Annotated in this window: 67 protein-coding genes and 2 tRNA genes (2 of these 69 running past the window's edge); 45 read left to right on the top strand and 24 right to left on the bottom strand. The window is 64.5% G+C overall.

Going from position 1 to position 53,091, the window contains the following annotated elements:
- The 4 genes in view from truB to IT549_RS05195 are tightly spaced (at most 3 nt apart) and all read right to left on the bottom strand, a layout consistent with a single transcriptional unit that may run on beyond the window.
- Window positions 1-892 carry the 5' portion of a tRNA pseudouridine(55) synthase TruB gene (gene truB, locus IT549_RS05210; RefSeq protein WP_292970509.1) on the bottom strand. It extends 122 nt beyond the left edge of the window, so only the first 892 of its 1,014 coding nucleotides appear in the window; the start codon lies at window positions 890-892; its stop codon lies off the left edge, out of view.
- Window positions 893-895: 3 nt separating this feature from the next.
- Window positions 896-1,588 carry a site-2 protease family protein gene (locus tag IT549_RS05205; RefSeq protein WP_292970507.1) on the bottom strand — a complete coding sequence of 231 codons (693 nt, stop codon included), beginning with the start codon at window positions 1,586-1,588 and terminating at the stop codon, window positions 896-898.
- Window positions 1,585-2,142, bottom strand: a complete 558-nt coding sequence (locus IT549_RS05200; RefSeq protein ID WP_292970505.1) for a GNAT family protein — start codon at window positions 2,140-2,142, stop codon at window positions 1,585-1,587. The genes IT549_RS05205 and IT549_RS05200 overlap by 4 nt, the downstream gene beginning before the upstream one ends.
- Window positions 2,136-2,714 (bottom strand): thymidine kinase, encoded by a 579-nt coding sequence (locus IT549_RS05195; RefSeq protein WP_292970503.1) that lies wholly within the window; start codon window positions 2,712-2,714, stop codon window positions 2,136-2,138. The genes IT549_RS05200 and IT549_RS05195 overlap by 7 nt, the downstream gene beginning before the upstream one ends.
- A gap of 125 nt (window positions 2,715-2,839) precedes the next feature.
- Between IT549_RS05195 and IT549_RS05190 the strand changes: the two genes are divergently transcribed.
- On the top strand, window positions 2,840-3,382 hold the full coding sequence (locus IT549_RS05190; RefSeq protein WP_292970501.1) for a YceI family protein: 543 nt from the start codon (window positions 2,840-2,842) through the stop codon (window positions 3,380-3,382).
- Here IT549_RS05190 and rbfA read toward each other — a convergent pair.
- From rbfA to rimP, 6 genes are all read right to left on the bottom strand, one after another.
- A complete protein-coding gene (gene rbfA, locus IT549_RS05185) occupies window positions 3,379-3,771 on the bottom strand; it encodes a 30S ribosome-binding factor RbfA (protein ID WP_292970500.1) in 393 nt (130 codons plus the stop codon). The genes IT549_RS05190 and rbfA overlap by 4 nt on opposite strands.
- A gap of 139 nt (window positions 3,772-3,910) precedes the next feature.
- Window positions 3,911-4,012: a putative holin-like toxin gene (locus IT549_RS05180; RefSeq protein ID WP_292970498.1), complete on the bottom strand. Its 102-nt coding sequence runs from the start codon at window positions 4,010-4,012 to the stop codon at window positions 3,911-3,913.
- Between the two features lie 90 nt (window positions 4,013-4,102).
- The gene (gene infB / locus IT549_RS05175) at window positions 4,103-6,613 is read right to left on the bottom strand and encodes a translation initiation factor IF-2 (RefSeq protein WP_292970496.1); all 2,511 of its coding nucleotides are present in this window, start codon (window positions 6,611-6,613) and stop codon (window positions 4,103-4,105) included.
- Between the two features lie 22 nt (window positions 6,614-6,635).
- The gene (locus IT549_RS05170) at window positions 6,636-7,367 is read right to left on the bottom strand and encodes a DUF448 domain-containing protein (protein WP_292970494.1); all 732 of its coding nucleotides are present in this window, start codon (window positions 7,365-7,367) and stop codon (window positions 6,636-6,638) included.
- Window positions 7,348-8,970 carry a transcription termination factor NusA gene (nusA, locus tag IT549_RS05165; RefSeq protein ID WP_292970492.1) on the bottom strand — a complete coding sequence of 541 codons (1,623 nt, stop codon included), beginning with the start codon at window positions 8,968-8,970 and terminating at the stop codon, window positions 7,348-7,350. The genes IT549_RS05170 and nusA overlap by 20 nt, the downstream gene beginning before the upstream one ends.
- A 2-nt stretch (window positions 8,971-8,972) precedes the next feature.
- Window positions 8,973-9,533: a ribosome maturation protein RimP gene (rimP, locus tag IT549_RS05160; RefSeq protein WP_292970490.1), complete on the bottom strand. Its 561-nt coding sequence runs from the start codon at window positions 9,531-9,533 to the stop codon at window positions 8,973-8,975.
- A 299-nt stretch (window positions 9,534-9,832) separates the two neighbouring features.
- Here rimP and IT549_RS05155 point away from each other — a divergent pair, with 299 nt between their 5' ends.
- The 4 genes from IT549_RS05155 (at window position 9,833) to IT549_RS05140 (ending at window position 10,976) form a co-directional block, all read left to right on the top strand.
- Complete coding sequence (locus IT549_RS05155) at window positions 9,833-10,039, top strand: cold-shock protein (RefSeq protein ID WP_292970488.1); 207 nt, start codon at window positions 9,833-9,835, stop codon at window positions 10,037-10,039.
- A gap of 4 nt (window positions 10,040-10,043) precedes the next feature.
- On the top strand, window positions 10,044-10,310 hold the full coding sequence (gene infA / locus IT549_RS05150) for a translation initiation factor IF-1 (RefSeq protein WP_292970486.1): 267 nt from the start codon (window positions 10,044-10,046) through the stop codon (window positions 10,308-10,310).
- Window positions 10,311-10,549: 239 nt separating this feature from the next.
- Entirely contained in the window at window positions 10,550-10,774 is a 225-nt protein-coding gene (locus IT549_RS05145) for a hypothetical protein (RefSeq protein WP_292970484.1), read from the top strand.
- Complete coding sequence (locus tag IT549_RS05140) at window positions 10,767-10,976, top strand: hypothetical protein (RefSeq protein WP_292970482.1); 210 nt, start codon at window positions 10,767-10,769, stop codon at window positions 10,974-10,976. The genes IT549_RS05145 and IT549_RS05140 overlap by 8 nt, the downstream gene beginning before the upstream one ends.
- Before the next feature lie 51 nt (window positions 10,977-11,027).
- On the opposite strand, the gene IT549_RS05135 is transcribed toward IT549_RS05140, so the two are convergent.
- The 3 genes from IT549_RS05135 to IT549_RS05125 all read right to left on the bottom strand — a co-directional run bounded on the left by IT549_RS05135 (window position 11,028) and on the right by IT549_RS05125 (window position 12,473).
- A complete protein-coding gene (locus IT549_RS05135; RefSeq protein WP_292970481.1) occupies window positions 11,028-11,405 on the bottom strand; it encodes a hypothetical protein in 378 nt (125 codons plus the stop codon).
- 146 nt (window positions 11,406-11,551) lie between these two features.
- Window positions 11,552-12,097, bottom strand: coding sequence for a hypothetical protein (locus IT549_RS05130; RefSeq protein ID WP_292970479.1), 546 nt, complete (start codon window positions 12,095-12,097; stop codon window positions 11,552-11,554).
- A gap of 52 nt (window positions 12,098-12,149) precedes the next feature.
- The gene (locus IT549_RS05125) at window positions 12,150-12,473 is read right to left on the bottom strand and encodes a hypothetical protein (protein WP_292970477.1); all 324 of its coding nucleotides are present in this window, start codon (window positions 12,471-12,473) and stop codon (window positions 12,150-12,152) included.
- A gap of 145 nt (window positions 12,474-12,618) precedes the next feature.
- Here IT549_RS05125 and IT549_RS05120 point away from each other — a divergent pair, with 145 nt between their 5' ends.
- Window positions 12,619-13,086: a hypothetical protein gene (locus IT549_RS05120; protein WP_292970475.1), complete on the top strand. Its 468-nt coding sequence runs from the start codon at window positions 12,619-12,621 to the stop codon at window positions 13,084-13,086.
- On the opposite strand, the gene pspF is transcribed toward IT549_RS05120, so the two are convergent.
- Window positions 13,083-14,111: a phage shock protein operon transcriptional activator gene (pspF, locus tag IT549_RS05115; protein ID WP_292970473.1), complete on the bottom strand. Its 1,029-nt coding sequence runs from the start codon at window positions 14,109-14,111 to the stop codon at window positions 13,083-13,085. The genes IT549_RS05120 and pspF overlap by 4 nt on opposite strands.
- A 151-nt stretch (window positions 14,112-14,262) precedes the next feature.
- Between pspF and IT549_RS05110 the strand changes: the two genes are divergently transcribed.
- The 22 genes from IT549_RS05110 (at window position 14,263) to grxD (ending at window position 24,412) form a co-directional block, all read left to right on the top strand.
- Complete coding sequence (locus IT549_RS05110; RefSeq protein ID WP_292970471.1) at window positions 14,263-14,424, top strand: hypothetical protein; 162 nt, start codon at window positions 14,263-14,265, stop codon at window positions 14,422-14,424.
- Between the two features lie 242 nt (window positions 14,425-14,666).
- On the top strand, window positions 14,667-15,353 hold the full coding sequence (gene pspA, locus IT549_RS05105; RefSeq protein WP_292970469.1) for a phage shock protein PspA: 687 nt from the start codon (window positions 14,667-14,669) through the stop codon (window positions 15,351-15,353).
- A gap of 3 nt (window positions 15,354-15,356) precedes the next feature.
- The gene (gene pspB, locus IT549_RS05100) at window positions 15,357-15,680 is read left to right on the top strand and encodes an envelope stress response membrane protein PspB (protein ID WP_292970467.1); all 324 of its coding nucleotides are present in this window, start codon (window positions 15,357-15,359) and stop codon (window positions 15,678-15,680) included.
- On the top strand, window positions 15,677-16,054 hold the full coding sequence (gene pspC / locus IT549_RS05095) for an envelope stress response membrane protein PspC (RefSeq protein WP_292970465.1): 378 nt from the start codon (window positions 15,677-15,679) through the stop codon (window positions 16,052-16,054). The genes pspB and pspC overlap by 4 nt, the downstream gene beginning before the upstream one ends.
- Window positions 16,055-16,075: 21 nt before the next feature.
- On the top strand, window positions 16,076-16,363 hold the full coding sequence (locus IT549_RS05090; protein ID WP_292970463.1) for a hypothetical protein: 288 nt from the start codon (window positions 16,076-16,078) through the stop codon (window positions 16,361-16,363).
- Entirely contained in the window at window positions 16,363-16,662 is a 300-nt protein-coding gene (locus tag IT549_RS05085) for a hypothetical protein (protein ID WP_292970461.1), read from the top strand. The genes IT549_RS05090 and IT549_RS05085 overlap by 1 nt, the downstream gene beginning before the upstream one ends.
- 50 nt (window positions 16,663-16,712) lie before the next feature.
- Window positions 16,713-17,000 carry a hypothetical protein gene (locus IT549_RS05080; RefSeq protein WP_292971105.1) on the top strand — a complete coding sequence of 96 codons (288 nt, stop codon included), beginning with the start codon at window positions 16,713-16,715 and terminating at the stop codon, window positions 16,998-17,000.
- The gene (locus IT549_RS05075; RefSeq protein WP_292970460.1) at window positions 17,000-17,281 is read left to right on the top strand and encodes a hypothetical protein; all 282 of its coding nucleotides are present in this window, start codon (window positions 17,000-17,002) and stop codon (window positions 17,279-17,281) included. Before IT549_RS05080 ends, IT549_RS05075 begins: the two co-directional genes overlap by 1 nt.
- A 21-nt stretch (window positions 17,282-17,302) precedes the next feature.
- Entirely contained in the window at window positions 17,303-17,578 is a 276-nt protein-coding gene (locus IT549_RS05070; RefSeq protein ID WP_292970459.1) for a hypothetical protein, read from the top strand.
- Window positions 17,579-17,604: 26 nt separating this feature from the next.
- A complete protein-coding gene (locus tag IT549_RS05065; RefSeq protein ID WP_292970457.1) occupies window positions 17,605-17,838 on the top strand; it encodes a hypothetical protein in 234 nt (77 codons plus the stop codon).
- Window positions 17,835-18,011, top strand: a complete 177-nt coding sequence (locus IT549_RS05060; RefSeq protein ID WP_292970456.1) for a hypothetical protein — start codon at window positions 17,835-17,837, stop codon at window positions 18,009-18,011. Before IT549_RS05065 ends, IT549_RS05060 begins: the two co-directional genes overlap by 4 nt.
- A gap of 65 nt (window positions 18,012-18,076) precedes the next feature.
- Entirely contained in the window at window positions 18,077-18,487 is a 411-nt protein-coding gene (locus IT549_RS05055; protein WP_292970454.1) for a SufE family protein, read from the top strand.
- A 5-nt stretch (window positions 18,488-18,492) separates the two neighbouring features.
- Complete coding sequence (locus IT549_RS05050) at window positions 18,493-18,843, top strand: YbaN family protein (protein ID WP_292971103.1); 351 nt, start codon at window positions 18,493-18,495, stop codon at window positions 18,841-18,843.
- 48 nt (window positions 18,844-18,891) lie between these two features.
- Window positions 18,892-20,325, top strand: a complete 1,434-nt coding sequence (gene leuC / locus IT549_RS05045) for a 3-isopropylmalate dehydratase large subunit (RefSeq protein WP_292970451.1) — start codon at window positions 18,892-18,894, stop codon at window positions 20,323-20,325.
- A complete protein-coding gene (locus tag IT549_RS05040; RefSeq protein WP_292970448.1) occupies window positions 20,325-21,119 on the top strand; it encodes a hypothetical protein in 795 nt (264 codons plus the stop codon). Before leuC ends, IT549_RS05040 begins: the two co-directional genes overlap by 1 nt.
- 53 nt (window positions 21,120-21,172) lie before the next feature.
- On the top strand, window positions 21,173-21,370 hold the full coding sequence (locus IT549_RS05035; protein WP_292970445.1) for a hypothetical protein: 198 nt from the start codon (window positions 21,173-21,175) through the stop codon (window positions 21,368-21,370).
- Window positions 21,370-21,969, top strand: coding sequence for a 3-isopropylmalate dehydratase small subunit (leuD, locus tag IT549_RS05030; RefSeq protein ID WP_292970443.1), 600 nt, complete (start codon window positions 21,370-21,372; stop codon window positions 21,967-21,969). Before IT549_RS05035 ends, leuD begins: the two co-directional genes overlap by 1 nt.
- Window positions 21,966-22,964, top strand: a complete 999-nt coding sequence (locus tag IT549_RS05025; RefSeq protein WP_292970441.1) for an NADPH:quinone oxidoreductase family protein — start codon at window positions 21,966-21,968, stop codon at window positions 22,962-22,964. The genes leuD and IT549_RS05025 overlap by 4 nt, the downstream gene beginning before the upstream one ends.
- Before the next feature lie 32 nt (window positions 22,965-22,996).
- Entirely contained in the window at window positions 22,997-23,479 is a 483-nt protein-coding gene (locus tag IT549_RS05020) for a cytochrome c (protein ID WP_292970439.1), read from the top strand.
- Between the two features lie 33 nt (window positions 23,480-23,512).
- Complete coding sequence (locus tag IT549_RS05015; RefSeq protein ID WP_292970437.1) at window positions 23,513-23,836, top strand: DUF1476 domain-containing protein; 324 nt, start codon at window positions 23,513-23,515, stop codon at window positions 23,834-23,836.
- A 4-nt stretch (window positions 23,837-23,840) separates the two neighbouring features.
- Entirely contained in the window at window positions 23,841-24,074 is a 234-nt protein-coding gene (locus tag IT549_RS05010) for a BolA/IbaG family iron-sulfur metabolism protein (protein WP_292970435.1), read from the top strand.
- Window positions 24,075-24,082: 8 nt separating this feature from the next.
- Window positions 24,083-24,412 carry a Grx4 family monothiol glutaredoxin gene (gene grxD / locus IT549_RS05005; RefSeq protein WP_292970433.1) on the top strand — a complete coding sequence of 110 codons (330 nt, stop codon included), beginning with the start codon at window positions 24,083-24,085 and terminating at the stop codon, window positions 24,410-24,412.
- On the opposite strand, the gene IT549_RS05000 is transcribed toward grxD, so the two are convergent.
- On the bottom strand, window positions 24,396-26,627 hold the full coding sequence (locus IT549_RS05000; RefSeq protein ID WP_292970431.1) for an EAL domain-containing protein: 2,232 nt from the start codon (window positions 26,625-26,627) through the stop codon (window positions 24,396-24,398). The genes grxD and IT549_RS05000 overlap by 17 nt on opposite strands.
- Before the next feature lie 389 nt (window positions 26,628-27,016).
- On the opposite strand from IT549_RS05000, the gene IT549_RS04995 reads away from it, so the two are divergent.
- On the top strand, window positions 27,017-27,817 hold the full coding sequence (locus IT549_RS04995; protein ID WP_292970429.1) for an NUDIX domain-containing protein: 801 nt from the start codon (window positions 27,017-27,019) through the stop codon (window positions 27,815-27,817).
- A 150-nt stretch (window positions 27,818-27,967) separates the two neighbouring features.
- Here IT549_RS04995 and IT549_RS04990 read toward each other — a convergent pair.
- Window positions 27,968-28,044: transfer RNA gene (locus tag IT549_RS04990), tRNA-Arg, on the bottom strand.
- A 61-nt stretch (window positions 28,045-28,105) separates the two neighbouring features.
- Between IT549_RS04990 and IT549_RS04985 the strand changes: the two genes are divergently transcribed.
- Window positions 28,106-28,828 (top strand): queuosine precursor transporter, encoded by a 723-nt coding sequence (locus tag IT549_RS04985; RefSeq protein WP_292970427.1) that lies wholly within the window; start codon window positions 28,106-28,108, stop codon window positions 28,826-28,828.
- A gap of 38 nt (window positions 28,829-28,866) precedes the next feature.
- On the opposite strand, the gene IT549_RS04980 is transcribed toward IT549_RS04985, so the two are convergent.
- Both IT549_RS04980 and IT549_RS04975 read right to left on the bottom strand, forming a co-directional pair.
- Entirely contained in the window at window positions 28,867-29,052 is a 186-nt protein-coding gene (locus tag IT549_RS04980; RefSeq protein ID WP_292970425.1) for a PspC domain-containing protein, read from the bottom strand.
- Between the two features lie 26 nt (window positions 29,053-29,078).
- Window positions 29,079-29,219, bottom strand: a complete 141-nt coding sequence (locus tag IT549_RS04975) for a hypothetical protein (RefSeq protein WP_292970423.1) — start codon at window positions 29,217-29,219, stop codon at window positions 29,079-29,081.
- Window positions 29,220-29,441: 222 nt separating this feature from the next.
- Between IT549_RS04975 and recF the strand changes: the two genes are divergently transcribed.
- Window positions 29,442-30,515 carry a DNA replication/repair protein RecF gene (gene recF, locus IT549_RS04970; protein WP_292970421.1) on the top strand — a complete coding sequence of 358 codons (1,074 nt, stop codon included), beginning with the start codon at window positions 29,442-29,444 and terminating at the stop codon, window positions 30,513-30,515.
- Here recF and IT549_RS04965 read toward each other — a convergent pair.
- A complete protein-coding gene (locus tag IT549_RS04965; protein ID WP_292970419.1) occupies window positions 30,512-31,201 on the bottom strand; it encodes an arylesterase in 690 nt (229 codons plus the stop codon). The two genes, recF and IT549_RS04965, sit on opposite strands and share 4 nt — an antisense overlap.
- Before the next feature lie 47 nt (window positions 31,202-31,248).
- Between IT549_RS04965 and IT549_RS04960 the strand changes: the two genes are divergently transcribed.
- The 6 genes from IT549_RS04960 (at window position 31,249) to IT549_RS04935 (ending at window position 41,017) form a co-directional block, all read left to right on the top strand.
- Window positions 31,249-31,938, top strand: a complete 690-nt coding sequence (locus IT549_RS04960; RefSeq protein ID WP_292970417.1) for an ABC transporter ATP-binding protein — start codon at window positions 31,249-31,251, stop codon at window positions 31,936-31,938.
- Window positions 31,935-34,448 (top strand): FtsX-like permease family protein, encoded by a 2,514-nt coding sequence (locus tag IT549_RS04955; RefSeq protein WP_292970415.1) that lies wholly within the window; start codon window positions 31,935-31,937, stop codon window positions 34,446-34,448. The genes IT549_RS04960 and IT549_RS04955 overlap by 4 nt, the downstream gene beginning before the upstream one ends.
- Window positions 34,449-34,543: 95 nt before the next feature.
- Window positions 34,544-36,376 (top strand): translational GTPase TypA, encoded by a 1,833-nt coding sequence (typA, locus tag IT549_RS04950; RefSeq protein WP_292970413.1) that lies wholly within the window; start codon window positions 34,544-34,546, stop codon window positions 36,374-36,376.
- Window positions 36,377-36,603: 227 nt separating this feature from the next.
- A complete protein-coding gene (locus IT549_RS04945) occupies window positions 36,604-38,091 on the top strand; it encodes a DUF4139 domain-containing protein (RefSeq protein WP_292970411.1) in 1,488 nt (495 codons plus the stop codon).
- A gap of 8 nt (window positions 38,092-38,099) precedes the next feature.
- Window positions 38,100-39,785 (top strand): hypothetical protein, encoded by a 1,686-nt coding sequence (locus IT549_RS04940; RefSeq protein ID WP_292970409.1) that lies wholly within the window; start codon window positions 38,100-38,102, stop codon window positions 39,783-39,785.
- 71 nt (window positions 39,786-39,856) lie between these two features.
- Entirely contained in the window at window positions 39,857-41,017 is a 1,161-nt protein-coding gene (locus IT549_RS04935; protein WP_292970407.1) for a glycosyltransferase family 1 protein, read from the top strand.
- Between the two features lies 1 nt (window position 41,018).
- Here IT549_RS04935 and IT549_RS04930 read toward each other — a convergent pair whose 3' ends face one another.
- A complete protein-coding gene (locus tag IT549_RS04930; RefSeq protein WP_292970405.1) occupies window positions 41,019-41,477 on the bottom strand; it encodes a hypothetical protein in 459 nt (152 codons plus the stop codon).
- Between the two features lie 100 nt (window positions 41,478-41,577).
- Window positions 41,578-42,186, bottom strand: coding sequence for a PadR family transcriptional regulator (locus IT549_RS04925; RefSeq protein WP_292970403.1), 609 nt, complete (start codon window positions 42,184-42,186; stop codon window positions 41,578-41,580).
- Between the two features lie 99 nt (window positions 42,187-42,285).
- Here IT549_RS04925 and IT549_RS04920 point away from each other — a divergent pair, with 99 nt between their 5' ends.
- From IT549_RS04920 to IT549_RS04895, 6 genes are all read left to right on the top strand, one after another.
- Window positions 42,286-43,608, top strand: coding sequence for a replication-associated recombination protein A (locus tag IT549_RS04920; RefSeq protein ID WP_292970401.1), 1,323 nt, complete (start codon window positions 42,286-42,288; stop codon window positions 43,606-43,608).
- A gap of 1 nt (window position 43,609) precedes the next feature.
- On the top strand, window positions 43,610-44,071 hold the full coding sequence (locus IT549_RS04915) for a GxxExxY protein (protein WP_292970399.1): 462 nt from the start codon (window positions 43,610-43,612) through the stop codon (window positions 44,069-44,071).
- 9 nt (window positions 44,072-44,080) lie between these two features.
- Window positions 44,081-44,956 carry a hypothetical protein gene (locus tag IT549_RS04910; protein ID WP_292970397.1) on the top strand — a complete coding sequence of 292 codons (876 nt, stop codon included), beginning with the start codon at window positions 44,081-44,083 and terminating at the stop codon, window positions 44,954-44,956.
- 26 nt (window positions 44,957-44,982) lie between these two features.
- A tRNA-Thr gene (locus IT549_RS04905) sits at window positions 44,983-45,057 on the top strand.
- Between the two features lie 22 nt (window positions 45,058-45,079).
- A complete protein-coding gene (locus IT549_RS04900; RefSeq protein WP_292970395.1) occupies window positions 45,080-46,069 on the top strand; it encodes an acyl-CoA dehydrogenase family protein in 990 nt (329 codons plus the stop codon).
- Window positions 46,066-47,220 (top strand): acyl-CoA dehydrogenase family protein, encoded by a 1,155-nt coding sequence (locus IT549_RS04895; protein ID WP_292970393.1) that lies wholly within the window; start codon window positions 46,066-46,068, stop codon window positions 47,218-47,220. Before IT549_RS04900 ends, IT549_RS04895 begins: the two co-directional genes overlap by 4 nt.
- A gap of 3 nt (window positions 47,221-47,223) precedes the next feature.
- Here the strand turns inward: IT549_RS04895 and IT549_RS04890 are convergent, their stop codons facing one another.
- Together IT549_RS04890 and IT549_RS04885 are read right to left on the bottom strand one after the other, a co-directional pair.
- Window positions 47,224-48,051 (bottom strand): hypothetical protein, encoded by an 828-nt coding sequence (locus IT549_RS04890; RefSeq protein ID WP_292970391.1) that lies wholly within the window; start codon window positions 48,049-48,051, stop codon window positions 47,224-47,226.
- Window positions 48,052-48,069: 18 nt separating this feature from the next.
- On the bottom strand, window positions 48,070-48,780 hold the full coding sequence (locus IT549_RS04885; protein ID WP_292970389.1) for a hypothetical protein: 711 nt from the start codon (window positions 48,778-48,780) through the stop codon (window positions 48,070-48,072).
- 115 nt (window positions 48,781-48,895) lie between these two features.
- Here IT549_RS04885 and IT549_RS04880 point away from each other — a divergent pair, with 115 nt between their 5' ends.
- On the top strand, window positions 48,896-49,693 hold the full coding sequence (locus tag IT549_RS04880) for a tryptophan 2,3-dioxygenase (RefSeq protein ID WP_292970388.1): 798 nt from the start codon (window positions 48,896-48,898) through the stop codon (window positions 49,691-49,693).
- Complete coding sequence (locus tag IT549_RS04875; RefSeq protein ID WP_292970386.1) at window positions 49,690-50,787, top strand: class V aminotransferase; 1,098 nt, start codon at window positions 49,690-49,692, stop codon at window positions 50,785-50,787. Before IT549_RS04880 ends, IT549_RS04875 begins: the two co-directional genes overlap by 4 nt.
- Window positions 50,788-50,847: 60 nt before the next feature.
- On the opposite strand, the gene IT549_RS04870 is transcribed toward IT549_RS04875, so the two are convergent.
- A protein-coding gene (locus tag IT549_RS04870) for a TonB-dependent receptor (protein ID WP_292970384.1) crosses the window boundary here: on the bottom strand, window positions 50,848-53,091 show its 3' portion. It continues 18 nt past the right edge of the window; 2,244 of the gene's 2,262 nt are visible here — the last part of the coding sequence; its start codon lies off the right edge, out of view — the gene reads right to left on this strand; its stop codon occupies window positions 50,848-50,850.

The raw sequence follows: 53,091 nt of genomic DNA, 5'->3' as shown, positions 1-53,091 counted from the left end.
CCCGACCCTGACGGATCGCCCTTGCCTGTTCCGGGCCGAGGTTCAGAGCCGGGATGTCGTCCAGCCCTGCCTCCAGCGGCAAGAGTATGTTCTCAAGTGGCGCGCCCTTAGCGACTTCCTCCAATTTGTCCAGCGAAATCGCCGCTTCCAGCCCGAACGGCCCGGCCCTGGTGCGGCGCAGCATGGTGACATGCCCGACCGTGCCCAGCGCCAGCGCGATATCGCGGGCCAGGCTGCGGATATAGGTGCCCTTGGAGACATGGGCGTGGAGGGTAACCTGATCCTCCCCGGCACGGGGAGGGGGACCATGCGAAGCATGGTGGAGGGGTACAGGCGAGTGGTCCTGACCATCGAGGGTATGACCACTCGCCTGTACCCCTCCACCCCCCACTTCGTAGGCGGTCCCCCTCCCCGTTTCGGGGAGGATCTTGAGATCACGCACCGTCACCGCCCGCGCCTTCAGCGCTACGTCCTCACCCGCCCGGGCCAGGTCGTAGGCGCGCTGGCCGTCAACCAGGATCGCCGAATAGGCCGGCGGGACCTGTTCGATCGGGCCGGTGAAGCGCGGCAATATTGCCTCGATTGCCGCCAGCGTGGGCCGCACCGCGCTCTGCGCAACCACCTGCCCTTCCAGGTCAAGCGTGTCGGTCTGGGTCCCGAAGGCGACGGTAAAGCTGTACTCCTTGCTGGCATCGAGCATCCGCCCGGTCAGCTTGGTCGCCTCACCCAGGGCAATCGGCAACACGCCGGTGGCCAGCGGATCGAGCGTGCCGCCGTGGCCGACCTTGACCTTGCCCAGCCCGGCTTGCCGACAGACCCGCTTGACCGCAGCGACCGCCTGGGTGCTGCCCAGGCCATGCGGCTTGTCGAGGATGATCCAGCCGTGCGGCAAGGCTCAGCGCCCGGAAACCGCTTGCGCCAGATCGAGGTATTGCCCGGTCAGCCAGCTTACCGGCTGGCCGATCAGCATGCCCACCGGATTGAACCCCGGGATCAGGTAAGGCAGCACCACGATCAGCAGGATCACCAGCAGCATGCCATACTTGCGCAGGTTGCCATACGTCCTTGCCATGCTGTCAGGCAGCAAGCCCTCCAGGATGTGCGAACCATCGAACGGCGGGATCGGCAGCAGGTTGAACAGCGCCAGAAACACGTTGATCATGATGAAATTGGCGAGGTTGAGCAGCACGAAATTGCCAAGCAGGCTCAAGCTTTGAACATCCCCTCCGGTGGGCAGGAACAGCCCCAGCAGCACTGCGCCCACTGCCGCCATCACCAGGTTCATCCCCGGCCCGGCCGCCGCCACCAGCATCATGTCGCGGCGCGGATTGCGCAGCCGGCGAAAGTTGACCGGCACCGGCTTGGCCCAGCCGAACACCGGCATCTTGGCCAATGCCAGCAGCCCGGGCAGGATCACCGTGCCCATCGGATCGACGTGGCGCAGCGGATTGAGCGACAGCCGCTTCATTTCGGCCGCCGTGGGATCGCCCAGCGCCCGCGCGGCCAGGCCATGCGCCACTTCGTGAAACACGATCGCCAGGATCATCGGCACGATCAGCGCGGCGGCCTGGATGATAGTCTCGTTCATAATCCCAACCTTTCGCGGTCGCGTTCCACTATTGAAAAGATCGCGCTGTCGCGCTCGTACCCGGTCCAGGTGATCATGTGGTTGCGCAGCACCCCGTCCAGCTCGGCCCCGATCTTGCGGCACGCCGCCTGCGAGCGCTGGTTGCGAGTATCGACCGAGAAGAACATCCGCTTCAGCCCGCAAGCGAACCCGTGGCGCAACATCAGCCGCTTGAGCGGCCCGTTGACCTGCCCGCCACGGTGGCGCGGGCGCAGATAGGTGTTGCCGATCTCGCTGGTCCGCCACTGGACATGGGTGCCGATCCAGGCGGTCATTCCGGCCAGTTCGCCATCGACCAGAATGGCAAAGGGCAGCCGTTCGGGATTGGCGAGCAGGCCGGAAAAGCTCTCATCGAAATGCTCGGGATCATACGAAATGCCGTACATCTCCCAGATCTCCAGGTCCTCAGCGCAGGCTTCGCGCAGCGGCTCGCGGTGGCGTTCCTCCAGTGGCTCAAGCCGCAGCGCGCCCTCTTCCAGCAGCTGATGGAGCCCCAGCGGGTCCGATCTTACCATCCCAGCGCCTCGACGAAGTGCTTGCGGCACAGCGCAACATAGCGGTCATTCCCGCCGATTTCGGTCTGCGCGCCCTGCTTCACCGCCGCGCCGCTTTCATCGACGCGCAGGTTCATGCTGCTCTTGCGCCCACAATGGCACACCGCCTTCAGCTCGATCAGCGAATCCGCAATCCCCAGCAGCACCTTGGCGCCGGGGAACAGTTCGCCCTGGAAATCGGTCCGCAGGCCATAACACAGCACCGGGATACCGGCCTGGTCGGCAATCTTCGCCAGCTGCCAGACCTGGGCTTCGGTCAGGAACTGCGCCTCATCGACCAGCACGCAGGCCAGCGGCTCGACCCGGTGTGCCGCGGTGATCCGGCTCCACAGGTCGGTGACGCCATCGAAGCGGTGGGCATCCGCATGCAGGCCGATCCGGCTTTCGATCGCCTTGTCGCCGCCGCGATCGTCCAGCGCGGCGGTCCACAGCATGGTAGTCATGCCGCGTTCGTGATAGTTGAAATTCGCCTGCAGCAAGGTGGTCGATTTACCCGCATTCATGCTGGCGTAGTAGAAATAGAGTTTGGCCATGCCTGCTATCTAGGGTGTGCTTGGCAAAGCGCCAGTGCGATTGACAGCGCGGCTGTGGATCGGCACTGATCTGGCCAGGCGCGCAATTGAAAAGAACCGGGTCACATTTGCGAAGAGCCTTAGCCTTGATTCCCCTGCTGGCGGTTGCCGCCGCCGCGCCGTCCTATCGCTATCAGCTCGATGCGGCAGGCAGCCGGGTCAGCGCGCGGGTTTCCTATTTCGGCCTTGGCAACAAGACCGCACGGTTTCCGGTGATGAAGGGCTTCATCCGGCTTCAACCCGACCGGCTCGATGCGATCGACCTGGCGGTGGAGCTCGATGCCCGGGCAATGACCGCGGGCGGCAAGACCGACACCGACTATCTGCGCGGCAAGGCCTTTTTCGATGTCGCCAACCATCCCGTCGTCAGCTTTGCAGGGCGCCGGATGGTGATGACCGGCGCCACCACCGCGCGGGTCGATGGCACGATCTCCGCACGCGGGGTGACCCGTCCGGCCAGCCTTGACGTGACCTTCCGTGATCCCCCGGCGCGGGCCAGCGGGCGCGATGCGGTGCTGCTGAAGGCGCGCACCACGATCAACCGCCGCGATTTCGGGATGACGGCCTACAGCCTGGTGGTGGGCCGGAAAGTGACGATCACGATCGATGCGCGGCTGGTGCCGGGTTAATCATCTAAATCGCGCTTCACCCTCGGATCGTCGAGCAGGGCATCGATCCGGCTCGCCTCGTCAAAGCTTTCGTCGGGCAGGAACTTAAGCCGCGCGGCGTATTTGAGCTTGAGCTTGCCGGCCACTTCCTTCTGGAAGAAGGCGGTGTTGGTGCGCAGCGCCTTGAGCACCAGCTCTTCATCCGAACCCAGCAGGCTTTTCACGAACACCGTCGCATGGCGCAGGTCTGGCGACATCCGCACTTCGGTGATGCTGACGGTGTGCCCGGTCAGCACATCATCATGGACCATCTGACGGCTCAGCAGCTCGCTGATCACATGGCGCACTTGCTCACCCACCTTGAGCAGGCGGACCGAGCGGGTTTCGGGGGTGGCGTTTTGGCGTGACATTGATTTTTTACCGGAACGTGCTAATAACAGACTATCACTGTGTCAGTTGTACTCAACTGCACCTCCCGGGCCCGGGCGCTGCTACGCTCGGGCCCAAATGGTATCGGGGACTGGCGCTGCTACACCACCCCCTCACCGGCTACCTGCGGCCAAGCTCAATAAGCTTGACCACCAGGCCGACGAACGCAACCAGGAAGGTCGCGACGCCGATAACCAGCATCACTGCATCTTTAATACTCAATCACATCACCTCCTTTCCCACCGCAAGCAGCGGTGAGCTCAGGAGATATAAAGACGATCGCTTTGCCGTTACCTGTCAATCGGCATGCAATCACAGCGTCCGTTCGCGTTCTTCCACTTCAAACACTTCGAGGTGGTCGCCCGGCTTGATGTCGTTGGTATCGGCCAGCACCACACCGCATTCGAGGCCCGCGCGGACTTCGGGGACGTCGTCCTTGAAGCGGCGCAGCGAAGCGATGGTGGTCTTCGAGACAATGACATCGTCGCGGGTAAGGCGCGCGTTGATGCCCTTCTTGATGTAGCCTTCGAGCACCAGCAGACCCGCCGCCTTGTCGCGCTTGCCGGCCGGGAACACTTCCTTGACCTCGGCGCGGCCGACCACGTGTTCGATCCGTTCCGGACCCCAGATCCCGGCCATTTCCTTGGCGACATCGTCGGTCAGGTGATAGATCACGTCGAAGTACTTCATCCGCACCTTGTTGCGCTCGATCATCTCGCGCGCCTTGGCGTTGGGACGGACGTGGAAACCGATGATCGGCGCGCCGGTGGCTGCGGCCAGGCTCACATCGCTTTCGGTGATCGCGCCGACGCCCGATTGCAGCACCTTGACCTTGATCTCGTCGTTCGAAAGCTTGTTGAGCGCGTTGACGATCGCTTCGGTCGAACCCTGCACGTCGCTCTTCACCACCACCGGATAGTCGATCACATCGGCCTTGGCCTTCAGCGCCGAGAACATGTTCTCAAGGCTGGCGGGCGCGGTTGTGGTGCGCTTGGCAGTGGCCTTTTCAGCACGGTAGCCGGCCACTTCGCGGGCGCGGGCCTCGTTCTCGACCACGGTCAGCGTATCGCCGGCCATCGGCACGCCCGAGATGCCCAGCACCTCGACCGGCAGTGCCGGCGGGGCGGCCTTGATCTGGCGGCCCTTGTCGTCAAGCATGGCGCGCACGCGGCCCGAATGGGTCCCGACCACCAGCACATCGCCAACCTTCAGCGTGCCGCGGGTGATCAGCACGGTGGCCAGCGGCCCCTTGCCCTTGTCGAGCTTGGCCTCGACCACCGCAGCTTCGGCGGCGCGATCGGGGTTGGCTTTCAGTTCCATCACTTCGGCCTGAAGCAGGATCTTCTCGATCAGCTCGTCCAGCCCGGCCTTGCTCTTCGCGGAAACCTCGACGTCCTGGACATCGCCCGACATCGCCTCGACCACGATTTCGTGTTCCAGCAGACGCTCGCGGATCTTCTGGGCGTTGAATTCGGGCTTGTCGCACTTGGTGATCGCCACGATCATCGGCACGCCAGCGGCCTTGGTGTGATTGATCGCCTCGATCGTCTGCGGCATGATTCCATCATCGCCAGCCACCACCAGCACCACGATATCGGTCACGTTGGCGCCGCGCTGGCGCATTTCGGTGAAGGCTTCGTGGCCGGGGGTATCCAGGAAGGTGATCAGATCGCCCTTCTTGGTCTTGATCTGGTAGGCGCCGATATGCTGGGTGATCCCGCCAGCTTCGCCGCGCACCACATCGGTGCCGCGCAGCGCATCCAGCAGGCTGGTCTTGCCGTGATCGACGTGGCCCATGATGGTCACCACCGGCGGACGCGACCTCAGCGTTTCGGGTGCATCGACGTCTTCGGCGGTGTCGATATCGACATCGCTTTCCGACACGCGCTGGATGTTGTGGCCGAATTCCTCGACCAGCAGTTCGGCAGTATCCTGGTCGATCGTCTGGTTGACGGTGACCATCATGCCCATCTTGAACAGCGCCTTGACCAGGTCGGCGCCCTTTTCGGCCATGCGGTTGGCCAGTTCCTGGACGGTGATCGCTTCGGGCACGATCACATCGCGGACCTGCTTTTCACGCGGCTGGCTGCTGCCGCCAAAGTGCGCACGGCGTTCCTTTTCGCGGGCCCGCTTGAGCGCGGCGAGCGAACGCGCACGGGCGCCTTCGTCTTCGTTGAGCGCGCGGGTGACGGTCAGCTTGCCGGCATGGCGGCGCTGATCGCCGCCAGTCTTGTCGCGCGAATGCGCCGGCTTCTTCGCCGCGGGTTCAGGACGCTTGGGCGCGGCGACCGGGGTAAACCGGCGCGGCGCGGGCGCGCTGGTGCGCGGTGCTTCCTCAGCCGGTTCCTCGGCTTCGGCCGGGGCTTCGGGTTCCTGCGCGGGCGCAGGCGCGGGTGCCGGTGCAGCGGCAGCCTCGGCTTCGGCCTTGCGGTTTTCCTCGGCGCGGCGCTTTTCTTCTTCCTGGGCGCGCAGGCGCGCTTCGGATTCGCGCTTGGTCTGCTCTTCCAGCATTGCCAGACGCGCTTCCTCGGCCTCGCGCTGGAGCCGGGCGACGCGCTCCTGCGGGGTTTCGTTCGAAGCGGCGGGCTTGGGCGCAGCCGGCTTGGGCGCTTCGGCCACCGGGGCCGGCGGCGGCGGCGGAGGCGGCGGAGCAGCCGCTTCGGGCGAGCCGGGCTTGCCGATCAGCTTGCGGCGCTTGACCTCGACCACCACCTTGTTGGTGCGGCCGTGGCTGAAGGTCTGCTTGACCTCACCCGCCTGGACCGAGGTCTTGAGCCCCAGTGGCTTGCGGCCCAGAGTCGGTTTGTTTTCGCTGTCGCTCATGCTCAAATTCGCCCTTCAAATCTCAATTCGTCGCAGTGTCCGACGCCGCCGATACGGCTGCGCCCCCACCATTCGCCTGTTCGCTCGCTTCACCCTGCCCCAGGAAGCGCAGCAAGCGCCGGAGCGGTAATTCGACCCGCGCTGCCGCATCGCGGTCAGTCAGCGCCAGATGCACGACGTTGTCTCGGCCCAATGCCACAGACAGCGCCGCCCGGTCCAGTGGCAAGGTTAACCCCTGCCGTCCGGAACCTTCTTCTTCCAGCCCGACTCGCCAGGCCTGATCGAGCTTGCGCGAGCCGTCTTCGCCGGCATCGCTGGCATGGGCCAGCCATTCGACCAGCCCGCCCCGGGCATGTTCGGCAATCCGGTCCGATCCGACCAGCAGCTTGCCGGTTTTCATTTCCAGCCCGATCCGGTCGGTAAAGGCCCGGCGCAGTGCGGCTTCGATCCGTTCGGGCAGGTCGGCCGGGATGTCCAGCGTCGCACCCTTGAACGCGCGCGCCAGTGCGCCCTTAAGCTTGCCCTTGGCCAGCGCCGTTTCAAGCTCTGCCCGCGAAGTGCCCAGCCAGGCCCCCCGCCCCGGCGCGCGGGCCAGGGCATCGGGCAGTACAAGCCCATCGGGCGAGATCGCCAGGCGCACCAGATCATCGCGGGAACCGTGGTCCCCGGTCAGGATGCAGCGCCGCTCAGGTTGATCCTTGGCGGACTGCGCAGAGGCTGCGGAACCTAGCGGCTCATTGTGAGGAATCCGCATCGGCGGCCTCCTCTTGAGCTGGCTCGTCTTCGAACCAGTGGGCGCGGGCGGCCATGATGATCTCGTTGCCCTGTTCTTCGGACAGACCATATTCGCCCAGCACGCCGCCGCGATCCTGTTCGCGTTCCTTGCGGGCCGGGGCGCTGCCATCGCGGCGGCGCTGTTCGGCGCGCTTCTTGGCGATCAGTTCGTCGGTGGCCAGGTCAGCCAGATCGTCGAGCGTCTTGATCCCTGCCTTGCCCAGCGTGACCAGCATCTGCTCGGTCAGGTGCGGCATGTCGGCCAGCGCATCTTCGACGCCCAGCGCCTGACGCTCTTCGCGATAGGCGGCTTCGCGGCGTTCCAGCGCTTCGGAAGCACGGCTCTGCAGTTCTTCGGCCAGTTCCTCGTCGAAGCCTTCGATCGTCGCCAGTTCGGCCAGTTCGATATAGGCCACTTCTTCCAGCTCGCTGAAGCCTTCGGCCACCAGCAGCTGCGAAAGGGTTTCATCGACGTCGAGTTCTTCCTCGAACATCTTCGAACGCTCGGCGAATTCCTTCTGGCGCTTCTCGCTCGATTCCGCCTCGGTCATGATGTCGATCTGGCTGCCGGTCAGCTGGCTGGCCAGCCGCACGTTCTGGCCGCGGCGGCCGATCGCCAGGCTCAGCTGATCGTCGGGAACCACCACTTCGATGCGGCTTTCTTCCTCGTCGATCACCACGCGGCTGACGGTGGCCGGCTGCAGCGCGTTGACCACGAAGGTGGCGGTGTCTTCGCTCCAGGGAATGATGTCGATCTTTTCGCCCTGCATTTCCTGGACCACCGCCTGAACGCGGCTGCCCTTCATGCCGACGCAGGCACCGACCGGGTCGATCGAGCTGTCACGGCTGATCACGCCGATCTTGGCGCGGCTGCCCGGATCGCGGGCGGCGGCCTGGATGGTGATGATCCCGTCGTAGATTTCGGGCACTTCCTGCGCGAACAGCTTCTTCATGAATTCGGGGTGCGCCCGGCTGAGGAAGATCTGCGGCCCGCGGTTGTTGCGTTCGACCTTGAGGATCAGCGCACGGACGCGTTCGCCCACCCGGGCAACTTCGCGCGGAATCTGCTGGTCGCGGCGGATCACGCCTTCGGCGCGGCCCAGGTTGACGATCACGTGGCCGAATTCGACCGACTTGATCACGCCCGTCACCAGTTCGCCGGCGCGGTCCTTGAATTCCTCGAACTGACGCTCACGCTCGGCATCGCGGACCTTCTGGAAGATCACCTGTTTGGCCGACTGCGCGTCGATCCGGCCCAGATCGACCGGCGGCAGCGGATCGACGATGAAATCGCCCAGCTTGGCATCGGCCTGCAGCTTCTGCGCGGCCTTCAGGTCAACCTGCTTGAAATAGTCCTCGACCACTTCAACCACTTCAACCACGCGCCACAGGCGCAGGTCGCCGGTGCGCGGATCCAGCTTGGCGCGGATATCGTTTTCCGCACCATAGCGGGCGCGCGCCGCCTTCTGGATCGCTTCTTCCATCGCCTCGATGACGATCGCCTTGTCGATCAGCTTCTCGTTCGCAACCGAGGTGGCGATCGCCAGCAGTTCGGCGCGGTTGGCGGAAATCGGACTGGCCATGTTCAGTCTTCCTGTTCTTCAACAATCTCATCGGCCCCGCAGGTATCGAGGGGACGGGTGGCGGCAATCAGCCGGTCGGTCAGGACCAGCTTGGCGGAATGGATATCGGACAGCGGGAAGGAAACCCGGCCCGACTTCTTGTCTTCAAGGCTGACCAGATCGCCTTCGATCCCGATCAGTTCGCCCTGGAGCGACTTGCGGTTGCCTTCAACCGGGTTCTTCAGCGCAACCCGGGCCTCATGCCCGGCCCAGCCGGCAAAGTCCTTCACGCGGGTCAGCGGGCGATCGATCCCCGGCGAGGACACCTCAAGCCGGTAGGCTTCCTCGATCAGCACTTCGCCCCGTTCCTCAAGCGCGTCGAGCGCGTCGGAAATGCGGTGCGACAGCGCGGCGCAGTCTTCGATCACCAGCTGGCCGGTTTCGGGCCGTTCGGCCATGACCTGCAGGGTCACCTCTTCATCGCCAACTTCGCTTTTGCCGAACACGATCACGCGCACGAGATCAAAGCCCAGGGCCTTCGCCTCGGGTTCGACAATCTCGGTAATTCGCGCGATATCCGCCATTTCAACTCCGAAAATCCGGCATTGATGAAACGGCCCTTGGTGCCGGCCCCTTGCGGCGCCAGCCCCTCCGTTGCTTCACAATGTCGGGAACAGCGGCCAGATAGGGCCGAGCGCCACGAAAAGCAAGGCGAAATCGCGCGCCATTGTATTATCGGGGGATCGGACCTATATAGGCCGCGCTAACGTCGCCTGCGACGGAACTTTTCGGCCTTACGCCCCTTCGTTCCCTTTCTCGCTTCTACGCTCCGCCGGCTTCGTTTGCCGGCGGGTCAATACGTGTTTCGTGAAAGGAACAGACCATGCCGGTAGGCACCGTAAAGTTTTTCAACCCCACCAAGGGCTTCGGATTCATTGCTCCCGATGAGGGCGGCGGCGACGCTTTCGTCCACATCAGCGCGGTTGAACGCGCAGGAATGGGCTCGCTCGATAAGGACCAGCGCGTGCAGTACGAACTGGAAACCGATCAGCGCGGCAAGACATCCGCCGTCAATCTGTCGGCAGCCTGAGGCTGTGGCCAAGGAGGATCTTCTGACCCTCGATGGCCAGATCGACGAAATCCTTCCGGACGGACGCTTTGGCGTCATGCTGGAGAACGAACACCGGATCATCGCCTATACCGCCGGGAAGATGCGCAAATTCCGCATCCGCTCGGTGGTCGGCGACCGGGTTCGGGTCGAAATGACCCCCTATGACCTGAGCAAGGGCCGGATCGTCTTTCGCGAGAGAGGTCCCGGTGGCGGTCCGCCAGGCAAACGCAAGGGCGTGGTGCGCCGCTAGGCCTGCACCTGCCCCAACGGATGGCGCGATACGCGCCGCTAAATAAATGAATTTGATGAAAAATAACAAAAAGAACAACCATTCAATCGCTTACGCCCGATCACCTGAAATCAGAAAGTCCGCCGCGCCCAGGCCCGCCGGTCTACGCCGCAGCCCCACCCTTAGCAGGGCCGAACTGCGCGCCGCCGTGATCGCCATTCTGGGTTAGCCCAGCAACCGCAACCGAAAGGGGCCAGGCCATGTCGGCTTCCTCACAGTTCTACCTCAAACAGGCCGAGCAGTGCGAATTGGCCGCCGCGGCTTCATCGCTGAACAACCAGCGTGACACCCTGCTGCGCTCGCGCCTGGCCTGGCTCGAACTCGCAAACCGCGAGCTCGAGGTTCAGGCCGGACGCGAAAAGCGTGAGCGGGACCGCCTGCAAGCCCTGCAATCAGCCTCGCCAGGAGAAACCGTCAATGGATGACCAAGCCACCCGCCCGTTCCTGATCAACAAGGACGGACAAGGCAATTACCGCCTGACCGTGCGCGACATCCGCTACAATTCGCAAGGTTATGCGATCGTTACCGGAACCTTGCAGGATGAATGCTTCAAGACCGCGGCCGCAGCCAAGACCTGGGCCCGCAACAATTTCAATGCCAAGGCCGGGCAGTACGCTTCCAAATAGCAAAGGCCGCTTGCGGTCACGGCACTGAATCCGGGGTCTGGGACCTGGCGTCTAGTTCGCGTCGGCCCCGGTCACGGGCTCCCGGACTTCCGGGACCGCTTCGGCGCTCGCCTTGGCGTCGGGGGTGGGTTTGGGCGCCGCAGCGCTGCCGGTTCGGCTGGCTGCCTCGGCCATGTTGCGCGCGTCTTCAGCAGCGGCCAGCCGGGCCTGTTCCTCACGCGCCGCAGCCTTTTTGGCGGCAACTCTGGCCGCCTGTTTGTAGGCTTCGGCAGGATCGTCCGCATAGCTCTGGTCAAACACCCCGGACGAATTGGCGAACCACAGGCCGCCTGCCAGACAGATCAGGAAGCAGACGCCCAGGTACCAGCCGGCCAGAGTCGACCCCTGGATCTCGTCTGCGCGTTCGATAGATTTCCTGCCCGAAGCCATTGCGACACTCCCATGCGCGACCCAGGGTCGCCAAAGTTGACGCAATTTTCCGGCTCGATGGTAAATTTTTGGCTAACCCGCACCGGTTTGCCGGCCCAGCCGCCCGCAGCGTGCGGTGCCTGACCAGGCCTGGCCCCTTCCCGCCCCTATTGCGGAGTCGTGATCGCCCCGCGCCAACCCGTCACGACATAGCCATCATCCTTGTGGACCCAGCGGATCCGGGTGGCCATTTCCGGGACCGGCTTGCCGTTGATCCAGCTTTGCGTCATCAGATGCTGCCCGTCGGGATAGAAGGCAGTGCACACTTCCTTGCCTTCGATCGGGTACATGAAGCCCAGCTGGCGCACGGCACTAAGTTCCTGCTGGCGGGTCGCGCCCTCGACATGGCGGACGATGCGCACGCCTTCGAAATCCTTGCGTCTGGCAAAGCTGCACAGCTTGCCGTCCTTCACGACACTTTTTGTCGCGAGCTCGATCACCAGTCCAGGCAGGCCGACAACCGCCGTGTGGTCAAGCTCGGCGTATTCGTTGCCGGCCGTTTTGGTGAAAGTTGCCATCAGGTGGCATGTCTTCGCCGTGTCGTCGGGATGGGTGCACAGCATCCATTCGCTGCTGACGCCTTCAAGTGGGTCGGCCAGAGGCTCGACCCCCAGCACGGCAGCCTGGGCCAGAATGAACGACAGGATCGGCATGGCTATTTCCTCGTGGTCATTGCAGCACTGCTATGAAGCCGGACGTCCGGCCCTATTCGTATTCCGACGGGTCAAGCGCCTTGACGTCTTCTTCCTCGAAAATCACGCCGTCGTCATTTTTCCAGAGCTTTGGATTGCTGCCTTCGCTGGACGGTGCGGCAGCTCGACCAGCCGGGCGAGTGTCCTTGCCCCAGCCGCCAACGTCCTGTTCCGCGCTTGAATAGGCTGCGGACTGATGATCCTTCGCCCACTTGCCTGACGACTCGTTTGCATCGTCGCGCTGCTTAAGCGCGCCTGAAATCCCGCCGATGATCAGCAGAGCAACCGAAATCGTCAGCCGCGGCGAAAACAACAGGATGCGAAAGAACTGTTCCATAAAGCCCCCCGGATTTGAAGGATCCAGATTAGGCGAGGCGGATTACCAACCGGTTATCTTGCCTGCCGCACGCCATCCACAGAATGCAGTTGACCTGAAGGCATGAAATTGTGGATGCGGGCTTCGTTTCAAACCGGGGGCCGCGATGAACCAGTCTGCAAGCCGAACGATTGCCAGGATTGTCCTCGTAACCGCGTGGATTATCGCGCTGGTCTGGATAACATCCGCCACGGTGGGGTTGTCCGCGCGCCAGGGGTTTCTGGTCATGGCGGCACTGCCGCTGCCGTTGATCCCGATCCTGGGCCTGCATTTCCTGCGGGACCGGGAGGCGCGGGCCGGATGGGCGGTTTTCACCCTGTGGCTCGGTTCAACCTATGCCGGCCTTGGCACCGGCCCCGAGCTTGCGGTTTTCGCGGCAATCGCCGTGCTGGCGGCACTCGGCTTCTTCTGGAAGGCCTGGTGCTTCCCGCTGGCCTGGTTCGGCCACATCGCCTGGGATTTCATGCCGCGTGAACTGCCTGCACTGCTGATCGACCTGCCGACCGCCTGCATGATCTTCGATGGGATTATCGGTATCTATCTGATCCAGATGGCTCGCCAGCGCTGGCCCTAGCCGCGCTCGCTCAGCCCATGCTTCTTCATCGCATGGCGCAGCTGATCATAACTCAGCCCCAATGCTTTGGCGGTCTGACGCTGGTTATAGCGGTGGCGGGCCAGCGCCTGCTCAAGGATCGCCCTTTCGTGGGCATCGACCGCGCCCCTGAGATCGGTGACACTGTCGAGCCCTACTGATGCCGGCGCGGCGATACGCGGTTCATCGGCACTGGCCGCCGGTTCCTCGCGCCGCATCGAAACCCGCGGCTTCCATGGGCTGTCAAAGGGATCGAAGACGATGTGGGCAACCGGCTCGTCCCAGTGCTGCCAGCGATAGACCGCGCGCTCGATCACGTTGCGCAGTTCACGCACGTTACCGGGCCACTGGTATTCCTCCAGCCCGGCCAGCGCCGCAGCGGTAAAGCCGGGCCAGCTTTCCCAGCCCAGTTCGGCCGCCATCCGCCGCCCGAAATAGTCTGACAGCACCATGATATCGCCTTCGCGCACCCGCAGCGGCGGCAGGGTAATCACTTCAAAGCTCAGTCGGTCGAGCAGGTCAGAGCGGAACCGGCCCTGATCGGCCAATTTGGGCAGGTCTTCGTTGGTGGCGGCGACAATGCGGACATCGACCTTGACCGGACGCGACGAACCGATCCGGGTCACTTCGCCATATTCGACCGCGCGCAGCAGCCGTTCCTGCGCCCCCATCGACAGCGTGGCCAGTTCGTCGAGGAATAGCGTGCCTTTGTCGGCTTCCTCGAACCGTCCGGCGCGCGCTCTGGTAGCGCCGGTGAAGGCACCCTGCTCATGACCGAACAATTCCGCCTCGATCAAGGTTTCCGGCAAGGCCGCGCAGTTAAGCGTGATGAACGGTTCCTGCCAGCGGCGCGAAAGCTGATGAAGGCGTTCGGCGATCAGTTCCTTGCCGGTCCCGCGCTCACCGATCACCAGCACCGGACGGTTGAGCGCGGCAGCGCGGCTGGCGCGTTCGACCGAATCCAGAAAGGCAGTGGACTGGCCGACAAATTGGATATTGCGCTCCATACCCAAGATGTAGCGAAAAATCCCAACATTGCGCAATCAATACCACATGTCGTTCGTCGAATAGCCGCACAAGGCCCAGAAATCTGCCATTTTTCGCATTTGGCACGCGGCTTGCTGAAAGGTGAACAAACGCATTTCCAAGAGGTGCTCCATGTTCACCAAGTTCAACACCAAGCTCGGCTCAACCAAGCTCGACAGGGCCGTTATCCTCAGCGTGATCGCCATGCTCGGCTTCAACGTCGTCGTGCTGACCCAGCAGCTCGACACCGCCCCCACCTATGCGCTGACCGCCAGCGCTGCGGTCCAGGCCTGAGACAGGCGGTGACCGGCAAGATGGGCAGCGAACCACTTTCACCGCTTGGGCCGGAATCCCAGGCATCCCCCGTTGGCGGCCCCCAGTCCCCCCGCCGCCAGGACATTCCGGCCCAGACCCTCGGTAGCCCCCGGCTCGAACCGCTTGGCGATGGCCCCCGCCGCGCCTCGCGGTTCGACGCTGAGGTCGAGCGTCTCCGCAAAACTCCAACCCCGACCCTTTCCACCATCGGAGGTCCCTTGATGGGCATTTTCAGTCGCACCCGTGATATCATCGCCGCCAACTTCAGCGATCTGCTCGACAAGGCTGACGATCCCGAAAAGATGATCCGGATGATCATCTTCGAGATGGAAGAAACCCTGGTCGAAGTCCGGGCCAGCGCGGCGCGCACGATTGCCGACCAGAAGGAAATGCACCGCCACACCGTCAAGCTGGACCGGCTGCAGGCCGACTGGTCCGAAAAGGCCCAGCTGGCGCTGAGCAAGGACCGCGAGGACCTGGCCCGCGCCGCGCTGGTCGAAAAGAAGAAGGCCGGCGACATGGCCGACCAGCTCAAGGAAGAGATCAAGGTGCTCGACGATGCGCTGCGCGCCTACGAAGTCGATATCGAAAAGCTGCAGACCCGCTTGCGCGAAGCCCGGGCCCGCCAGGGCGCGATCGTCGCCCGGCTGGAAAGCGCGGAAAACCGCGTCAAACTGCGCACGCTGCTGGCCAGCGAGCGGGTTGACGAGGCGATGGCCCGGTTCGACCAGCTGGAACGCCGGGTCGATTATGCCGAAGGCCGCGCCGACGCGCTGAGCCTGGCCGACGGTTCGGGCAAGCCGACGCTCGCCGATGAAATCGCCGCCCTCGCCGGGCAGGACAAGATCGACGAGGAACTTGAAGCCATGAAAGCCGCGCTCAAGGGCGGCGACAAGCAGGAGGACTGATCCGTGGAGGGTAGTGATGTTGTAGCTATAGTCGTCGTTGTCCTGATCGGCCTGCCCTGGCTGGTGCTGCACTATATGACCAAGTGGAAGACCGCCGCGACACTGACCAACGACGACGAGACCATGCTGGAAGAGCTGTACCAGCTCGCCCGCCGGCTCGACGAACGGATTGACACGGTCGAACGGCTGGTTGCCGCCGACAACCCCGATTTTCACGCCCTGCGCGTTCTGCCGAGCCGCAGCGACGACGATGACACGCTGAGCGAGCTGGACCAGCTGCGCCAGCTGACCAAGAACAAGGCCAAGACTGGGAGGACTGCAAAGTGATCAGCGAACGCACCCGCTTTTACCGCGACAAGGTGAATGGCAAGATCTTCGGCGTCTGCGCAGGCATCGCCGACTACACCGGGATCGACGTGCTATGGGTCCGCCTGGCAACGGTTGGCCTGATCATGCTGGGCGCACCGTTCATCGTTCCGGCCTACTTCGTGGTTGGCCTGTTCGCGGCGAAGAAGCCCCCGTACCTTTACACCGATCGGCAGGAACAGCAGTTCTGGCAGTCGGTCCGCCAGTCGCCCGCCCGCACCACGCGGGAAGTGCGCGCCCGGTTCCGCGACATCGACCGCCGCCTGGCCGAGATCGAAAGCTACTACGTTTCCAACAACCCGCGCCTGTCGGCCGAAATCGAACGCCTGCGCTGATAATAACTGAGGGGAAGACTGATGGGACCCGACACTATCTGGGTACTGATTCCGTTGGCAGCGCTGGCGATCCCGATCATCAAGATCTGGTCCAGCCACCGCCAGAAGATCGCCGAAATCGAGATCCAGGCAACCGCCGAACGCGCCGCCCAGTACGCCACCCGGAACACCGAACTGGAAGACCGCGTGCGGGTGCTCGAACGGATCGTCACCGACAAGGGCTATGACGTTGCCGCCCAGATCGAGGCGCTGCGCGATGCCCGCAAGGTCGATGCCCTGCTGGAAAAGCATGACGGAGGGCCCAAGTAATGAACTTTGCAGGTCCCGACTTCGTCCTGGCGATCATTGCGATCAGCACGGGCGGATGGTTGATCAACAACTGGATCCGCGCGCGCCACGGCTATGCCCTGGAAGACGAATGGGGCGGCAAGACCAGCCGCGCCGAGGCCGACGAAACCAAGCGGCTGCGCCAGGAAAACACCGAACTGCGCGAACAGCTCGACCACTTTGCCGACCGGGTGAAGGTGCTTGAGCGGATCGTGACCGACAAGAGCGTCAATGTGGCTTCGCAGATCGAAGCCCTGCGGATTGAGGAACAGACCAAGTGAGCCCCGAACAGATCCTTGAGATAATCTATATTGCCGCGCCGACAATCCTGATGGTGGCCGGACTGATCACCTTCGGCACGATCTTTCACACCCGCATGAAGATCAAGAACGGCTATCCGCTGAGCGGCGCCTGGGGTCAGGCGGTCTATCCCAAGACCACCAGCGAAGACGGCGAACGGATCAAGCTGCTGAGCCAGGAAAACGCCCAGCTGCGCGCCGAACTCGGCTCGGTAAAGGACCGGCTGGCCAATGTCGAACGGATCGTCACCGACAGCGGCTATCACCTGACCCACCAGATCGAAGCCCTGCGCATCGGCGAAACCAAAGGGGAAGCCTGATGGGATTTGGTGACGTCATCGGCCTGATGGTCGGAATGGGTGCATTGGTCGGCATGTTTGCCATCATCGGGCAGATGTACCGCCGCCGGCTTGAGCACAAGGAACGGATCGCAGAGATCAAGGCCAATGGTGCCCAGGGCCAACCGCAGCAATCCACGCCCGAACGCGATGCCACGATCGAACGCCTTGAACACCGCATCCGCGTGCTTGAGCGGATCGCCACCGACAAGACGGCCAGTCTCGCCTTGCAGATCGAAGACCTGCGCGAACCGGCCAACTGATAACTCATTGGATCAGAACTTATGTCGATCAGCCTGACAGCCGTAATCATTGTAGCCATCCTGGTCAGCGGCGTCGTTCGGCTGGCGCGGATCCAGCACGGAACAGACCGGCAAAGCCGTCGCGGCGGCACAACCCAGCCGCTGCTCGATCCCGCTCAGCCGAGCCCGCGCGAACTGGAACTGCAGAACGAGGTCAAGGACCTGCGGGAACGCATCCACGTGCTTGAACGCATCGCCACCGACGGCCGCCCCGCCAAGGCGCTGGCCGCCGAAATCGAAAGCCTGCGCGACGCTTGACGCGCGCCAGACAGGGAGATGAAGCCATGCTCAACGAACCGCTTCTCACAACTGCCAGCCTGTTAGCATCCGTTGCCATTGTCACGCTTGCCTCGTTGCGCGGCTGGCAAGGCTGGCTGACGCTCAAGACCCGCGAGCTTGACTTGCATCGTCCGGCTGACGAGCAAGGTTCCGGCAACGGCATGGCCAGGATTGAGATCGCCGATCTGAAGGAGCGAATCCGCAAGCTGGAAGCCATCGCGGCAGGAGTGGATCTGTGAAAAACCAGGCATCGGGTGCCGCCAAGGCCGGGATCGGCCTGGGATCGGCCATCGCGGTGGCGATCAGCTGGAGCCTGCACAAGTCGATCGTCTGGGCTTTCGTCCACGGCATCCTGAGCTGGTTCTACGTGATCTATTACGCCTTGACCCGGCCGGGCGGACTTGCCGGATAGGTTCCCCCCCAGCCTCCCCAAGCCAGGGGCTTGTGCAATGCGGCTTCGTGGCTACATCGGCTGGCATGCGCAGCCTCTCCGACATTCTTGACGAATATGAGTTCCTCGAAGGCGACGAACGCTATCGCCTGCTGATCGAACTGGGGCGCGAGCTTGAGCCGATGCCCGATGCGCTGAAGACCGATGCCACGCTGGTGCGCGGCTGTTCGGCCTCGGTCTGGGTCTATCCCACCCGTCACAGTGATGGCCGGCTGCACTTCCTGGCTGACAGCAATGCGGCGATTACCAAGGGGATCGTCGCGCTGGTGCTGGCCGCGGTGCAGGACCGCCCGGCGGACGAGGTGGCCGCGCTGGATGTGACCGCCCTGCTCGAATCCTTTGACCTCAGGAACCAGCTATCTTCCAACCGCACCCAGGGCGTGCCCAACATGATCGCCCTGGTGCGCGAGCATGCCGCGCGGATCGCGGCGGACTGACCATGCTGGTCCGACACTTCTACCTGGCCGGCGGGATCGCCTCGGTTGGCCTCGGGATTATCGGCGCGTTCCTGCCGATCCTGCCCACGGTGCCGTTCCTGGTCCTGGCGGCATTCTGCTTTGCCCGCAGCAACCCGGCCTGGGAACAGCGCCTGCTCAACCACCCGCGCTATGGCGCCAGGCTGCGCGACTGGCGCGAACGCGGCGCGATCTCACGCCGGGCCAAGGTATCGGCAGTCGCGGCGATGGGCGCGGGCGTGGTCTTCACCGGGCTGACCATCGGCTGGCCGTGGGTGCTGATTTCGATCGCGGTGCTGCTGGTCTGCGGAACCTGGATCTGGACCCGCAACGAATAGCCTCCACACTTGCAATTGCGCCCCGGCCCTGCCTATGGCGCAAGCATCATGACCAGCCAGCCGCGCACGCTTTATGAGAAGATCTGGGATGCCCACGTGGTCGAACGCCGCGATGATGGCACTTGCCTGATCTACATCGACCGCCATCTGGTGCACGAGGTGACCAGCCCGCAGGCGTTCGAGGCGCTGCGCGTCTCGGGCCGCAAGGTGCGCCGGCCCGACCTGACGCTGGCGGTGCCCGATCACAACCTGCCGACCACCGCGCGGCGCGATGCGGCGGGCCAGCGGATCCCGATCGCCGATCCCGAAAGCGCGCAGCAGCTGGCCGCGCTGGAACGCAACGCACCCGAATTCGGCGTGCGGCTGATCGGCGATGCCGATGCCGAACAGGGGATCGTCCACGTCGTCGGGCCCGAACAGGGCTTTTCGCTGCCCGGCGCGACGATCGTTTGCGGCGATAGCCACACCGCCTGCCACGGCGGGCTGGGCGCGCTGGCCTTTGGCATTGGCACCAGCGAGGTTGAGCATGTGCTGGCCACGCAAACCCTGCTGCTCAAGCAATCGAAGACCATGGAAGTACGCGTCGAAGGCCAGTTGGGCGCCGGTGTGACCGCCAAGGACGTGGTGCTGCACATTACCGGCGTGCTCGGCGCGGCGGGCGGCACCGGCTATGTCATCGAATATACCGGATCGGCGATCCGGGGCCTGTCGATCGAAGGCCGGCTGACGGTGTCCAACATGGCAATCGAACACGGCGCGCGGGCCGGACTGATCGCGCCCGATGAGACGACCTTCGCCTATGTGCAGGGCCGCCCCTATGCCCCCAAGGGCGCGGACTGGGACAAGGCTGTTGCCTGGTGGCGCAGCCTGGCGACCGATCCGGGCGCGCAGTATGACAGGGTGGTAGTGATCCAGGCCGCCGATATCGCGCCCACGGTCACCTGGGGCACCAGCCCCGAAGACGTGGTGGCGATCACCGGCACGGTCCCCGCGCCCGAAAGCTTTGCCGATCCCAGCAAGCAGCAGGCCGTGCAGAAATCGCTCGATTACATGGGGCTAACCCCCGGACAGCGGATGCAGGATGTCGAAGTCCAGAACGTCTTCATCGGCAGTTGCACCAACAGCCGGATCGAAGACCTGCGCGCCGCCGCCGCAGTGCTGAAGGGCCGGACCAAGGCGCCAAACGTCAAGTGGGCGATCGTCGTCCCCGGATCGGGGCTGGTCAAGCGCCAGGCCGAAGCCGAGGGGCTGGACCGGATCTTTATCGAGGCGGGGCTTGAATGGCGCGAGCCGGGCTGCTCGGCCTGCCTGGGCATGAACCCTGACAAGGTCCCCGCCGGCGAACGCTGTGCCAGCACCAGCAACCGTAACTTCGTGGGCCGCCAGGGTCCGGGCGCCCGTACTCACCTGGTTTCGCCTGCTATGGCGGCGGCGGCGGCGGTGACCGGGCGGCTGGCAGATGTGCGCGAGCTCGGCGATTGATGGGCCGCCGGTCTGTTCTGGCAAGCCTTCTTGCCGCAATGTTCGCGGGTAGATCGCGGGCGGACACTGGAACTGTCGGCGATCAAGCCCAGGTCCCGAAGGGTCCGGAAATCGTCACCATCGACGATCCGCGTTATAAGGCATTCGCCAAGGCCAGACGCACATACTGGAGCAAACTGGGCCCGGTCGATGATGACGTCCTGACCTATCTGGTAAGTCCCGAGTTTGAAGGCGCGCCGGCCTGGCCCACCACCCGGCAATCGTTCTGCGTTGTCCGTCCGGAAAGCGGGTTAATTCTAGCCTCCGATGGTTTGAGCGATCTGTTTGTCGATACCGACATGTCCGATGCCGGCTTTGGCTGCGAAGTTTACATCGAAACCGATCTCCCGACAGGCAGCGACTTTCAAAGTATCCGTTCCAGTTGGCAATTCAGCCTGATCGAGAATTTCGCGCGCAATGTTGCCAACATGGGCGGGATAGAACATCAGCTCGAATCTTACAGGATCCTCTCGATGGAGCTGCCGGCTCCTTCTGGATGTCCAGAAGACTGGCTTAACGACAACGAGATGATCGGGGTCTTGATCAACCTCTCAGTGCCAGATCGAAACGGCTACTGCCAACTGGACGATACACATCGCATCCGGATGGTCCCGATCACCATCCTCAGACCCGATGAACTGGCCCTTGTCGTCTCTGGTGGGGCCGACGCACGCGAAAAGCTGGCAAGCCTGCTGGTTGCCAAAGGCGTCGGATTGCGCTCACCCAGCAGCAGGAAATCGGTTGCCTCAAACTGACTTTGTTGGCCGATCCCCTTGAACCATCGTCTGGCCGCATACATAGTAGATCCATGACCGACACTCCCGAAAAGCCCGACAAGTCCGAAAAGCCCGCCAGGTCTTCGCTGACCGGCAAGGCCGCGCTGGCTGGCGCTGCGATCGGATCGGCGGCGCTGGCTGCAGCGTTGCTTTACAACTCGCGCCGCAAGGAACGCGCCGAAAAGGCCGCCAAGACTCCGAAGCCCGAACGGGCGCCGGAAACCGATTGATGGAAGCCCTGCGCCAAGTCGATGGCCGTGCGATCCCGTTCGGCGCCAAGAACGTCGATACCGACGTGATCATTCCTTCGCACTGGCTCAAGACGATCACCCGTGACGGCCTTGGCAAGGGTGCGTTCGAGACGCTCCGCAAGGATCCCGACAACCTGTTCGACAGCGCCGAGTATGCCGGATCGCCGATCCTGATCGCGGGCGACAATTTCGGCTGCGGGTCCAGCCGCGAACATGCCGCCTGGGCCCTGCTTGACCTGGGCATCAAAGCGGTGATCGCGCCCAGTTTTTCCGATATCTTTTCCGGGAATGCCTTCAAGAACGGCATCCTGACCGTCGTCCTCCCCCAGGAACAGGTCGATCGGCTGCTTGAAGTGGCCCGCACCGATCCGGTGCATATCGATCTGGAAAACCAGGTGGTCACCACCCCGTTCCAGGACCGCTTCCCCTTCGAAATCGACCCGTTCCGCAAGCATTGCCTGCTGGAAGGGCTCGACGAAGTGGGGCTGACCCTGGCGCGCGACGCGGCGATCACCAGATACGAAAACGAGGCACGGGAGCGGCTCCCGTTCCTGGCACAGGGAGTTGAAGCAGCATGAAGGCACTACGCAGCCACGCCGTTGGCGGACCCGAAACCCTGACGCTTGACGAGGTGGAAAGCCCGGTCCCCGGCCCCGGCCAGGTACGCGTGGCAGTCAAGGCCTGCTCGATCAATTACCCCGACGTGCTGATCATCCGCGATATGTACCAGTTCAAGCCGCCGCGGCCGTTCTCGCCGGGCGGTGAGGCTTCGGGCGTGGTCGATGCGCTGGGTGAAGGCGTGACCCAGTGGAAAGTGGGCGACCGGGTGATTGCCAGCACCGGCAATGGCGCGATGGCTGAGGAAATCGTGGTCGATGCCGGCCGGCTCTGGCCGCTGCCCGATGGCGTCAGCTTTGAAACCGGCGCCTCGCTGATCATGACCTATGGCACCAACATGCATGGCCTGCTGGATCGCGGCAAGCTGAAGGCCGGCGATGTCCTGCTGGTGCTGGGCGCGGCGGGCGGCGTCGGCCTGTCGGCGGTAGAACTGGGCAAGGCCTATGGCGCGCGGGTGATCGCGGCGGTTTCCAGCGAGGAAAAGGGCAAGGTTGCGCGCGAACACGGCGCCGATGACGTGGTGGTCTATCCCACCGCCCCGTTCGACAAGGACCAGTCCAAGGCGCTGGCCGAAGCCTTCAAGGCGGCCTGCGGCCCCAACGGCGCCGATGTGATCTATGACATTGTCGGCGGTGACTATAGCGAACCCGCATTGCGCTCGATCGCCTGGGAAGGCCGGTTCTGCGTGGTCGGCTTCCCGGCCGGGATCGCCAAGCTGCCGCTCAACCTGACGCTGCTGAAAAGCTGCGACGTCTGCGGCGTGTTCTGGGGCGCTTGGGTGGCGCGCGAACCGGCTGCCAATGCCAAGCACATCGCGACCTTGTTCGATCTGCTCAAGACCGGCAAGATCAATCCGCGCGTTTCGGCGACATTCCCGCTCGCACGCGGCGGCGAAGCGATCCAGATGCTGGCCGACCGCAAGGCGATCGGCAAAGTGGTGGTGACGATGGACTGACCGGGCAATCCGGCACGAACGGGAGAAGCAAGATGAAGGCTGCACGCATTGCCCTGGTTGCCGCGCTGCTTTGCGGCGGGGCGGCTCTTTATGCCAAACCCGCCCCGCGTCCCAGCGCGCCCAGCCCGCAGGAACTGGTTACCACCCGCCAGGCCGGAATGGACATGGCAGCGGCCACGTTGACCTTGCTGAAAAATGCCAGCAACAACGGCGCCCCGCTCAAGTCGCTGGCCTTTCCGGCCAGCGGCTTGGCCAAGTTCGCCGGGGTGATGCCGGCGCTGTTTGCCGACAATACCAAGGGCCTGCCCAGCCGCTCCAGACCGTCAGTCTGGACCGACCGTGCCGGTTTCCAGGCCAAGGCCGGTGAATTCGCCGCTGCGACCAAGGCGCTGGCCGCTGCGGCTGCTGCCGAAGACAAGGCAGCCTTCGATACGGCGCTTGCCTCTGTCGGCGCGTCGTGCAAGGGCTGCCACGAAACCTACCAGGTCCCGCCGCCGGCCGCCAAGCCGGGCTGAGCGGGATCGCAGCCAGACCAATCAGGAGCTGAAATGACCGACTTCCAGGATCGCGAACGCGCCGAAGAAGCCAAATTTGCCCACGATGAGGAAATGCACTTCCGGATCCACGCCCGCCGCAACCGGCTGCTGGGCCAGTGGGCGGCCGAACAGATGGGCCTCTCGGCAGTCGAAGCCGAAGGCTATGCCAAAAGCGTTGTCCAGGCCGATTTCGAGGAAGCCGGCGACGAAGACGTGATCCGCAAGTTGCTGGGCGATCTGGTTTCGGCCGGGATCGATGTCAGCGAAGCCGATATCCGTGCCGCGCTCGACGCCAAGGCGGTCGAGGCCAAGCGCGCCCTGATGGGCGGGGCCTGAACCGATGCCGATGCCCGGGACGGAAATTGTCGCCCGGATCAAGGCCGCGCTGCCCGATGCCGAAGTGACACTGACCGACCTGGCCGGCGATGACAACCACTGGGCAGCACATGTCGTGTCCTCTGCCTTCGTCGGCAAGCCGCGGGTGGCCCAGCACAAGCTGGTCTATGCCGCGATCGGCGAAGACATGGGCGGCGCGCTTCATGCCTTGCAATTGACCACTGCCGTCCCCAATTGAGGGCCATCATGACCGACACCAACGCCCGCATCGCCGATATCGTCAATTCCAATGACGTCGTGCTGTTCATGAAAGGCACGCCGCTGTTCCCGCAGTGCGGCTTTTCCAGCCGCGCGGTGGCGATCCTCGATCATCTGGGCGTGGCCTATGAAAGCGTCGATGTGCTGCAGGACATGGAAGTGCGCCAGGGCATCAAGTCCTATTCGGACTGGCCGACGATCCCCCAGCTCTACATCAAGGGCGAATTCGTTGGCGGCAGCGACATCATGATGGAAATGTACGAAGCGGGCGAACTGCAGCAGCTCGTCACCGACAGCGGCCTCAGCCCCGCTTCCTGATCGTTTCGGCGGGCAGATCGCCCTCTAACCCGGTCAGATTGGCGATTGACCCGGCGTCCTGCGGCATGCCGGTCAGGTAACCCTGGAATTCGCGGCAACCGCAAGCCATCAGCCGCTTGCGCTGGTCCTCGGTCTCAACCCCTTCGGCGATCACGCTGAGGTTGAGCGAACGGGCCAGCTTGACCATCGCATCGACCAGCGCCTCGCCTTCGCCGCTGTCATCAAGCGCGCAGACGAACGAGCGGTCGATCTTGATCCGGTTGACCGAAAAGCGTTGCAACACCGACAGGCTTGAATAACCGGTCCCGAAATCGTCGAGCGCGATCGAGAAGCCCAGCCGCTTGAGCGCTTCGACATTGCCGGCGGTGACCGGATCGTCGCCCAAGAGCGCGGTTTCGGTCAGCTCGATTTCATAGCGCATCGGATCGACACCGGCCTGGGCGGCCAGACGGGTGACCAGCGCGGCAAAACCCTGTGAGCGCAGCTGCACTGCCGAAACATTGATCCCGACCCGCAGTCCGTCCCAGCGCGCGGTTTCGGCGAACACGCGGCGCAGTACGAATTCGCCCAGCGGCAGGATCAAGCCAGTTTCTTCGGCCAGCGGAACAAAGGTGCTGGGCGGGATCGCCCCGCGTTCCGGATGGTTCCAGCGCAGCAGCGCCTCGACCGCGGTGACCTGGCCCTTGCGATCGACCTGCGGCTGGTAAACCATGTGCAGCGAGCCATCGCCCAATGCCAGCCGGAGATCAGCTTCGAGCAGGCGGCGCGCGCGCAGCGCATCGTCCATCTCGGGCTCGAAGAAGGTCACGCGCATCCGCCCACCCTCCTTCGAGCGGTACATCGCGACATCGGCCCAGCGCAGCGCTTCGGACGGTTCGACCCCGCCATGATCGATCACCGCCACGCCCAGCGAGCACCCGACTTCCAGCCAGCCAAACTGGCTGTCAGTCCGCGCGCAGACCGCGGCGAGAATTCGGTCGGCCAGGTCCTGCAGATGAGCGGGTTCAGTGAATTCACACAGCACCACGAATTCATCGCCGCCCAACCGTGCGATCAACTGTGCATCACCGCAGGTCTCACGCAGCCGCATGGCGACCGACTGGATCAGCTCGTCACCAGCATGATGGCCCAGGGTGTCGTTGACGTCCTTGAACCGGTCAAGATCGACACAGATCACCGCCAGCTTGCGATCGCCCTCGAACCGCATTGCCAGCAGGTTGCGCAGGCGATCGAACAGCATCGCGCGGTTGGGCAGTTGGGTCAGCTGATCGTGATAGGCCAGGTGTCGTGCCCGGGTTTCGCTGGCGATCAGCTCGGTCACGATCGTCTGCCCGCGCCGCACTGCCAGCCCCGCCATCAGGCTGAGCAGAACAAGGCCGCCCAGCAAAGGCCACTGCAACTGCTTGCGCAGCGCCGTACCGGGCTGGCGCGGCACCCAGGACAGCGCCGCGACACTTGCCCCGTCGATATCGCGCAGCACCAGTTGCTGGCGCTTGCGCGGCTGCACGGTCGGATCAAGCAACAGCAGGTTGTCGAGCAGATAGCGCCCCGAAAACGCCTTGATCAGGGCTGAATCGATCGGCTTGGCGGTGATCACCACCGGTGCGCGCGGCCCTTTGGGCAGGATCTTGCCGAAATCGGGCTGCACCAGTGTTGCGGTGACGATGTAGGTCTTGCCACCCACCTGGGCGATTGCATTCTTTTGAATCGGGGGGATGACGATGTTGTTCTTGCCCGCCCGGGGGCGGATTGGTCCGCGTTTGACCTCCGCTGCCCGAACTGCCGGAATCATCCGGCGCGCCAGCACCTCGAACGGGGCAAAGGCAGCAAGATCACGGCGCTCTCCGCCAACTGCCGCATAGATCGTGCGTTCATCCCGATCGAGCACGAACGCATGCGAAAAGCCGTTGAAAGTGTAGAGGTAGTTGCCGACGTTGAAGTCAGCCCAATCGGCATCAAACTTGTGATCGAGGCTCTTGATCGCATCGTCCCAGTCAACCTGGGTTGCGACGACTGCATTGAACTCGTCAACCTGCCGGGCAAAGCCATGCTCGACCAGCGCCTGATCACGTTCGGCCGCAACCACATCGAAGCGCTGGATCAGAAAGACAGCAAGCAGCACCAGCAGGGCCAGACCACCAAAGGTCATGGCCATGATCGGACCAAACAGTTTGGCCCGACGCCAATCGCGGTTGTACTCTCCCGAGAGGTTCAAGCGCCTGTGCCCCAAATCGATGCCGCTTCCGCAGCAGCCAAAGACGGCACTTTATTGCGCGCAGGTGAAGAAACGCTTTCGCCAGCATTAGGCACTTGTTGACCCAACAAGCCGCTGAATTCGAAGATGTTTGGGGAAAGGCAGCTCGGGGAGGCGGGACCGCGGAGACCAGGGGGCGGCCCCGCCTCATTCGAGACTGCTTTGGGGGTATCAGCTACTATGCATGTGCCGTGCCAATTTGCTCCGGGAACATAATTTCAAGCAGTTACCACATGAAGGCGGCGTTTACTTTGGCCTACTTGTAAAGCTGGCCGACACCCCGCCCCCCTCAGCAGACCCACCAATCGAACACTTGGCAAAGCCCGGCCAGCACGGCAGGGTGTGCGGCGATGGACATCAAGGACATATTCGACCCCCAGGGCGAAATCCCGCCTGCGACCCCGGCCGCAACCCTCGTGATCTTCCGCAATGCGGCCGATGGCGGCCCGCCCGAGATCCTGATGGTCCAGCGGGCCAAGGAAATGCGCTTTGCCGGCGGCGCGGCTGTGTTCCCTGGCGGGCGGGTTGACGATGCCGACCGCGACCTGGCCCGGGCCCATGGCGCCAGCGACGAGGAGGCGGTCGAGGAACTGGCTGCACGGGTGGCTGCGGTGCGCGAAACGCTGGAGGAAACCGGACTGGTGGTTGGCATCCACCAGCAGCCGGACCTGACCGAAGCCCGCCGCGCGCGCGACATCGTTCTGGAAACCAAGGAACTGGCCCCCGCGCTTGCGGCGATGGGCTGGACACTCGATTTCGACGCGCTGGTTCCCTTTTCGCGCTGGCGGCCCAAGCACCGCGAGATCCGGGTCTTCGACACCCGGTTCTACATGGCGGACCTGGGCACCGGGGCGGTCGAACTGCAGGTTGACGATACCGAAAACACCCACCTGTTCTGGGCCAGCGCGCACGCGGCGCTGGAAATGGCCGAACGCGGCGAGATCAAGGTGATCTTCCCGACCCGCCGCAATCTTGAACGGCTGGCACTGTTCGCCAGCTATGCCGATGCGATCGCGCATGTTGCGCAGTTCCCGGTGCGGATGATCACGCCGTTCATGGAAATGCGCGATGGCCAGCCTTGGCTGCTGATCCCGGCCGATGCCGGATACCCGATCGACGGCGAAGTGCTGGAAAGCGCCGCGCGCGGCTAAATTGTGAACCGGTGCGAAGGGCCCTCGCGCCGTGCAGCGACGCGAGGGCAAGTTGCCCGGCAGCAGAGCCAACCGGGTCGGGTCGCAAATCATCCTTGGCTGGAAATTGCCGGCTGCGCCGTGATCGCCGTCACGCGGTCTGGCGGCGGCTGGCGCGCCCGGCAGGACTCGAACCTGCGACATTCTGCTTAGAAGGCAGATGCTCTATCCAGCTGAGCTACGGGCGCGCGCCGCTCTTCCCATAGGCAGGCTTTGCGACGCGTGCAAATGCGGCTAGCACCTTATGCCATGAACAAGGCCCTGACCCAGATAGACGGCGGCGCGGGTGCGCGGCGGCACTTCCGCTATTTCGACTATGTGATGGCGGCCTTTGTCGCGATCCTGCTGCTGTCGAACCTGATCGGGGCGGCCAAGCTGGCCACGCTGGGCGGATTTACCTTCGGCGCCGGCATCATGTTCTTCCCGATCAGCTATGTGCTGGGCGACGTCCTGACCGAGGTCTATGGCTATGCCAATGCCCGGCGCTGTGTCTGGGCGGGCTTTGCCGCGCTGCTGTTCATGGCCTTCATGAGCTGGGTGGTGGTCGCCCTGCCCCCGGCGCAGGGCTGGGACGGACAGGCGGCCTATGAAAGCGTGTTCGGATCGACCTGGCGGATCGTCGCCGCATCACTGCTGGCATTCTGGGCTGGCGAATTCGTCAACAGCTTCGTCCTCGCGAAGATGAAGATCGCCAGCGGCGGCGCAAGCCTGTGGAAGCGCACAATCGGATCAACCTTCTTCGGCCAGGCGGTCGACAGCCTGATCTTCTATCCGATCGCCTTCCTGGGCATCTGGAGCACCGAGCAGGTGCTGACCGTGATGGTCACCAACTGGGGGCTGAAAGTGCTGTGGGAGGCCTTGCTGACGCCGGTGACCTATGCGGTGGTCGGCTGGCTCAAGGCGCGCGAGGGGGTGGAAGTGTTCGACGAAGGCACCGATTTCTCGCCCTTCGCCAAGGTTGATGCGGTTTAGGCCCCACTCACCCAGAGTGGGGCCCCACCGCGATCGGCTCAATCGGCGATGAGGCCGATCGCGAGGTAAACCAGGATCAGCGAACCGAACCCGAACACGGTGCCCAGCGCGAAGCCGATGCGAACCAGGTTGACGTCCCAACCGAAGAATTTGGCGATCCCCGAGCAGACGCCCATGAACTTGGCATTGGTCTTGTCGAGGTGGAAGCCGGGGCGGGTGGTCATGGCAGTATCCTTGTGGTCAATCGTGTTCACGCAACTTCTCCAACGTAGATGGTGGTCGCCTGAGCGGCCTGCGGGGTCGAGACGGTACCGGTGATCAGCACCAGCGAGATGATGAAAGCCGAAGCCGCAGCGGCGAGGCGATTGGTGAAATTCGAAGTGGCGGTCATGGTCATTTCCTTTGCGTTTAACTTGTTCCTTGGCTTGCGCCGCAGATGCCAGAATGATTGCAGAGACCGTGCCAAATTCGAAAAACGGGAGAAATCCTTGCTTTCTGGAAGCTGAATGGAAATTGGCCCCACAGTTAATATTCAACAGTTGGTGAATTTTCCCAACTTTCAGGATTTGACTTTCGCGTGACAGTGCGGCGCGGCCAACCTATCGCGCAGCATATGGCGCTGGACCGCATCATGCTGTCGCAATTTCGCAACCATGCCGAGACGCGGCTGGACGGAACCGCGCATTTCAACCTGCTGGTGGGTGAGAACGGCGCGGGCAAGACCAACGTGCTTGAGGCGCTTTCGCTGCTGGCGCCGGGCCGGGGGCTGCGGCGGGCGGCGCTGCCCGATATGCCCCGCCAAGGCAGCACCACCGGCTTTGCCGTCAGCGCGGAACTGGCCGGCGGCGTGCAACTGGGCACCGGCACCCGGCCCGAGCGCCCCGGTCGGCGCGTGGTCCAGGTCAACGGCGCCGAAGCCCCGGCGGTGCGGCTGGGCGAATGGCTGAGCCTGGGCTGGCTGACCCCGGCGATGGACCGCCTGTTCATGGAGGGCGCGGGCGCGCGGCGGCGTTATCTTGACCGGCTGGTGCTGGCGCTGGAACCCGCCCATGCCCGCCATGCCGCCAAGCTTGAGGCAGCGCTGCGCGAACGCAACCGGCTGCTGGCGGAAGACAGCGAGCCCGATCCAGCCTGGCTCGATGCGATCGAGGTGCAGCTGGCCGAGGCCGGAGTCTTGGTCAGCCAGGCCCGCGCGCGGTTGGTTACGCGCCTGGCCGCGGCGCTGGCGGCCCTGCCCGATGCGCCCTTTGCGCGCCCTGCCCTGGCCTATCAGCCGGGCGGCCCGCTCGATCAGGAGGGGCTGCAGACCGTGCTCAAGGCCGAGCGCCGCCGTGACCGCGCCGCCGGGCGCAGCCTGATCGGCCCGCACCGCGACGAGCTGGGGGTGACCATGGCCGGCAAGGACCAGCCGGCTTCCGAATGCTCGACCGGTGAACAGAAAGCGATGCTGATCGCGATCACGCTGGCTCATGCCGGGCTGCTCGATCCCGATCGCCCGGCCATCCTGCTGCTCGATGAAGTCGCCGCGCACCTTGATCCGCTGCGCCGCGAAGCGCTGTTCGAACGGCTGCGCAGCGGTTCTGCCCAGGTCTGGCTGACCGGGACCGAACTGGCCCCGTTTGACGCGATCACCGGCGAAGCCGCAGTCTGGCACGTGGCCGAGGGCGCGGTGGCGCGGGTCCCCTAACCTTTCGGCTTGGGCAATGCCCCCGCCACTTCGTCAACGGTATCGGCAACCAGCACGTCGATCCCTGCCAGCGTGGGATGGATGTGATCGGCCTGGATCAGTTGCGGCTTGTCCAGCAGCGGCTGCAGGAAGAACGGCACCAGACTGGCCCCGTGCTGCTTGGCCAGGGCCGGATAGATCGGGTTGAACTGCCCGGCATAGTCCGCCCCCAGATTGGGCGCGGCGAGCATTCCCAGCAGCAGCACCGGCACCCCTGCAGCCTTGAATTTGGTCAGGATCGCATCAAGGTTCTTGCGCGTCTCGGCTGGCGAGAGCCCGCGCAGCATATCGTTGCCGCCCAGGCTGATCACCGCCAGCACCGGCTTTTTGGGCATGCCCTTCAGCACGAAGTCGATCCGCTGCAGCCCGCCTGCGGTGGTATCGCCCGAAACCCCGGCGTTGACGATCCGCACCTTGATCCCTTTGGCCTTCAGCGCCGTTTCCAGATGCGCAGGGTAACTTTGCCCGGGTTCCAGCCCGTATCCCGCAAACAGGCTGTCGCCCAGCGCCAGGATCAGTTGCTCATCGGCAGCTGGTGCGGACGTTGCAGCGCCGGACGCAGGCGCCGCCGTGGGCGCGGTGCTTTCCTGCTGGCACCCGGCGAGCAGCAGGGGGGTTGCAACCAGCGCCAGTCGTTTCCATTTCATTTTGCAACGTCCTTCTCGTTTCCCTCTAGCTATGGCATCCCCGCGCCGTGACAAGCCCCCTTCCCGCGATCGCGGCCCGTAACCTTACCCTCACGCTCGGCCAGGGCGACAGCGCGGTGGAGATCCTGCGCGGGATCGACCTGGCCGTGCCACTGGGCCAGACCCTGGCGCTGCTGGGTCCCTCCGGCTCGGGCAAGAGCAGCCTGATGGCGGTGCTCTCAGGCCTTGAGCGGGCCAGCGGCGGCACGCTGCTGGTGGCGGGGGAGGACTTTGCCGCGCTTGACGAAGACGCGCTCGCCACCGCCCGGCGCGGGCGGATCGGTGTCGTGCTGCAAGCCTTCCACCTGCTGCCGACCATGACCGCGCTGGAAAACGTCATGACCCCGCTGGAACTGGCCGGCCTGCCCGACGCCCGCGCCCGCGCCGAGGCCGAGCTGACCGCCGTCGGGCTGGGCGCACGGCTGCACCACTATCCGGCGCAGCTGTCGGGCGGTGAGCAGCAGCGCGTAGCAATCGCCCGCGCGCTCGCCCCGCGCCCCGCGCTGGTCTTCGCTGATGAGCCGACCGGCAACCTTGATGCCGCGACCGGCAGTGCAATCATGGACCTGCTGTTCGCCCGCCGCGCCGAAACCGGGGCCACGCTGGTGGTGATCACCCACGATCCGGCGCTGGCCGAACGCTGCGAGCGGGTCATCGCGCTGGCCGACGGCCGGATTGCGAGCGACAGCGCCGCATGACCCCCTGGCGCACCGCCTGGACCATCGCCCGGCGCGACCTTTCGGCGCGCTTCAAGGGGCTGCGGCTGCTGCTGGTCTGCCTGTTCCTGGGCGTCGGCGCGCTGGCCGCGATCGGCACCCTGACCGGGGCGATCGAGCGAGAGCTGGGCAGCCGGGGACGCAGCATTCTGGGCGGCGATGTCGAGGTTGCGGTCTGGCAACGCGCGGCCAGCACAGCGGAATTGCAGGCCTTTGCCGCACAGGGCCAGGTTTCGGGCGGAATCCGCTTGCAGGCCATGGCCCGTGCCGGCGATCTGGCCGCGCCGATTGAGCTGAAGGCGGTCGATGCCAGATGGCCGCTGGTCGGCAAGCTGACGCTCAAGGACGGTCGCAGCACCGGTGCGCCGCCCCACGGCGAGGCCTGGCTGGCCGAAGGCGCGGCCGAACGGCTGGGCGTCAAGCCGGGCGGCAGTGTGACGATCGGCGGGGCCACGCTCAAGGTCGGCGGGATCATCGCCGATGAGCCTGACCGGCTGGGCGAAGGCTTCACGCTGGGCCCGGTTGTGATCGTTGAGTCGGGCTTTCCGCAGGCCGCCGGGCTGACCGCGCCGGGCGCAATGTACCGATCGAAATATCGCATCGCCCTGCCCCCCGGGCGCGATCCGCAAGGCGTGGTCGATGCGCTCAAACGGAAGTTCCCCTCATCCGGGTTCGAAACCAAGACCCGCGATCGCGCGGCGCCGGGTGCCGACCGGTTCGTCAGCCGGATGGGCGATTTCCTGGTGCTGGTCGGCCTCGCCGCGCTGGCGATTGCCGGGATCGGGATCGGCGGCGGGGTTTCTTCGTACCTTGAGGCGCGGCGCACCAGTGTCGCCACGCTCAAGGTACTGGGCGCAACCAGCGGCGATATTGCGCGGATCTATCTGTTGCAGATCGGCTTTGCAGCATTGGTCGGATCGGCCCTGGGGCTGGTCGCAGGGGTGCTCGTCACCCCGCTGCTCGGCTCGGCGCTGGGCAGCTTGCTGCCGGTTGCGCCGGGGCTGGTGTTCGATCCCGGCGCGCTGGGCCGGGCTACGCTCTACGGACTGCTGATCGCGCTGGTCTTTGCCGCCCCGCCGCTGCTGGCCGCGCGGCGCTTTCCGGCCATGGCGCTGTTCCGCGCGCGGGTTTCGCCCTTGGCGCAGGGCTGGCGCGATGCGGCGCTGCCGGTGGGGCTGGGCGTGGCCGCGATTGCCGGTCTCGCGCTGCTGACCACCAAGGCCAAGCTGGTCACCGCCTGGTTCCTGGGCGGCGCGCTGGGGCTGCTGGTGCTGCTGGGCGCGCTGGGCTGGGCAATCCGCAAGCTCGCCGCGCACCTCCCTCGCCCCGAGCGTCCGTTGCTGCGGATCGCGCTGGCCAACCTGCACCGCCCGGGCGCGCAGACCGGTGCGCTCGTCACCGCGCTGGGCTTTGGCCTGGCGGCCTTCGTGACGCTGGCCGCGATCCAGACCAGCCTTGATGCCAATATCATGGCCCGCGTGCCGCAGCGCGCGCCAGACTATTTCGTGCTCGACGTGCCGCGCGACCAGGCGAACGAATTCCGCACGGCGGTTTCCTCGGTCGCGCCCAAGGCGCAGGTCCGGATGGTTCCCGCGCTGCGCGGCGCGATCCTGGCCTATGGCCCGGAGGCGGCGATGACCCGCGTGGCCGACCTGAAGGAAATTCCCGAGAATGCCTGGCCGCTGCGCGGCGAACGCGGGCTGACCTATGCCGACGAGGTGCCCGAAGGCAACACCGTGACCAAGGGCACCTGGTGGCCCAAGGGCTATGCCGGCGAGCCGCTGGTCTCGATCGACGAGAAGCTGGCCGAAGCGCTGGACCTGCAGATCGGCGACAAGCTGACCATCGGCCTGCTGGGAGTGGAGCGCAGCGCACGGATCGCCTCGTTCCGGCGGATCGACTGGGATTCGATGGGTTTCAACTATGTGCTGGTGTTCAGCCCCAACGCAATCGAGGATGCCCCGCACAACCTGGCCGCAACGATCAACTTGCCCCGGCAAGGCGAGCGCGGCAGTCTGCTGCGCGCCCTGGTCCGCGCCTTCCCCTCAAGCTCGGTGATCGAGGTCGGCGGTGTGCTGACCCAGGCCCGCGATCTGCTGCGCCAGGTCAGTCTGGCAATCCTGGCGGCGGCGTCGGTGGCTGTGCTGGCGGGAATCGCGGTGCTGCTGGGCGCCATCGCCGCAGCCCGCGCCAGCCGCACCTATGACAATGTGATCCTGCGCGTGCTGGGCGCCAGCCGCCGCCAGTTGCTGCTGTTGCAACTGGCCGAATATGCCCTGCTCGCCACGGTGCTGGCCGGCGTGGCACTGGCGCTGGGCAGTGCGATTGCCTGGCTGGTGGTGGTGCAGCTGTTCGAATTCGACTGGCTGCCGGCCTGGGGCGAGGTGCTGGCTGTGCTTGGTTTGGGTCTGGCGCTGGTGATCGGCTTTGCGCTGGCGGCCTCGCTTCCCTTGTTGAGAGCGAAGCCGGCACAGGCGCTGCGCGAGCTTTGACCGCCACACTTGCCCAAACGCGCCCTTTCGGCTAGGGGCCGCGCCCATGTTGCGACGCAGCACGCGCCGCCCCCTCCCGAAAGCGAGTTTGTTTGATGTCCGCCCCGCTGCCGCTGCGCAATATTGCCATTATCGCCCACGTTGACCACGGCAAGACCACCCTGGTTGACCAGCTGTTCCGCCAGAGCGGTACTTTCCGCGAAAACCAGCGCGTTGAAGAGCGCGCGATGGATTCGAACGACCTGGAAAAGGAACGCGGGATCACTATCCTGGCGAAGTGCACTTCGGTCGAATGGAACGGCACCCGGATCAACATCGTCGATACCCCCGGCCACGCCGACTTCGGCGGTGAGGTGGAGCGAATCCTCAGCATGGTCGACGGCGTGATCCTGCTGGTCGACAGCTCTGAAGGCGCGATGCCGCAGACCAAGTTTGTCACCGGCAAGGCGCTGGCACTGGGGCTGCGCCCAATCGTGGTGGTCAACAAGATCGATCGCCCCGATGAACGCATCCAGGAAGTGCTCGACGAGGTGTTCGACCTGTTTGTCAGCCTGGATGCCACCGACGAACAGTGCGATTTCCCGGTGCTCTACGCCTCGGGCCGCAACGGCTATGCCAATACCGATCCGGACATGCGCGAAGGCACGCTGACGCCGCTGTTCGAAACCATCGTCAACCATGTCCCCGCCCCGGCGGCCGATGTGGACGGCGACTTCAAGTTCCTCGTCACCCTGCTCGATCGCGACAACTTCCTGGGCCGGATCCTGACCGGCAAGGTCCAGTCGGGCACGGTCAAGGTCAATTCGCCGATCCACGCGCTCGATGCCGAGGGCAAGGTGATCGAAACCGGTCGCGCCTCGAAGCTGCTGGCCTTCCGCGGGCTGGAACGCGTGCCGGTTGATGAAGCGCGGGCCGGCGATATCATCTCGATCGCCGGGCTGACCGAAGCGACCGTCGCCAACACGATCTGCGATCCGGCGGTCACCGAACCGCTCCACGCCCAGCCGATCGACCCGCCGACGCTGTCGATGCGCTTTGCGGTCAACGACAGCCCGATGGCGGGCCGCGAGGGCACCAAGGTAACCAGCCGCATGATCCGCGACCGGCTGGAGCGCGAGGCCGAATCGAACGTCGCGATCCGCGTCACCGAAAGCGCCGACAAGGACAGCTTCGAAGTGGCCGGCCGCGGCGAACTGCAGCTGGGCGTGCTGATCGAAACCATGCGCCGCGAAGGCTTCGAGCTGGGCATCAGCCGCCCGCGCGTGCTGTTCCGCCAGGATGACAGCGGCAACCGGACCGAACCTTACGAAACCGTGGTGATCGACGTTGACGACGAACACTCGGGCACGGTCATCGACAAGATGGCGCTGCGCAAGGCCGAAATGACCGACATGCGTCCTTCGGGCGGCGGCAAGACCCGCATCACCTTCTCCGCCCCCAGCCGCGGGCTGATCGGCTATCACGGCGAATTCCTGTCCGACACGCGCGGCACCGGGATCATGAACCGCCTGTTCGAAAAGTACGGCCCCTATAAGGGCGTGATCGAAGGTCGCCAGAACGGCGTGCTGATCTCCAACTGCGCGGGCGAAGCGGTGGGCTATGCGCTCAATAGCCTGGAAGATCGCGGCGTGCTGTTCGTGCGGCCGCAGGACAAGATCTATGAAGGCATGATCATCGGCGAAAACGCCAAGCCGGATGACCTTGAAGTCAATCCGATGAAGTCGAAGCAGCTGACCAACTTCCGCTCGACCGGCAAGGACGACGCGATCCGCCTGACCCCGCCCAGGATCATGACGCTGGAACAGGCCATCGCCTATATCGACGACGACGAAATGGTCGAAGTGACCCCCAAGTCGATCCGGCTGCGCAAGGCTATGCTCGACCCGCACGAGCGCAAGAAGGCCAGCCGGAACAAGGAATTTGCCTGAATCTGAACATTGCCTGCATGCAGGGCATTGATTTGGTTCAGTTTCACGGCTCTATGCCAGCATTCGACAGACGAATCGGGGGCATGACTTCGGTTTTCTGACCTGCCCGGGCGTACGGACCCAAACACCGAGGGGTTCGTGCGCCCGTTTGGCATCTGCGTTGCGCGGTTGACCCAAGGTGATAATGTGTCATGCTCTTCCTTCCGCTGGCGGGAGGGAGATTGGCGATGCATTTCAAACGTGTGAGCACTCTGGCGTTAGGCCTGCTCGGCGCCGCCCAGCCCGTGCTTGCCCAGGCTCCGGCAAATTCGCCCGCACAGGGCGGGGTCAGCGTGACGATCTATTCGGACATGGCTCTGGTCGAGGACGTGCGCACGCTGCAGATTCCAGCCGGGACCAGCCGCCAGGAATTTCCCGATGTCTCGGCGATGATCCGCCCCGAAACCGTTTCGCTCACCGGCGAAGGGATCGAGATTGCCGAACAGAATTTCGACTTCGACCTGCTTTCGCCCGAAAAGCTGATGCAGAAGGCCGAAGGTCAGACGATCACCATTATCCGCAAGGACCCGGTCACCGGTGTTGCCAGGCCCGAAGTGGTCAAGGTGCTGGCGGTCAATGGCGGCGTGGTGATGGAAACCGGCGGCAAGATCGAGGTGCTTCGCGACGATGGCACCCCGACCCGGGTGATCTTTGACCGGATCCCGCCCAATTTGCGCGCCCGGCCGACGCTGTCGGTGACGCTCGATTCGACCCATGCCGGGGCCCGCCCGCTAACGCTATCCTACCTCAGCGGCGGGCTGGGCTGGAATGCCGACTATGTCGGCATGTTCGATGAGGGCAAGGGCCTGCTCAACCTGCAAGGCTGGGTCACCCTGACCAACACCAGCGGAACCGCCTTTCGCGATGCCGACGTGACACTGGCGGCGGGCGACGTGCTCAAGCTCAACCGGCGCGAAGAGCGGCGGATGAACCAGGGCGGCATGTCGAGCGCCGGCAGCGAAACCTCATCCGACGACAAGGTGGGCGACCTTTACCTCTACAAGATCGACGGGCGGACCACGGTGGCGACCAACCAGAAGAAGCAGGTCAGCTTCCTGGACGCCGATGGCCTGCCGGCCAAACGCGCCTACAAGTTCAGCTGCAACTGGATGTGCCGTTATCGCGATCCGATCAGCGCGCTCAGCGTGCTCAAGTTCACCACCGGCAAGAAAAGCGGTCTGGGCCGCGCGCTGCCGGCCGGGGTGGTGCGGGTCTATATGCGCGATGAAAACGGCAAGGCCCGGTTTGTCGGCGAAAGCCGGATCGAGCATACCCCCGCCGGCAGCGAGGTCGAAATGATCACCGGCTTTGCCTTTGACGTGAAGGTCCAGCCGGTGATCGAAAAGCGCGAGCGGGTGAACGAGGCGGAATGGGTGAAGACCGCCGAACACCGCATTTACAAGGATGGCGGGGTGGAACCCGTCCAGACCGTATCCAGTTATTCGCAGCGCGAATACTGGCGCACCACGGTGCGCTATACCCTGACCAACGCCCGCAAGGTGCCGGTGGTGGTCGATGTCGAACAGAACCAGCTGCAGGGCTGGAACCAGGCCACGCGGGTGCTGTCGGAAAGCCAGGAAGGCAAGCAGGACGGGGCCGATACCCGCACCTGGCCGGTCGCGGTCCCGGCCGGCGGCAAGGCTGAACTGGTCGTCACCTACATGTCCAGCTTCTAGGCCCGGCGATGGCCCGGCTGCCGCCCCTTTTGGCTGCCAGCGCGATCGTGCTGCTGCTGGCCGATCCGGCCGGGGCCGATCCGCCGATCGTGGTTTCGCACCAGGCCGATACGGTTTCGGTCACGGTCTATCGCAATCCGCAGCGCCAACCCAACCGGGCAATCGCGTTCGACACCGAGGACGAGGACCCGGAACCGCTGGGCGGCTATGCCATGATCGCCGAAACCCGCACGGTCGATCTGCCCCCGGGCGAGGCCGTGGTGCGGTTCGAAGGGGTCGCCAGCGGGATCGTGCCGCAAAGCGCGATCATGCTGGGCGGCACCTTGAAGGAGAAGAACTTCGACAGCCGCCTGCTGTCGCAGCGCGGGCTGCTCGATGCCTTTACCGGCCAGCGGGTGACGATCCGGTCAACCGATGATCAGACCGGCCAGGTCAGCGAAGAAGCGGCGACGATCGTTTCGCAGCCCGACCGCCTGCTGCTCCACACCCGGCGCGGCTATGAAGCGGTAACCTGCAGCAGCGGGATCGAAACGGTGCTGTTCCCCGGCGTGCCGGTTGACCTGACCGCCAAGCCAACCCTGTCGATGACCACCCGACCTGACAGTCCCGGTGGCCGCCAGACCGTGACGCTGCTGTACCTGGCCGGCAATTTCGACTGGCAGGCCAACTATGTCATGACCTTCTCGCCCGATGCCGGTGAGCTGACCATGCTGGGTTGGATGACCCTGGCGAGCCGCGATCGCACCAGCTTTCCCGCCGCCGAGCTCAGCGCGGTGGCCGGGCTGACCGCCCGCGCCGACCCACCCGACGCGGACGAGGACGACGAGGACTATTCCGAACCCGCAGAGCAGCCGGAAGATCCCTATGCGCCCGACAACATCGACATCAGTTTCGATTGCTGGCCGCAGGGCCAGACCGCCGGCACCCGCTGGCACGCGGTGCTGTTCGGTCCGGGTTCGCTGCCCCGCCGCGAATTCATCGCGGGCAGCTATGAGAGCTATTACTTTGGCCAATATGCCGAAGGTCGCTGCGATGATGACGAGGACGGCTGCGATCGCGAAATCATTGTTACCGGCAGCAGAATATCGTCCCGCACCGACCTTGGCGACCTGAAGCTCTACACCGTCCCCTTCCCCACCGATGTCCTGGCGCAAAGCATGAAGCAGGTGCGCTTCATGGACGATCACAAGGTCAAGGGCGAACTGGTCTACAACATCCTGTCGGACGGAGAGTCAGAACGACGGCAGCAGCTGCTGTTCCGCTTTCACAACCGCAAGCGCGACGGCGCGGGCGATCCGCTGCCGGCGGGGCGGATCACGCTGTTTCAGCCGACTACGGCCGGCCGTCAGTTCCTGGGCGAGACCTGGCTGAACGACAAGGCGGTGGACGAGGATGTCGAGATCACCCTGCCCAACCCGGACAAGTACGGGATCACCTTCGAAACCGATGAGGACGATGATACCGACAAGTGGACCGATTACACCGCCACGCTGACCAACAAGGGCGATGCCGCAACCCAGATCGAGGTTGAATTCAACTACGACGATTACACCTTCTCGCGCTTTTCCGGCCCGGTCCGGCGGCACCGCGGCGCCTGGCAATGGCGGGTAAGGCTGGACCCGGGCCAGAGTGCCAAGTTGCGCTATCGCCGAACCGACCCGCCCGAGAATGATGAGGATGATTACGAGGAGTAGTCTGGCGGCCCTGCCGCGCTGATCGGCAAGCCCCCTCGCGCTTTGCCGGGCAATCGGCTAAGGCGCGCAGGATGAAGACCAGCGACCTGCGCATTGCCCTGTTCTCGGGCAATTACAACATCACCGTCGATGGCGCGAACAAGGCGCTCAACCGGCTGGTGGAGTACCTGCTGCGTCAGGGCGCGCAGGTGCGGGTCTATTCGCCGACGGTCGAAAATCCCGAGATGGACGCCACCGGCGATCTGGTCTCGCTGCCCTCGGTGCCGATTCCCAAGCGTTCGGAATACCGGCTTTCAACCGGGGTCAACCGCCGGGTGCGGCGCGATCTTGCGGAATTCAACCCCAACGTGGTCCATGTTTCCGCGCCCGATGTGGGCTGCCACCGCGCCGTTACCTGGGCCCGCAGGCGCGGGCTGCCGGTGCTGGCATCGGTCCACACCCGGTTCGATACCTATTTCCGCTATTACAACATGGCCTGGTTCGAACCGATCGCCACCGCGATCACCCGGCGGTTCTATCGCCGCTGCGACGCGCTGGTCGCCCCATCGGAATCGATGGCGCAGACCCTGCGCGAAGAGCGGATGAACTACGATATCGAGATCTGGTCACGCGGGGTCGATCGCGGCATCTTCAACCCGGCACTGCGCTCGCTTGAATGGCGGCGCGAGCTGGGGATTGGCGACGATGAAGTGGTGGTCGGCTTTCACAGCCGGCTGGTGATGGAAAAGGGACTGGACGTCTTTTCCGAAGCGATCGACCAGCTGCGCCGCCGCGGCGTGGCGCACCGGACGCTGATCGTCGGTGATGGTCCAGCCCGACAATGGCTGGAATCGCGCCTGCCAGAGGCGGTCTTTGCCGGGTTCATGGCCGGGCAGGACCTGGGCAAGGCGGTCGCCTCGATGGACGTGCTGTTCTTCCCTTCAACCACCGAGACCTTCGGCAATGTCAGCCTGGAAGCGATGGCCTGCGGCCTGCCGGTGGTGGCGGCTGCGGCTACCGGCAGCCAGAACCTGGTCGATAACGGCACATCGGGCCGGCTGATCGCACCGGGCGCGGTCCATCAGTTCGCCGAAGCACTGCGCCAATATATCGAGGATCCGGCACTGCGCCGCGCGCACGGCGACGCTGGCGAAAAGCGCAGCCGCGACTTCTCGTGGGATCAGATCAACCAAGTCGTCGCCGATACCTACCTGCGGCTGATCCGCCAACGGCAGGCACCGGCGAAAGGTTGACCTAGCGCAGCGTGCCCTTGGCTGCTTCGCGTCTGGAAAACTGCCAGAAAAACGCGATCGCAATCAGGATCACCAGCGGCATGATCTTCATGGCCAATGAATCGAGCCCCGGCGGCATGGTCAGCGTGGCCTGATAGGCAAAGCTGAGCGCAGCGGCGATCAACGACACCAGAAACGCCATGACTGCATGGCGCGAACGCACCAGCAGCAGGATCGAACCCAGCACCGAAAACCACACGCCCAGGCCCCACAAGACATGGGCCCAGACCGGCATGCCTTCGATCATCGCCAGCATCTCGCCCGCCAACTGCTCGTTACCTGCCGCGCTGGCCAGGTAATCCATGTTGCGGGTTCTGGTCATCAGATAGTCGTAGCCGCCAAAGGCATTCCACAGCAGGCTAAGTCCAGATACGATCCAGAAGCTCAACGGCGCCTTGGCCGCCTGTCCATCGCTGTTCATTCTCCCCTCCCCCTTGTTGATCGAGGATAGGGAAAGCTAACACGAAACTGACAGGGGCCAAAATGCAAAGCCAGTCCCGGCGCGGGACCGGCTTTGGACGCTACATCCGTTCAATCTTGCGCGCGGCCTCGTCCAGAACATCGGCGATCGCGTGCAGCGTGTCGCGGTCAAACCCGCTGTCCATCGCCCGGCCCTTTACCGCCATGAACAGGTTGCCCATCGCGCGCTTGAGCTGCGGGGCGCTGTGGCGTTCGCGCTCTTCGGCCAGGGCCTTGAGCCGTTCGACGATCCGCGCAAATTCCTCGCCGCGCCCGTCCAGTTCGGCGCGGCCGGCTTCGGTTGCGGCAAAGGCCTTGCGGGCGCCTTCGCCGGGTTGTTCGGCGATCAGGCCTTCATCGGTCAGCAGGTTGAGCGTGGGATAGACCACCCCCGGGCTGGGGGCATAGTTGCCACCCGAAAGCTCTTCGATCGCCTTGATCAGTTCATAACCGTGGCGCGGCGCTTCGCCGATCAGGCCCAGCAGCACCAGCCGCAGTTCGCCCGATCCGAACATCCGCGAACGGCCGCGCGGTCCGCGTCCGCCCTTGCCCTGCCAGTCGCCGGCGAAGTCACCGCCCCAATCAGAGCCCCAGCGGCGGCCCCAGCCGCCCATCATCATGGCCATCGGCCACATCTTGCGGCCGTGATGGCCCATTGCGTGCATTCTCATCTGTGAAAATCCTTTCATGATGCGTCTAAGATATATCTTTACTTGATTTGCACAAGCCCCCTCGTGCAAAATCGCTCTGAGCCTCCTAACGTGTCTGCGATGTCCGACCTGTTCCCTGATGCCCTGCCCCCTGCCGCCAGCGAGGAACCGCGCGAGGATGCGCCGCTGGCCGACCGGCTGCGCCCACGTGACCTCTCCGAAGTGATCGGGCAGGAACACCTGACCGGACCCGAAGGCGCAATCGGGCGGATGGTCGCGGCCGGGCGGCTATCCAGCATGATCCTGTGGGGACCGCCGGGCACCGGCAAGACCAGCACCGCGCGGCTGTTGGCCGATGCCGTGGGGATGCGGTTCATTTCGGTCAGCGCGGTCTTTTCGGGCGTGGCCGACCTCAAGAAAGCCTTCGCCGAGGCCGAGGCCGCCGCCAAAGCCGGGCAACGTACACTGCTGTTCGTGGACGAGATCCACCGCTTCAATCGCGCCCAGCAGGATGGCTTCCTGCCTTTTGTCGAAAAGGGCACGGTCACGCTGGTCGGCGCGACCACGGAAAACCCCAGCTTTGCGCTCAACGCCGCGCTGCTCAGCCGCGCGCAGGTGCTGATCCTGCACCGGCTCGATGCCGCCGCGCTCGATGTGCTGCTGACCCGCGCCGAAGGACTGGCCGGGCCGCTGCCGCTGACCGGCGAGGCGCGCGAAGCGCTGGTGGCCAGCGCCGATGGTGACGGACGGTTCCTGCTGAACCAGGCTGAAACGCTTTACAACGCGCATATCCCCCAGCCGCTTGATCCGGCGGGGCTGGGCAAGTTCCTGCAGCGCCGGGTGGCGGTCTATGACAAGGACCGTGACGGGCACTACAATCTGATTTCGGCGCTGCACAAGGCGCTGCGCGGATCGGACCCGCAGGCCGCGCTCTATTACATGGCGCGGATGCTGACCGCCGGGGAAGAGCCGCTCTATGTGCTGCGGCGGCTGGTGCGCTTTGCCAGCGAGGACATTGGCATGGCCGATCCGCAGGCGCTGGTGCAATGCCTGGCCGCCAAGGACGCTTATCAGTTTCTGGGCAGCCCCGAAGGCGAGCTGGCGATCGTCCAGGCCTGCCTTTACCTCGCCACCGCGCCCAAATCGAACGCCGCCTATGTGGCCCAGAAGGAAGCCTGGAAGAGCGCCCGGGAGACCGGCAGCCTTGCCCCGCCCGCGCACATCCTCAACGCCCCGACCAAGCTGATGAAGGACATCGGCTATGGCGCCGGCTACGCCTATGACCACGAGGCCGAGGACGGCTTTTCCGGCGCCGACTACTGGCCTGAGGGGATGGCAGCGCAGCAATACTACCGCCCGGTCGAACGCGGTTTCGAACGCGAGGTGCTCAAGCGGCTGGAATGGTGGGACAAGAAGCGGCGGGAACTGCGCGGGGAAAAATGATATGGGGTTCACCCAAAGCACCGAAGAAGGCAGCTCCTTCCCACAAACGGAGGATCTTGAGCGGTTGATCTCCGTGGTTGTCGATCACGGCTTTCGGTTGCACGATACGGTCGGTCCCGGTCTGTTGGAAAGTGCTTATGAGGCGTTTCTGGCAGGTTCGCTTCGCGAAGCCGGATTGAATGTTCGGCAACAAATCTCTCTTCCGGCCAGCTACCGAAACATGACTATCGACAATGCGTTCCGCATCGATCTGCTGGTCGAGGACCGTTTGATTGTCGAGATCAAGTCGCTGGAGCGCGTAGCTCCCGTCCACAGCAAGCAATTGCTGACATACCTCCGGTTGATGAACCTGCCCGTAGGGCTTTTGATCAACTTCGGCACCCCGTTGTTCAAGCAGGGCGTTACGAGAGTGATCGACAGCCGCAGTGAATACGGACGTAAGCGTGACCGCACGACAGCTTAGGTTCTTCGGGTGAAACTGCACCAAGCAACCCGCTTCCGCCATTTCGCCGCGATCGACTGGTCGGGCGCGGCGGGAGAGCGGCATCGCGGGATTGCCGTGGCGTTGTGCGGTGCAGGCAGGCCCGAACTGGTAAGGCCCGGGCATCGCTGGTCACGCAGCGAAGTGCTGAACTGGCTGCTGGACGAACTGCCCGGCGATACACTGGTCGGCTTTGACATGGGCATTTCGCTGGCCTTTGCCGACCACGGCGCGTTCTTTCCGGGGTGGAACGAAAGCCCGCCCCATGCCCGTGCGCTGTGGGCCAGCATCGACGCCATCTGCGGTGAGGACCCGCACCTTGCCGCAACGTCCTATGTCGATCACCCCGAAACCAGCCGCCATTTCCGCCGCCACGGCGGGCGCGAGGGGGACCTGTTCGGCGGGGGACGCGGCCGCTTCCGCGTGACCGAACGCGCGCAGGAAGCAATGGGGTGCAAACCCTATTCGAATTTCAACCTGGTCGGCGCATCGCAGGTCGGCAAGTCGAGCCTGACCGGCATGCGCCTGCTGCACCGCCTGCAAGGCCGCCTGCCGGTCTGGCCGATCGATCCCCTGCCCGCGCAAGGTTCTGTCGTGGTGGAAATCTATACCACGATCGCCGCAATGGCCGCCGGGCGCAGCGCCGCGAAATCGAAGATGCGCAGTTATGAGGAACTCAACGCCGCGCTTGCCGCGCTGGGCTGTGCGCCCGTCGCCGGCCAGGGCCCGATCGCCGATCATGCCAGCGACGCGCTGCTGACCGCCGCCTGGCTGCGCCGCGCCGCCGCCGATCCGCAATTGTGGCACCCGGCCGGGCTGACTCCGGAAATTGCCGCAACCGAGGGGTGGACCTTTGGCGCCCGCTAAGGCTAAGGGCGGATCAGCACATCTGGGCCGGCTTAGCACAGTGGTAGTGCAGCGGTTTTGTAAACCGAAGGTCGGGGGTTCAAATCCCTCAGCCGGCACCACTTCAAATCAGGGAGCGAGCGCATGCTTGCCGAAATGATCGAACGCCTGCTCGATCGCCATCTTGACGATGGCGCGCAAGGCCGGGCGCGGAGCGGCGAATGGCTGCCCGAATTGTGGGCCGAGGTTGAGGAAATGGGCCTGCCGCTGGCCCTGCTGACCGAGGATCAGGGCGGGTTCGGCCTGTCCTTTGCCGAAGCGGGCGAGGCGCTGCGGCTGCTGGGCCGGCATGCGATGCCGCTGCCGGTTGCCGAGACCATGGCCGCCAACCAGCTGCTGGCCAATGCCGGCCTGCCGCTGGCCGAAGGGCCGGCTGGACTGGCCCGCGGCGATCACCTCAGCGTTACTCAAGGGTCACTCAAGGGTACCATCGAGCGCATTGCATGGGGTGAGCAGCTTGACTGCCTGGCACTGGCCGTCGGCGACTGCCTCTACCGCGTACCGCGTTCGGGCTGGAGCGTGGTGGAGGCCGGATCGGCGCTCAACTTCCACCCGCGTCCGGCGCTGGCGATCGACTGGACGATCGATGCCGAGGCCGCGCTGCCCTATTGCCCGCTCGCCGCCGGAGCGACCGTTCGCGCCTACCAGATCGCCGGGGCGCTCGAGGCCTGCCTTGACCTGACGCTGGAGCATACCGCTACCCGCGTGCAGTTCGGCAAGCCGTTGCAGAAGAACCAGGTGGTCCAGCACGAACTGGCCAAGCTGGCAGGCGAGCTGGCCTGCGCCACCGCGGCAGCAGACCTGGCCGGTGAAGCCCTGGCCCGCGGCGACCTCAACGGCGTGGCCGCCGGATCGCTACGGGCGCGCGAGGCGGCCGGCAACGGTGCGGCGATCGCGACGCAGATGCACGGTGCGATCGGCTTTACCCGCGAACACCGCCTGCACCTTTACACCACCTCGCTGTGGACCTGGCGCGACGAGTTCGGCGGGCAGGTGATGTGGGCAAAGCTGCTCGGCCGCGCGGCGCTGGCCGCTGGCGGCGATGGATACTGGCCGATGGTGACTTCCCTATGAGTGCGATCCCCTTCCCCGCCCCACCCCAGGACAGCGCCGAAGTGCTGGCGCTGCGGACCGAGTTCCGCGCCTTCCTCGACAAGCAGCTGGGCCACCGCACGCCGCGCCAGCGCAGCGACAACTGGTACGGCTTCAGCCGCGAGTTTTCGCTGGCGATGGGCCAGGCCGGCTATCTGGGCATGACCTGGCCCAAGCAGTTCGGCGGGCACGAACGCACCGCCTATGAACGCTACGTGGTGGTCGAGGAATCGCTGGCCTATGGCGCCCCGGTTGGCGCCCACTGGATCGCGGATCGCCAGTCGGGCCCGTCGATCATCAAGTTCGGGACCGAAGAGCAGCAGCACACCATCCTGCCGCGCATCGCCAAGGGCGAACTGGCCTTCGGGATCGGGATGAGCGAGCCGGATTCGGGCTCAGACCTCGCCGCGACCCGCACCAAGGCGGTGCGCGATGGCGATCTCTACCGGGTTACCGGCACCAAGGTCTGGACCAGCTTTGCCCACGAGGCGGACTATGTGATCCTGTTCTGCCGGACCAGCGGCACCCCGGCCGACCGCCACATGGGCACCAGCCAGCTGCTGGTTGACCTCAAGAACACCCCCGGCCTGACGATCAAGCCGATCATCGATCTGGCCGGCCAGCACCACTTCAACGAAATGCATTTCGAGGATGCGGCGGTCCCGGCCAGCAACCTGCTGGGCCAGGAAGGCGACGGCTGGAACCAGGTGATGAGCGAGCTGGCCTTCGAACGCTCGGGCCCCGAACGCTTCCTCTCCTCGATCGAGCTGATGTACCAGCTGATCGAAGTGCTGAAGGGCCGCGAGGACGATAGTGCCGCGATCACGCTGGGCCGGGTCACCGCGCAATTGGCCGTGCTGCGCCGCCTGTCACGCTCGGTCGCGGCGATGCTGCAGAACAAGCAGGATGCCGGCCTGCAGGCCGCGATCGTCAAGGATGTCGGCGCGGTGTGGGAACAGGTGCTGCCCGATGTGGCGCGCACGCTGGTCGATGCCGAACCGGATCCGCGCACCCAGCGCGCCTATGCCGGGGTCATGGCCAACATCGTCCACAACGCGCCCAGCTGGTCGCTGCGTGGCGGCACGCGCGAGATCCTCCGCGGGATCATCGCCCGCGGGCTGGGGACGCGCTAAGGCCTACTTCTTCACCAGGAAGCCATAGGGAATGTACAGGAACACCTCGGTGTTGCTGACCTGCTCCCAGGCGATATCGCGGTCGAGCCCGGCGATTTCGATGCCGTAGCCTTCGCCATAGAAGCTGGCGGCATGCTGCGCGGCCTTGGCCACGCGGCGGTAGATCTCGTCGCGGTACTGTTCGGGATTGATGATGGTCAGCGCCATGGCGCCGGTCATCACCATTTCCGATCGGCCGGTGGCCGGCACACTTTTGACGAACTTGCCGATCTTGCCCTGGGCATCGGCAATCGACCCGCTCAGTTTGGTCCGCACCATCAATCGCAGCGTGGCGGTGCTGCCATCGTCTTCAAAGCCGGGGGCAACCCGGCCGCCCTCGTCCTCGTCGTCATCCTCGTCTTCGTCATCGACCTTGGGGGCAGTACCGGCGAGCCCCGGGAACAGGTTCTTCCAGTTCGCCTTGGTCACCACCGTGATCTCGAGAGTTCCGGTAACCAGGCTCACCCCTTCGCGTTCGGCCCGGTCAAGCGCTGCGAGCAGCATCGCCTGCACCTCGCTACGGCGCATGTCTTCCTCGCGCGAGTCCGAGCGGATTTCAACATGGCGCACCGCGTTGTCGGCCGTACGGCGCAGCCCCACAACCGGGCGGCGATCGAGTGCGACCGCGCCCCCGCCAATTGGTGAAACCGCGATCGGCACACGCGAAAGCGAGTTTGACATGCGCTGGCCGGTGACGACGATCATCTCGCCCCCACCGCCCTCGTCCTGAGCCAGCAGCGGGCCGGTAGCCAAGGCCAGACCCAGAACCGCAATGCGTGCAAATTTGATCATGGCCAGCCTCCGCCCCGCCTATTTGGGGATCACGGTGTAACGATAGGGGATATAGAGCAGCACTTCGGTCGGGCTGACCTGTGACCAGGCGACTTGCCCGTCCATTCCGCTGATGTTGAACGAGAATTCCGGCCCGAACAGCGCGGCGGTGCGGCGCGCATCCTCGGCCACCAGCTTGATGATCGCTTCGCGGTACTGGTCCGGGTTGATCACCGTCAGGATGATGTAGCTGTTGTTGTCAATCGTCGCCCGGCCCGAACCCTTGAGCGATTTGGCAAACGCGGCAAGCTTGGCCTGGGTCGCGCTGGCCGACCCGTCAAGCGGCGCGCGAACCAGCAGTTCGACCTTGCTGGTATCGACCCGTCCGGCGGGGTAGAATTGCAGGTCCTTGTAATTGGCCCGGGTTATCTCGCTGAGCTGGAATTGCCCAGACACCAGCTTGAAGCCCGCCGCAGCCGCCCGGTCGATTGCGCCCAGCAGCACGGTATGGATTTCCTGCTTGCGGGTTGCCTCGTCGCGGGTGTCAGAGCTGATCGTGATCGTCATCAATGCGCCATCGGCCTGGCGGCGCAGCCCGATCACCGGACGGTCTGGCTGGGCAAATCGGGCATTCTGCCGGCCCGAGGTGACCATCACTTCACCCAGCGACGGTGCGCCGACTTCCTGCGCGGTCAGTGTCGAAGCGGCCAAGGCCAGCATGGCTGCGGCAAACAGGTGCGGTGCTTTCATGGCAAGCCCTCCTGGTTACAAGGTATCATCAATCAAGTCCTTTGCAACGACGGAGTTTTTACCAGTACTTTTGGGAGATGCTTGCAAATGAAACCAGTTTGGTCATGGTGGGCGGATGACCGATTCTGCCCCCATGACCTACGCCCGTTATCTCGCGCTCGACGAGCTGCTGGCCTGCCAGCAGCCGCGATCCGACTGCGATGACGAAATGCTGTTCATCGTGATCCACCAGTCGAAAGAGCTGTGGCTCAAGCAGGCGATCCGCGAACTGAAGCTGGCGGTCAGCCAGGTCCAGGCCGATGCCCTGATCCATGCTTACAAGGCCTTGGCCCGGGTCAGCCGGATCCAGGCGGTGCTGACGCTGAGCTGGGACGTGCTGACCACCATGACCCCCAGCGACTACACCCGCTTTCGCGACGTTCTGGGCCCGTCGAGCGGGTTCCAGTCCGATCAGTTCCGCACGATCGAATACATGCTGGGGCTGAAGGACCCGCGCTTTCTCGATTACCAGAACGATCGTCCGCACGCGCGCGCGGCGATGGAAGCGGCGCTCAATGCGCCCAGCATGTGGGATGAGACGATCCGCGCTGCGGCGCGCGCCGGTCTGCCGATCCCTGCCGAAGTGCTGGAGCGCGATGTCAGGCAGCCTTATAAACCCAGCGCGGGCGTGGAGGCCGCCTTCCTGACGGTCTACCAGCAGCCCGAACGCTATTGGGAACTGTACCAGCTGGCCGAAAAGCTGGTCGATATCGACGATGCGATGGCCGCCTGGCGGCATCGCCATGTCCAGACGGTTGAGCGGGTGATCGGCGGAAAAATGGGCACCGGGGGCACCTCGGGCGTGGGTTACCTGCAATCGACGCTGGGCAAGCGGGCCTTTCCCGAACTGTGGAGCCTGAGGACCGCGCTGTGAGCTTCAAGCGGCTGTTCTCGCGCGCGCTCGAAGCCGCCCCCGGCCGCCTGCACTTTGCCGCGCACAGCCACCATCTGTGGCCCGACGCCAGCCATGATGGCCAGATGCAGGCCTGGAACGACGCTGCGCTGCTGGCCGATCACAAGTGGGACAAGGTGTTCGGCGAAGTCATCCCCGAGGCCCAGCGCCACATCGCCGCCGAGCTCAGCCTGCCCGATCCCGCCACAATCGCCTTTTCGCCCAACACGCACGATTTCGTGGTGCGGATCATCTCCGCGCTGCCGATGGCCCAGCCGCGCGTGCTGGCCAGCGATGGCGAGTTTCACTCGTTCCGCCGCCAGTCGCTGCGCTGGGCCGAAAGCGGGCGGATCGCGCTGACCACGGTGCCGCTTGAGCAGCTGGTGGAGCAGGCTGAAAGCGGCGCCTATGACCTGATTTTCACCAGTCAGGTGCAGTTCAATTCAGGCCGGGTGCTTGAAGGGATCGAGCGGCTCGCCGCGCTGGCCCGGCCCGAGGGTCCATGGGTGGTGATCGACGGCTATCACGGCTTCATGGCCACCCCGACCGACCTGTCCGCCGTGGCTGACAAGGTCTTTTACCTCGCCGGCGGCTACAAATACGCGATGGCGGGCGAAGGGGTCTGCTTCCTGCATTGCCCGCCCGGGTTCGGCCCGCGCCCCGAAGTAACCGGCTGGTATGCTTCATTCGATGAACTTGCCGCCCAGCAAGGCGGTGTCGGCTATGCCCCCGACGGGCGCCGGTTTCTGGGCAGCACCTTCGATGCCTCGGGCCTTTACCGCTTCAACGCGGTGCAGCGGATGCTCAAGGCCGAGGGCCTCGATACCGCAACGATTTCAGCGCATTGCAACGCGCTGAAGGATCAGTTCTGTGAAGCCGGGCCATTGCCGGAAATGAAGCTGCTGAGCGGCCCCAATGCGCGCTTCCTGGCCTGGCAGGGCGAAGCCGCGCCTGCGCTCCACGCCGCGCTCGATGCCAAAGGCGCGGTTACTGACCTGCGCGGCGATGTGCTGCGGATCGGCTTCGCGCTCTATCATGATGCCGATGATGTCGCGGCGCTGCTGGCCTTGATCTGAAAAGGCCCCGCCGGATTGCTCCGGCGAGGCCCCTAGTCTGTCAGACTTTGATCAGCGCGATCAGAACTTCATGCCCACTTCAAAGCCCCAGATGCGCGGTTCGTTGACCATCGCCGTGAGGTTGTTGAAGTCGATCCCCGACACCGCCGAGACATCATCGGTGATGTTGCGGCCGAACACGGCCACATCGAACGCATCGGTGCGGTATCCGATCCGCAGGCCGCCTTCGAGCATCTTGTCGTCGCTGAATTCGACCGAGTTATAGAGGAAGAACTGGATCTTCGAACGATAGGCCCAGTCGGTGAACAGATAGACGTGGCCATCGCCAACCGGCATTTCATAGCCAGCGGTCCAGTTGGCGATCCAGCGCGGGCTCTGCGGCAACTGGTTGCCGTTGATCGAATAGATCCCCGGGCTGCCAGTGCGCTGGGTGTTGGTAACGGTGCACGCCGCGCCGCAGCCCGCCACGTAGAGGTTCGGATCCTTGATCTCGTTGTGGTTGTACGACAGCCCGGCGGTGAGCGTCAGGCCCTGCACCGGCTTGGCTTCGAATTCGGCTTCGAAGCCGTAACCATCAACCTTCTTGGCGTTGATCAGGGTGGTGAAGTTCGAAGCGCCACCCACCGCAGTCAGCTGCATGTTGTCGGTGCTGTAATAGAACCCGGTCAGGTTGAAGCGGGCCACGCCGCCAAGCGTCGACTTGAGCCCGGCTTCATAGCTCATGGTGGTTTCCTTGTCGGCCACCGACAGCGTGCGGCCAAAGACCAGGCGGCCCTGGATCGACGGGGCGCGATAGCCACGGGCGATCCGCGCGAACAGGTTGACGTCCTGGTTGAGCGGCATGGTAGCCGCCACATCCCAGGTTACGACATCGCCGCTGACATTGGCGGTCTGCGGGCTGACCGGGCCGCCAAAGTTAAGGAAGGCAGGACGGGTATCGACCGGGCGTTCGGCAACCATAGCGCGCTTGTCATGGTTGTAGCGCAGGCCGGCCTGCAGCTTCAGTCCGTTGTCGAACTGGTAGTTGACCGAACCGAACACGCCCACCGCGTCGCTATCCTGACGCTGGGTGGCAATGGCCGCCGGGGTGGTGTCAGTCGGCGAACCGAAGTCATAGCTGGTGATGTCCAGCTTTTCGTTGAACAGGAACAGGCCGACCTGGTAGCCGAGTCCACCCTTGTTGTTCGATGCGATGCGCAGTTCCTGGGTGATCTGGTCAAGGCTGGGCACATCGTCCTGCGACTGGGCCGAGAACGGGATGAAGCCAGGACCCATCGGCAGGTTGAACTGGTTGCCGAACCCGCCATCGATATCGCCGCGGCTGGCCAGGTTGCCGTTCCACAGGCTGGTCACCGAGGTGATCGTCACCGGGCCAGCATCGTATTCGGCGGTGAAGCCCAGGTTGTAGTTGTTGAGGTGCTGGAAGTTGAGACCATCGGCGCGGGTCTTGCGGCGGTCGAACTCGCTGGCCGGGCCGGTCAGGCCGATCAGCTTGTTGCTGCCGGTGGCAAAGGCATTGGCGCGGAACAGGCGGGCGTTACCGTCAAAGCTGCGGATCTGGCCGGTCAGGCGCAGGGTCAGCGCATCGCCAGCCTTGGCCTGGATCTGCAGGCGCGCAGCGAAATCGTCGAACCCTTCAAGATCGTTGCCGCCCGGAATGTCGATATTGTCGACCCAGTTGTTGCGCTGCTGGTAGAGCACCGAGGCGCGCGCCGAGATGGCATCCGAAAGCTCGCCGCCGATACCGGCTTCAGCGTTTACCGTTCCGAAGCTGCCATAGCTGGCGCGGACATAGTTCTTGCCCTTGGCGTCAGGCTTCACGCTGTCGAACTTGACGATCCCGGCCGGAGTATTGCGGCCGAACAGCGTGCCCTGCGGCCCGCGCAGCACTTCAACCCGGTCGAGGTCAAACACCGGAAAGCCCTTGAGGATCGGGTTTTCCAGCACGACGTCATCATAGACCAGACTGACCGGCTGCGAGGCGTTGAGGTCAAAGTCGGTGTTGCCCAGGCCGCGAATGTAGAAGCGCGGGAAAGTGCGCCCAAACGAGCTTTCGATGTTGAGGCTGGGCACGCGGCCCGACAGCGCACGGATATCCGCACCGGCACCGCTGACAGCCTTGAGGGTTTCGCCGTTCAGCGTCGCTACCGAGATCGGCACGTCCTTCTGGTTTTCAGCGCGGCGCTGGGCGGTGACGATGATCTCGCCAAGCCCCTGATCGTCTGCGGCGGCTTCCTGGGCCAGCGCGGGGGCGGCAGCCGAAAGGGCCAGACCGAGCGACAGAGTGGCGGCGGAATAGCGAAG

It is taken from the genome of Novosphingobium sp., from assembly GCF_020852455.1.
GTDB lineage: Bacteria > Pseudomonadota > Alphaproteobacteria > Sphingomonadales > Sphingomonadaceae > Novosphingobium.
The sequence above is the reverse complement of the archived record's forward strand: the minus strand, read 5'-3'. Positions and strand labels throughout refer to the sequence as shown.

Excerpts from the sequence above, each read along its gene's own strand:
- IT549_RS04980 (WP_292970425.1), bottom strand. The coding sequence starts at position 29,052 with ATGACCACCCGCCCCGGCTTCCACCTCGACAAGACCAATGCCAAGTTC.
- nusA (WP_292970492.1), bottom strand. The coding sequence starts at position 8,970 with ATGGCCAGTCCGATTTCCGCCAACCGCGCCGAACTGCTGGCGATCGCC.
- IT549_RS05145 (WP_292970484.1), top strand. The coding sequence starts at position 10,550 with ATGTCGGCTTCCTCACAGTTCTACCTCAAACAGGCCGAGCAGTGCGAA.
- IT549_RS05200 (WP_292970505.1), bottom strand. The coding sequence starts at position 2,142 with ATGGTAAGATCGGACCCGCTGGGGCTCCATCAGCTGCTGGAAGAGGGC.
- IT549_RS05010 (WP_292970435.1), top strand. The coding sequence starts at position 23,841 with ATGCCGATGCCCGGGACGGAAATTGTCGCCCGGATCAAGGCCGCGCTG.
- IT549_RS05090 (WP_292970463.1), top strand. The coding sequence starts at position 16,076 with ATGGGACCCGACACTATCTGGGTACTGATTCCGTTGGCAGCGCTGGCG.
- IT549_RS05195 (WP_292970503.1), bottom strand. The coding sequence starts at position 2,714 with ATGGCCAAACTCTATTTCTACTACGCCAGCATGAATGCGGGTAAATCG.
- IT549_RS05140 (WP_292970482.1), top strand. The coding sequence starts at position 10,767 with ATGGATGACCAAGCCACCCGCCCGTTCCTGATCAACAAGGACGGACAA.
- IT549_RS05020 (WP_292970439.1), top strand. The coding sequence starts at position 22,997 with ATGAAGGCTGCACGCATTGCCCTGGTTGCCGCGCTGCTTTGCGGCGGG.
- IT549_RS05085 (WP_292970461.1), top strand. The coding sequence starts at position 16,363 with ATGAACTTTGCAGGTCCCGACTTCGTCCTGGCGATCATTGCGATCAGC.
- IT549_RS05035 (WP_292970445.1), top strand. The coding sequence starts at position 21,173 with ATGACCGACACTCCCGAAAAGCCCGACAAGTCCGAAAAGCCCGCCAGG.
- IT549_RS05155 (WP_292970488.1), top strand. The coding sequence starts at position 9,833 with ATGCCGGTAGGCACCGTAAAGTTTTTCAACCCCACCAAGGGCTTCGGA.
- IT549_RS04885 (WP_292970389.1), bottom strand. The coding sequence starts at position 48,780 with ATGAAAGCACCGCACCTGTTTGCCGCAGCCATGCTGGCCTTGGCCGCT.
- pspF (WP_292970473.1), bottom strand. The coding sequence starts at position 14,111 with ATGGAGCGCAATATCCAATTTGTCGGCCAGTCCACTGCCTTTCTGGAT.
- IT549_RS05170 (WP_292970494.1), bottom strand. The coding sequence starts at position 7,367 with ATGCGGATTCCTCACAATGAGCCGCTAGGTTCCGCAGCCTCTGCGCAG.
- IT549_RS04965 (WP_292970419.1), bottom strand. The coding sequence starts at position 31,201 with ATGAAATGGAAACGACTGGCGCTGGTTGCAACCCCCCTGCTGCTCGCC.
- infB (WP_292970496.1), bottom strand. The coding sequence starts at position 6,613 with ATGAGCGACAGCGAAAACAAACCGACTCTGGGCCGCAAGCCACTGGGG.
- IT549_RS05120 (WP_292970475.1), top strand. The coding sequence starts at position 12,619 with ATGAACCAGTCTGCAAGCCGAACGATTGCCAGGATTGTCCTCGTAACC.
- IT549_RS04935 (WP_292970407.1), top strand. The coding sequence starts at position 39,857 with ATGAAGACCAGCGACCTGCGCATTGCCCTGTTCTCGGGCAATTACAAC.
- IT549_RS05055 (WP_292970454.1), top strand. The coding sequence starts at position 18,077 with ATGCGCAGCCTCTCCGACATTCTTGACGAATATGAGTTCCTCGAAGGC.
- IT549_RS04945 (WP_292970411.1), top strand. The coding sequence starts at position 36,604 with ATGCATTTCAAACGTGTGAGCACTCTGGCGTTAGGCCTGCTCGGCGCC.
- grxD (WP_292970433.1), top strand. The coding sequence starts at position 24,083 with ATGACCGACACCAACGCCCGCATCGCCGATATCGTCAATTCCAATGAC.
- IT549_RS04940 (WP_292970409.1), top strand. The coding sequence starts at position 38,100 with ATGGCCCGGCTGCCGCCCCTTTTGGCTGCCAGCGCGATCGTGCTGCTG.
- IT549_RS04985 (WP_292970427.1), top strand. The coding sequence starts at position 28,106 with ATGAACAAGGCCCTGACCCAGATAGACGGCGGCGCGGGTGCGCGGCGG.
- IT549_RS05015 (WP_292970437.1), top strand. The coding sequence starts at position 23,513 with ATGACCGACTTCCAGGATCGCGAACGCGCCGAAGAAGCCAAATTTGCC.
- IT549_RS05070 (WP_292970459.1), top strand. The coding sequence starts at position 17,303 with ATGTCGATCAGCCTGACAGCCGTAATCATTGTAGCCATCCTGGTCAGC.
- IT549_RS05205 (WP_292970507.1), bottom strand. The coding sequence starts at position 1,588 with ATGAACGAGACTATCATCCAGGCCGCCGCGCTGATCGTGCCGATGATC.
- IT549_RS05130 (WP_292970479.1), bottom strand. The coding sequence starts at position 12,097 with ATGCCGATCCTGTCGTTCATTCTGGCCCAGGCTGCCGTGCTGGGGGTC.
- IT549_RS04915 (WP_292970399.1), top strand. The coding sequence starts at position 43,610 with ATGGGGTTCACCCAAAGCACCGAAGAAGGCAGCTCCTTCCCACAAACG.
- IT549_RS04995 (WP_292970429.1), top strand. The coding sequence starts at position 27,017 with ATGGACATCAAGGACATATTCGACCCCCAGGGCGAAATCCCGCCTGCG.
- IT549_RS04890 (WP_292970391.1), bottom strand. The coding sequence starts at position 48,051 with ATGATCAAATTTGCACGCATTGCGGTTCTGGGTCTGGCCTTGGCTACC.
- IT549_RS04900 (WP_292970395.1), top strand. The coding sequence starts at position 45,080 with ATGCTTGCCGAAATGATCGAACGCCTGCTCGATCGCCATCTTGACGAT.
- IT549_RS04895 (WP_292970393.1), top strand. The coding sequence starts at position 46,066 with ATGAGTGCGATCCCCTTCCCCGCCCCACCCCAGGACAGCGCCGAAGTG.
- IT549_RS05110 (WP_292970471.1), top strand. The coding sequence starts at position 14,263 with ATGTTCACCAAGTTCAACACCAAGCTCGGCTCAACCAAGCTCGACAGG.
- IT549_RS05135 (WP_292970481.1), bottom strand. The coding sequence starts at position 11,405 with ATGGCTTCGGGCAGGAAATCTATCGAACGCGCAGACGAGATCCAGGGG.
- IT549_RS04925 (WP_292970403.1), bottom strand. The coding sequence starts at position 42,186 with ATGAGAATGCACGCAATGGGCCATCACGGCCGCAAGATGTGGCCGATG.
- IT549_RS05080 (WP_292971105.1), top strand. The coding sequence starts at position 16,713 with ATGGTGGCCGGACTGATCACCTTCGGCACGATCTTTCACACCCGCATG.
- IT549_RS04955 (WP_292970415.1), top strand. The coding sequence starts at position 31,935 with ATGACCCCCTGGCGCACCGCCTGGACCATCGCCCGGCGCGACCTTTCG.
- rimP (WP_292970490.1), bottom strand. The coding sequence starts at position 9,533 with ATGGCGGATATCGCGCGAATTACCGAGATTGTCGAACCCGAGGCGAAG.
- rbfA (WP_292970500.1), bottom strand. The coding sequence starts at position 3,771 with ATGTCACGCCAAAACGCCACCCCCGAAACCCGCTCGGTCCGCCTGCTC.
- IT549_RS05040 (WP_292970448.1), top strand. The coding sequence starts at position 20,325 with ATGGGCCGCCGGTCTGTTCTGGCAAGCCTTCTTGCCGCAATGTTCGCG.
- IT549_RS04880 (WP_292970388.1), top strand. The coding sequence starts at position 48,896 with ATGACCGATTCTGCCCCCATGACCTACGCCCGTTATCTCGCGCTCGAC.
- pspA (WP_292970469.1), top strand. The coding sequence starts at position 14,667 with ATGGGCATTTTCAGTCGCACCCGTGATATCATCGCCGCCAACTTCAGC.
- IT549_RS05125 (WP_292970477.1), bottom strand. The coding sequence starts at position 12,473 with ATGGAACAGTTCTTTCGCATCCTGTTGTTTTCGCCGCGGCTGACGATT.
- IT549_RS04975 (WP_292970423.1), bottom strand. The coding sequence starts at position 29,219 with ATGACCGCCACTTCGAATTTCACCAATCGCCTCGCCGCTGCGGCTTCG.
- recF (WP_292970421.1), top strand. The coding sequence starts at position 29,442 with ATGGCGCTGGACCGCATCATGCTGTCGCAATTTCGCAACCATGCCGAG.
- typA (WP_292970413.1), top strand. The coding sequence starts at position 34,544 with ATGTCCGCCCCGCTGCCGCTGCGCAATATTGCCATTATCGCCCACGTT.
- IT549_RS04930 (WP_292970405.1), bottom strand. The coding sequence starts at position 41,477 with ATGAACAGCGATGGACAGGCGGCCAAGGCGCCGTTGAGCTTCTGGATC.
- IT549_RS05065 (WP_292970457.1), top strand. The coding sequence starts at position 17,605 with ATGCTCAACGAACCGCTTCTCACAACTGCCAGCCTGTTAGCATCCGTT.
- leuD (WP_292970443.1), top strand. The coding sequence starts at position 21,370 with ATGGAAGCCCTGCGCCAAGTCGATGGCCGTGCGATCCCGTTCGGCGCC.
- IT549_RS05025 (WP_292970441.1), top strand. The coding sequence starts at position 21,966 with ATGAAGGCACTACGCAGCCACGCCGTTGGCGGACCCGAAACCCTGACG.
- leuC (WP_292970451.1), top strand. The coding sequence starts at position 18,892 with ATGACCAGCCAGCCGCGCACGCTTTATGAGAAGATCTGGGATGCCCAC.
- IT549_RS05075 (WP_292970460.1), top strand. The coding sequence starts at position 17,000 with ATGGGATTTGGTGACGTCATCGGCCTGATGGTCGGAATGGGTGCATTG.
- IT549_RS04920 (WP_292970401.1), top strand. The coding sequence starts at position 42,286 with ATGTCCGACCTGTTCCCTGATGCCCTGCCCCCTGCCGCCAGCGAGGAA.